The organism is Cyanobacteriota bacterium, from assembly GCA_027618255.1.
In the GTDB taxonomy this organism is placed as follows: domain Bacteria; phylum Cyanobacteriota; class Vampirovibrionia; order LMEP-6097; family LMEP-6097; genus JABHOV01.
Window position 1 is genome coordinate 1 of record JAQCFG010000011.1, and the last position, 41,690, is coordinate 41,690.

Here is a 41,690-nt window from a genome sequence, read left to right on the forward strand (position 1 = left end):
GCTATAATTCTGTTCTTTATACTTAGTAAAATATTCGGTACAGCAACCGATGGTACAGAAGCAGTCCCAGCAGAAACATCAGTTGAATCAAAACTCAAAAGCAAATCGAAGAAACATAGTAAATCAAAAGCAATAATTATGGAGTCAGCAAGAATTTCTTGGTGGGTGCCACTGGTTATCACTTTAATTTGGGCTGTGCATCCTTTACACAATGAAGCTGTTAATATGCTGACATCTGGAGTAGGCTTCCTTTGGTCAACCCTTCTCTGTATGACTTGCATTTTAATTAACCTATACGTGAAGGACCTAAGAAGCCCTCTAGGACTATTTCTCATCATGGTGGCATGGGCATGCCAATTTGTTTCATATCACGGTTCTGAGATGATGGTAATTGCAACACCTATGTTAGTATTCATATTTTTCAATAGTATTTTCAAACGTGATTACAAATCCTACGGTTATGAAATTGCCAAAATCTTTTTTATGATCACATCATTCCTAACCTACTATGCACATAGATCTAGTATCGTTTCCGAGCAAGGTGAATGGGCATCCAAAAGTATCGCTGACCTAATAGAAAGAGTCACTGTAGTTGCACCTCAGATTTTCTTTCATCACATTCGTTTATTTTTCTTCCCAAACAAACTGAGTATGGATGAGCATCACAATGTCTGGTTAGATAATCCATATAGCGCTTTCCATATCATGTGCTTTTTAATTGCAGCAGCTTTTTGTTTTGGAATTTTTTATTACCTAACAGCGAAAGATCCTAAATACCAAATTCACGACAGAATGATTGGTGGAGCATTGTTCTTTGCCGGCTTTAGTATTTCAATTTCAATCAATATCATCCCTCTCTATTGCCTTGCCAGAGATAGATACACATATTTCTTTGTCATGGGCATGGTGATGGCAATTATTGTTGCACTTGATAAATACATCTTTAGTCGCGGAAACTACAATGTCAATAAATGGCTCACTATTTTAGTTATTGTCATCTGTGCGCTTGGTGCAAGATCATGGGTCAAGAGTTGGGATTGGCATGATGGTGAAAGATTCTGGTCTCACGCCATGAACTCAGTTGATGACCTTGGTGCTAAACAAAACTGGCGCTATAGGCTAATTCAATACTATCAAGATCAAGGGACAAAAACATTTAAACCTAACGAAGAGCTCAAAGCTCAAGCCCAGAAGGACTTCAATGAGTTTGGAATTGCAAACAAACTTAATGATAAAGAGGTTATCAAGTCATACTTAGATGCTGCCAAAGATCCCAAAAACTATCTGAAAAACAAATATGGTTATATCGGCAATAAGACACTTGCATCAGCTCTCTTCTTTAATGCCACAACTGCAGTAGAAAAAAAAGACGGAGTCAATGCTTTGAATTATTTCAAACTCGCACACGTTTATTACCCTGAACATTTCCAAACCAATTTGCAAATGTTTATTCACACTTACGGCAAAGACGAAAAATTCACAAACTACTTATTAGCCAAGATGACAAAAGACGCAAGTAATAATTCCTTCCTAGCCAAGGGACTTATGGATGGAATGTTCTTCATTAAACACCCTAGGGTTTATGAATACGCTTCAATGTACAAAGACAAATTTCCGAATACTCAAGTTTTTCATGTCTATTCCTTCCACGGTGCACTCTACAAGAATGAGTATGAAGATGCGTATACTTTAGCAAAGAAAATCGTTAAAAAATATCATGAGAATCCAATATTTGATAAGTACATCAAAAAATATGAACATGGAGATTACAACAGCATAATACAAAAGCTCAGTGAAACTAAATAAGCTATTCATTATACTTTGTCTACTGCTAAGCACTACACAGACCTGCTTGGCAGAAGCTCCGCTCGTTTCTCATACTAATCAAGAGCATTACACCATACAGCTTGATAATGAACTAACTGTCATCTACAAAAACGAATCAGGTAGAGAGATCTACAACAAAATTCCAGTGCTGCCCAATGGCAAAGCAACCATCCCCGGGGTCGGTGAGATTCAAGTAGAAGGACTCACTCAAGAGCAATTAATTAGCACGATGGAAAGCAAACTTGAATCAGAGACCAAGGTTGATATCATTATTTATCGTATATCAAACAATGTAACTGTAGTAGGTGCAGTAAATAATCCTGGTAGCTATCCAATTAGGGACATCAAAACAATCTATGATGCAATAGGCAAGGCAGGTGGCTTTAGCATCACATCTAACAAAACCAAAGTGAAATTAATCCGACAGAGAATCGACGGCAGTCGTGATGAACAGAACATCAATTTCCCAAAGCAAGTATTCAATGCCTATGACAAAGGAATCGGTGAAGAAAAATACATACTTAAAGAAGGTGACATGATCTGGGTACCTCACAGCAAACTCAAACAAAGTGGAATATTTATGTTTAAACTCATGCAAGTTGCAACAATTGGTGTTATCTCTGGAGTCGTTAGTATAATCATTCGATAAAACAGATGACGGATAAACTCAAATCAGTATCAATCATCTTTCTCATTTCAGCTTTAGTTTGGTCATCGAGCTTAACTAATGAATTTACTGGTTATGATGACATCAAACTCATTGTAGAAAACAAACATCTTGAACAGGGTATCTTGCATTGTCTTAGTTTCTTTTGGAATACATTTTCTGGAAGCTTCAATACAGCTTGGGCAGATTTTCCCACTGTGATCTATAGACCACTTGAGCAATATATGATCGCAATAGGCTATCAGATATGGGGGACAAGTGCTTGGCATTATCATTTCTTCTTTAATTACTTAGTTCATATCATTAATTCAGTCCTGGTATTTTTTATTATAAGTAAATTCATCACAAAGCAGAAGCTTGCACTTATAATCACTTGTCTATGGACAGTTCATCCACTAGGTCATGAAGCTATTAATATGCTCACTTCAGGGGCTGGCTTTCTTGTAGCGCATTGTTTATTTTTTATTGCGATACTCATTATGCTTTACTCAAGTAATTTGTTTGCCATTCTCTTTAGTGCCGCTATATTTTTCCTGAGCTACCTTGGATCCGAAATGGCAATACTAGCTACTCCAATACTTGCGATATTGCTCAAGGGAGACAGTCATTACTGGAGGAAGCTCTCCCTAGTCTCTGCGAGTTTCTTAGCCTATCTTATTCAGCGATCCAGTATCATCCAAAACAATATTGAATTTACTGATTTAGCAGAAAGAATACTCGTACTAGCACCGCAGACATTTGTTCACCAACTTAAACAAGTCATATATCCAAACAATTTAAGCATTGACCAACAGCATAATATGATACTCGGTGATGTATTTTCACTAGTTCACACAGTTTCAATATTAATCTCGATACTAGTTATTACTGTTATCGTCTATTTCTATCAAAAAAATAAGCAGATATCAGCAACTATTGCAATTGCAGCTATCTCGATCTCACTAGCCTTAAACATAGTCCCTCTCTATACTCTAGCTAGAGACCGCTATACTTATATTTTCTCACTCTGTATTATAACGGCACTAGTTTTAATCACAGACAAATATATCAAAACAAAATACAAATACCTTCTTGCAATTCCTTTAATTGTCACAATGGGAAATAAATCCTGGCAGCAAAGCTTAAACTGGAAAAATGGAGAGACACTTTGGTCACAGACGATCACCAACACAAAAGATATAGGAGCCAAACAAGTCTGGAGATACCGTCTTTTACAGTATTATGACAAGCCTGGCACTCAAAGCTTTAAAGCAGATCCCATAATCCAAAAACAAATAACTCTAGATTTCAATAACTTCATTATCGATAATAATTTACATAAAAAAGAAACCATTCTTGCTTATAATACAAAGAACAAAAGTATAAAAAATAAATACAGTTATAACGACAATAAATCAATAGCCTCTGGAATCTTCTCACAAGCAATGTTACTTAAAAAGCAAAAAGAATTTGAAAGAATGATCACCTTACTCAACCTGGCTTATTTTTATCATCCTGATCATTACCAAAACAATATGCAACTCTATGTCTGGGACAAAAGCCGTTCAGAGCAAGTATTTCCGAAGATACTCAGAGACGCCAAGAAACATCCAATCCTAGCCAAGTCTCTACTAGATTCAATGTTGATACTTAAAGACCCCAAATATCCCAAATTAGTAAATGAATTAACCAGTAATTTCCAAAGTAGTCATATTTTCAAGGAGCACTTAAACAATGTTCAATGAACTCAGATCAATCAAACTACAAATACTCATATTGATTGCAATTAGCGCAATCACCTGGTCTTCAAGTCTTAACACTGAATTTTCTGGCTATGATGATCTAAGATTAATACTTGAAAATAAAGCTCTTGAAAATAGTCTATTAAGTTCTTTTGACAATTTTTGGCATAACTATGCATTTAGCTACAATAGTAACTGGAGCAACAAACTAACTGTGATCTTTAGACCACTAGAGCAGTACGCAGCCGTCTTTGGTTTCAAAATCTGGGGAGATAGCCCTTGGCATTATCATTTCTTTTTCAATTACTTAATTCATATATGCAATAGTATTTTACTCTTATTGATTTGTCGTAACTTAATCAAGCATCACTTAGCTGTATTTGTTGCAGTACTCATTTGGGCAGTACATCCTCTGCATAGCGAAGCTATCAACATGATCAGCTCAGGTACTGGCTTTCTACTAGCTCACTTCTTTTGCTTCCTTGCTTTTTATTTATTTCTTAGTAGCCTTAAGACAGAAACAATCGTGCGAAATCTCAATCTATTATTAGCAAGTATATTTTTATTCATTTCATACCTTGGTTCTGAAATGACACTGATCTCACCCCTGGTGTTAATTGTAATAATTAATTGTTCAGAACAAAGCTACAAACTAAGAAAATCTTTACTTGCAATAACTAGCTTATTAATTTATCTCTATTTGCGCATGGATATAATGCTTGCTGCCAAACACGGAGCTGCTACAGACTTCATCGAAAGACTGATAGTCCTTGCCCCACAAATCTTCTTAGCTCAACTCAAGCTAGTATTTTATCCAGCCGTTCTTAGTATCGACGAGCAGCACAGGCTAGTATTAGAGAATCCATTCACTGCTTATCATCTTGTTAGTCTCCTAGTCGCTATTAGTTTTATTGGTACAATAATATATCTATTTAGTCACAAACAGAAAGCAGCAGCTTACTCATTAATAGTCGCAGCAATCTACATCTCTGTATCTCTCAATATCACAGAGATCTATTGCCTAGCTAGAGATCGATATACCTATATCTTTGTTTTTGGTATAGTGCTCGCATTAGCATTAATTATAAGACAATTGAAACCTAGAAAATATCCCAAAACAACTATCATCTTTATTGGTAGTTTAATCCTAGCCTTATCAGTAAGATCGTATATCCGTAATAATGATTGGAAAAATGGTGAGACACTATTTCAACAAACAATTGACAGTATCGAAGATCCAGGTGCCAAACAAATCTGGAAATATAAATTACTTAAATATCAAAGATCTCTCAACAAAGTAAACCAAACAAGCCTAGAAGACTTCAATCAATTCTTAACAGATCCTAGACTTAGTGAAACAGAAACGATAAAGCAAGCAAAAACATTTGACCCACGCAAAAATATTCTTGAGAAATATTCACATATTAAAGCTAAATCAATTGCCTCAGCGATTCACTATACAGCCAACTTTAACAAAAAAACATTGGGAGTTCAAGCTTACATTCATCAATTAGAACTAGCTAGACAATACGACGAGGATCATTTCTTCAATAATCTGGAATTATTAGTTTTATCCAATGATCAAACCTTAATGAATGAGCTAATTAGCAACCTTGATAAGCAAGCTGAACAAAGTTTTGTGAAAGCAAATAAATTCATGCAAGCACTCAAGCAAAGACAAGCTTGGCAGTTATTATTTCAATTAGCACAAAAATATAGTCAGATTTACCCTACCATAAACTATATTCACGAATATACTTATTTAGCAGCTATTAAACAAGCTAAATATAAAGAAGCATATCAAGAGGCTAAGATCTTAAGTATCAGTCATCATCTAAAAGAACCAATAAAGGAATTCATTGAAGCATATGAAGCTGGGCAATATCAAAAATAAATTAAGTTCCACAAAGGTACAAGTTTGTTTGATTGTAATTGCTGCAGTAATTACTTGGTCATCTAGTCTCACAAGCGAATTCACTGGTTATGATGACATCAAACTCATTGTCGACAATGAAGTTATACATGGAGACCTAGCACGAAGCCTTCAATTCTTCTGGAACAGCTTCTCTAGTAGCTTCAATACAGCCTGGACCAATCAACAAACCATCATCCACAGACCCCTTGAACAATACGGTTCAGCCATTGGCTACAAAATCTGGGGAGCAAGTGCTTGGCATTTCCATTTCTTCTTTAATTATTTATTGCACATCATAAATTCAATTCTCTTATTTTTCATCATTAGAAGAATAAGTAATAATCAAATGCTTAGTTTCATTAGTGTATTAATTTGGACAGTACATCCTCTACATCATGAAGCAATCAATATGCTCACATCAGGTGTAGGTTTTCTTTTTGCTCATTTCTTTAGTTTTATAGCAATTTACCTTAACCTCTTAAAGACCGAAGGTAAACTACTGATTCTCTGTCTACTAGTTTCATTCGCCTGTCTCTCTCTTGGCTATATGGGTTCAGAGATGACGGTCATAACACCCTTGGTACTAGTGTTAATCCTATTTAGCGGTGACTATAAACACAGATGGGTTAAAGCTATCATTGCCTTTATGTCACTGATTGGTTATTTTTGGCACAGATCAAATATTGGCTGCTCGCAAACGAACCTAATTGATACTGACTTTCTTGAAAGAACTTTTGTTTTAGCTCCGCAAATCCTCTTCCATCATCTAAGATTATTCTTTTTTCCTATCAAACTTAGTATTGATGAGCAACATCGCATGATACTAGAAAATGCTTTTAGTGTTTTTCATCTTGGCTGCCTAGCTATCTCAATTGCATTGATCTATGCATTATTTTATTTCCACAAAGAAAAAATGATCTCTGGAGCCTTATTTCTTGCAGGACTAAGCATTTCGCTTTCACTCAATATTATTCCAGTCTATTGCCTTGCACGTAATCGTTATACTTACCTCTTTAGCTTAGGACTAATCATAGCCCTAGTATTTTATCTCTCAAGGCATCTCAAAAAAAATCAAATTGTTCTAGTCAGCATCTTAGTACTAATACTCGCAACGAGATCTTGGGTCAAAAGTCTTGACTGGGCAAACGGAGAGAAGCTTTGGTCTCATACCATAGACTCGATTGATGATATCGGTGCCAAACAAGTTTGGCGTTATCAACTATTACAATACTACTTTAATCCTGCTAGCAACAACTTTAAAGCTAATAAAGAAATCCAAGACAAAGTATTTGAAGACTTTAATAATTTCATTTTTATCAACAAACTAGAACAAAAAGAAACCATCAATAATTACCGCAAAGCTAATCCCTCAAACTATCTCAAGGACAAGTATTCATACAATAGCCGCAAATCTATCGCTTCAGGGATTCTATCTAAAGCAATGTATCTCAAACAATACGGACCGAAAGACAACTTGCTAGATCATCTCAACCTTGCTTATGTTTATGATCCTCATAACTTACAAACAGAATTGCAACTCTATATTCACGTAAAAGAAGAAGAATACAAACAAGGCTTCCTTCAAGAATTAAGCGTCGAAGCCTCACAAAATCCATATAGTGCCAAATTATTACTTAGTTTGCTTCATGGTCAAAATAGCCCAGTCTTTTATCAACTCTCAAAACAATACGCTGAGCTTTATCCTCATGTACAAATTATTCAAGCCTACTACTTTGATGCAGCCCTCAAAGCCAAAAAATATGAGGAGGCATATAAAGTAGCTTCTTGGCTTAGCAAGAAGTATCATGAAGATCCTCGATATGATGAGTTTATTGAGAAGTATAGTAAGGCTTTAAAACAGTAATACAAGGGAACTGAGTCCCCGTAATATGACGGAAAATTGTAACGCAGCAGATTGAGCAGATAGATCAAAATTGATGGATAGCGGCTGGTCGTATGTTAGCTTCCAAAAATAAATACCCCTTATCCATAGTCTCCAAAACATCCAAAGAAAAGATCTCTGGCATTATCAATTCATTCGTTTTGGCATAATCATCCAATAAATCAAGGAAATCATTTAACTGTGCCATTAAAGGCTTATTAATCTGATTTTTAGCATAGAATTTACCATGAAGATATAGTACTTTAAATTCAGAAGAGAACTCAATTGCTTCTTGCAAAATACAATCATCATAACTTTGTATTTTCTCAATTTGTTCCAGCGATTCAGTGCAAGTTAAATTATCAACTGAAATACAATCAATATTTTCAGTGCCACATCTCGGTTTAATAACATATCTCTTGTACTTATGAATATCGAGAAGATCGTTTAGGTATTCTATGTACTTCCTGTGCAAGTCATTGTTATCTCCTCGAACAGAACGTTTAGATTTTTCTAACAACCAAGTTTTTGGTTGGCTAACAGCGTTAGCCATCATTAGTGCATAAAATAAATATTTATCATCAAATATTTTTGCAATTTTGTTATAAGGATTCAATTGAAAGATACCATATGAGAGGATCTTGTTTGAAATTTTGCGATGTGTATTAATCTCATTATCAAGTGATAGATGCATTATTAATACAGCAGCATTAGCTTTATCAACTAAAGTAGCTAATTCAGTTTCAATTTTATCAAAATGAACGGTAACAAAGTTTTTATAAGGGCAGAGTTGACCAAGTTTAGTTATACTGGCTTCAAGTTGTTTAGCATCAAGCTCATGAATAATATAAAGTGTTGATTGACCAATATCTCCCCTGAAACGCTTGTCACGACCAAAATTAAATTCTTCTACTATCCTCTCCATTTGTAAACCCATAATCCTTACCTTAACGGAACTTGTGCTTCGCACCGTTCCGACCTCTTATTCTACGACATCTCTGACAAAACTTCGTTTTGTTGTTCATAAATATGCTTTTGGATTAATACTGGCATAAGATCTATCTTTTTCAAAAAACAAAACTTTGACTCCTTGATAACCTTGAGTCGCTTTATTAACAATAAAATACTCATACGCAATCAAGCCTCTATCAAAGAAATGTCCTTCAACTTTATATTGAGTTACTTTTGTTCTATAAGGACCTCTCAATGCTGGATCAAACATCTTTAATGCCCATTCACGAACTTCATCTCGAGACAACTTGGCACTTGGAATATTTTTTGGCACCAGATGTTCTGATTTAACATGATCATTTACCAAGAAGGCTTTGAGTTTCCAGTCTTTATCAATATTATATGTAGCATAACCGGTATAGCCTAGCTTAGAAGGAAATGATTCCATACTAAATGGCTCACCATATTGCAATTTATTAGCAGCAAAACTATTTGACAACTTTGTTGAAGCTGGCACAAAGAGTAATGACAATAGACATCCTGCAAAACAAAGTTTTGTTAGTGATGTCGCTTTAAAAAAGGTAGCAACCGCAACGAATGTTGCGAGTTGCTTTGAGGATAATTCCGACTTTTGCAGTAAGTCTAATAAGGTAATGAAGATTAATGGCACTGTCTAATTCTAGCATTAGCGCTATATTTTCAAAACCAGCAATATATATTTCAAAACAAATCAATTATACTAGAGCAAACGTAGGTTTCGGTCCCTATGACGCCTCGCTCAGAATCAAAACGAAGTTTACCTAGTCGGCTTCATAAATACAAGGTTCTAACAGAGCTAACTACTAAGATAAGGCTTGAGACCTTTTATTTCCTAGTGCCTCTTTAATTAGAACTCTATTACAGCCAATAAAGTTTTGCCATGAATTTAACTTACTTGGCTACAAGCAAACAAGTTTTTGGCAAATTCATCATTTTCTTCGAAAATGACCGGCAAAACTTTGATCATCATTCCGTTCAATCCTCCGAGAACAAGCTCTCGAGTTTTCACTAGATTCGGAATAAAAAAATCAGGTACAATTATATGACTTATGGTAGTTGAGAAAGAACACAAATCAATAACTTGGCACTGGCTACGTACCCTACTTAAAATTATAGAAGAACTTGAATCCGTAGAAAAAATAATAGAGAAAGTCAAAGAGTCACTCATTGAATATACACAAATTGACAATATTGAAATTCATTTAATTGATGATCTTTCCACCAGTAATAACGCAGAAAAAGGGATTGATAAGTTAGCTAGTTCTGACTTCTTCAGTCGCAAAGTGATAGAAAATATATTTCTACACAAAGAGCCGTCACATATTTCAAAAAACGAAATTATTTTTCCACTTGAAAATAGTGAGAGGATCTTAGGGCTAGTTTATATTAAAACTCCAAATCAAATAGACTCCAGCAGTTTCGAACTATTGTGGTCATTCATGGATCAACTTGCCGCTATGATTCACAATATCATATTGCCTCAGAACAAAAATCCAGAATCAAAAATACAAATCAAAGATATCTCTAATTCAATATACAATAACCTCAAAAGCTTTCTAGAAGCAAGTCTTGAGAGACTGGCTGCGTTAGAAGAGCAGAATCAACAACTGGTTGAATTAAATAGAACCAGAACAGAATTAATTAATAACGTATCTCATGAACTAAGAACCCCCCTTGTAAGTATCATGGGCTTTAGTAACATCTTACAAAGACATGAAATTAAACCAGACCTAATTAGAGAAGCTAGTGAACAAATCCAATCAGCCGGAGGTCGCCTGTCTAGAATGATTGATGACTTACTACAACTCAACCGTGCTAGTACAAAGGGTTGGGTTGTTAATATTGAAAGACTCGATCTTGGCGAAATCGCAAAGTATGTAGTAGAAAGTCTCTCACCACTGCATAAAAATTACATCTTCAGCTTCAACTACCCCCCCAATGGTTATCCATTAATCGGTGGCGATAGAAAATTAATAAGACAAGTAATTGAGAATCTTCTTATCAATGCAATTAAATACTCACCAGAAGGTGGTGAAATCAACTGTGCTATAAAAGACAACACTGACGAGCATAAACTCTCTTTGTTTATAACAGATAATGGTATTGGTATGACAAAAGAAGAAAATCTAAAAATCTTTGAGAGATTTTATCGAGCCAAAAATCCCAAAACTGAAAATATCTCAGGACTAGGACTTGGCTTAACTATCTGCAAAGATGTGGTAGAGGCACTTCATGGGGAAATATCAAGTACCAGTGATTTTGGTCAAGGATCTTGTTTTATAATTAGTTTCAACTACTAATTCAACTTGATATTGTTATGGAAATAAAAGAAATTAGCGTTAGAGAACTCAAAGAACTACAAGACAAATCTGAAGACTATTGCTTAATTGACGTACGCAACCTTTCTGAGTTTGAATACTGCAATCTTGACGGAAAATTAATCCCCATGTCTGAGATCACCGAAAGATTTAAAGAAATCCCCAAAGATACCAAAGTTGTAATTCACTGTCATCATGGTGGGCGCAGCAAAAAAGTAATTGCCTGGATGCAAGACCAACATGGTTATACTAATTTATATAATTTAACCGGTGGCATTCATGCGTGGTCAATAGATATCGATACATCAATAGACATCTATTAAATCTGTCCTCAAAGATCCAGCTACTTCGGGGACCTTACGGTCCAGAACGGGACTTGACTTCTTCTTTAGATCAGGGGCTTTACCACAACCGTTTTATACTCACTTTGGTAATCCTAATTGAGGCTCAGTCAACTGCTGTTTACAAGAGCACTTCAACTATTAGACATCCTGCAAAACCCTAATTACCACGACTAGTTTGCACTTTCAGTCTTCTCAACTCTACAAAATAGTCAACGATGGCTACAGCCATTGCCAATACAGGGAGAGCAAAAATCACTCCAAAAGCACCTTTGAGGGTAGCACCAATAATAATGGCAAGGATGATTGCCAAAGGATGAAAGCCTAAAGCGTTGCCCATTATTTTAGGTGCAATAAAATTATCACGAATAAATTGACTATAAATCAAATAAACAGCCAACACAATAAATGTTTTAGAGGCTCCAGATGTGAAAAATATAATACTAAGACAAGGGACAATTGCAACCCAAGTTCCAATCACCGGTATGATTTCAAGCATTTGTGCAAAAGCAAATAATAAAGCGTAAGGTACACCAAGTATCAAGTAAGTAATCAACATGACAAGTGAGGTGAGTGAAGCAATTTCAAATTGCCCAACGATATAAGCATGTAAGGAAATATCTATTTTTTCTTTAATATAACCCAAATGTGTTTTAACTTTGTCCGAAAACGGTACCAAGAAAAGCCTCCATGCTCTATCACCATCAATCAACATATAAAAACTGAGTATGATAGTAAGCACAACATAGATAGCAGCAGCTACAGAGTTGAAAATCACGCCACTTAAAGTATCACCAAAACCGAGTATATTCAAACTAGTTAGAAAAGTCATCAATTGACTAAGTAATTGATTTTTGTCAAAATATTCAAGAGGTAATTGAATTTGATAATTATTGTTTAAAAAGTAACTAATATGAGCAAGAAAACTATCTACATTGCTAATCAAGTTTGGCAAAGCAATTTTCAATGCTTTAACTTGCAATGCAGCTACTGGAGTAATTTTATAAACCAAAAGAGCTATTAATGCCACAAAAGCAAGAAAAATAAGTCCCACGGATAAGGCTTTAAAACGAATAAACCTCGTCATAAAAGCAACTGGGCTTGCAAGAAGATAACTAAGCAAGACGGCCGTTGCGAATGCCATTACAATTTCGTGCAGTGGTGCAGTAAATTTGATAAAGACGTATCCCAATATTAAAGACAATAGTATCAAGACAAGTTGATAAACTTTGATTTTTAATAATGTTAGAGATTTTTCATCGACCATTACGCAACTATTCTACTTTATAAAAGCAAAATATGCAAAAAATGATCCAAAATAGCAGAACTTGAAATATGACGTAAAAAGAGCTTGCAAGTTCCTAGCTTTCATATATAATAAAGGGGAAAGATTGAGTATATTATCCAGATGCCAAAAATAGCAATCAAACAGAATAAAAAAGGAACATTCTTAGACCTATCGGCGCAAGACCTAAGAGCTGCAGATTTTCTAGACAGTCTTGGTGCTTTCACTAAAGACTCTTCAGCATTTTTATCTGGTTCATCTGTTTCACTAATACTTCCTGTAGATGTTGACGTAAATCAAATAGGTGGTGATTCAAGATCAATTATTAGCGAAGTAAAATCCAAACTTAATCAAAACAATATTTCTATAAAGTCAATTAGCAACGGTAATAACGAAACACTTGAAAATAATAAAACAAGTGATGCATTCAAGATGCAAGAAGAAGTAGCTGAAGAAAAAACAGAAAAAGAAATCGTTGACACCAGCACTCTTCCAGAGACTTTATACGTGGAAGCAAATTTAAGATCAGGACAACTCATAAGATACCCAGGCAATGTTTTTGTAATGGGTGATGTTAATCCATCTGCCGAAATAGTTGCAGCAGGGGATATCATTATTTGGGGCACACTTCGTGGCATCGCACATGCAGGCGCAGACGGCGATACCGAAGCAAAAATCGTTGCGATGAAAATAGAAGCGGGTCAACTAAGAATCGCTAACAAAATCATTGAAATCAAAAAACAAGGTAGCAATAAAAAATCAGCTCTCAGTATTCTCACCGGAAATAAAAAAGACGGCTCAATGAAACCAGAGCTTGTCAAAATCAAAAACGATGAAATAATTATCAGGAGTTATTTTAGTTAACTAAAGGAAGCATCAAATCATGTCAACAGGAAAAGTCATAGTTATAACATCAGGCAAAGGAGGGGTTGGCAAAACCACCACCACGGCCAATATAGGAGCGGCACTTGCCGATATGGGTAAGAGCGTTTGCGTTCTTGACATGGATATCGGGCTGCGCAACCTCGATATTCTAATGGGGCTAGAAAACAGGGTTGTCTACAACTTAGTTGACGTAGTCGAAGGTTCTTGCAAAATTAAACAAGCTTTGGTCAAAGACAAAAAATTACCTAATTTGTGCTTACTTGCGGCCGCACAAACTCGCGACAAAACAGCCGTTAACGAAGAGCAAATCAAAGCATTGGTTGAAGACCTCAGACTATTGTTTGACTTTATCTTAGTTGATTGTCCAGCAGGTATTGAATCAGGCTTCCAAAACAGTATTGCAGGTGCTGATATTGCACTAATCGTAGTAACACCAGAAATGTCTTCAGTACGTGATGCTGACCGTATCGTAGGCTTACTTGAAGCAAGAAGAGATCAATTTGAAGCAATCAATTTGATTATCAATAGAATTAGACCTGGTTTAATCGAAACAAATCAAATGATGACGGTTGAAGATATCAAAGAAATTCTTTCTGTTGACTTAATTGGAATCGTACCGGATGACGAAGATATCGTTATTTCAACAAATAAGGGTGAACCACTAGTCCTAACAAATAACAAAAATGCAGGACAAGCATACAAAAACATAGCATCAAGATTACTAGGTGAAGATGTTCCATTTATGAACCTCAGTAAAGGCTTAGGTTTAATGAGTAAAATAAAGGCGATATTTAGATAATGAAAAACATAATACAGTGGTTGTTTGGCTTAAAAGACGCAGGTAGCAGGGAATCAGCTACCAATCGTATGAAATTAATGGTTATTCATGACCGTTTTCAAATGCCTCCAGCAATAGTAGAGCAAATGAAATTAGAATTAATTGCAGTTGCCTCCAAATACTTTGAAATTGATCCAGCATCAGCTGAGTGTGTGATAAAATCTCAAGGCAATAGAAGAGCATTTATCTCAGCGATAGTGCCCTTACTCAAAAGAGGTATACCGGGGAATGAAGGTCAAGGAAAATCCAACAAACATAGCAAACGAAACGCAAAGAAACAAGCAGCCACTGTCTGAAAATCTTGCACTAAAGCAAATTGACGAGCTCTTTGAGCTATCAATTCCTGAATTGATTTTTAAAGCACAATTAGTGCACAGGGAGTTCCACAACCCCAGCGAAATACAGTTTTGTACTCTTAGTAGTATCAAAACAGGAGCCTGCCCAGAAGATTGTAGCTATTGCTCTCAGTCTGCTAGGCACAACACTGGACTTGAAGTTGAACCATTACAAGAAGTAAGCAAAATCCTTGAAGAAGCCAAAGAAGCTAAGGCACAGGGATCAACTAGATTTTGTATGGGTGCAGCCTGGAGATCAATTCCAGAAGGTAAACAATTTGATTCAGTACTTCATCTTGTCAGAGAAGTGAAAGCAATGGACATGGAGCCTTGTGTCACACTTGGCATGCTTAATCAAAAGCAAGCCAACCAATTAAAAGAAGCCGGCTTACATAGTTACAATCACAATATTGATACCTCAAGAGATAACTACGCCAATATCATTAGCACCAGAACTTTTGAAGATAGATTAAACACAATTGAAGCAGTGCAAAATGCTGGTATCAATGTTTGTTCTGGTGGCATACTTGGCATCGGTGAAAATATCGAAGACCGCAAATCAATGCTCGCAACTCTAGCAAGCCTTAGTCCGCAACCAAGCTCAGTGCCAATCAATGTCCTAGTGCCGATTGCAGGCACTCCACTTGAAGCAGCCGAGCCAATCGACAATATGGATTTAGTCAGAATGGTAGCAATTGCAAGAATCATGATCCCACAAGCCAAGGTAAGACTATCAGCTGGAAGACTCAATATGAATGATGAACTGCAAACACTTTGTTTTATAGCTGGCGCCAACAGTATTCACACCGGCGATAAATTATTAACAACTCCTCTTGCTGGTGAATCAAAAGATCATCAATTAATAGAGAAACTTGGTATGAGTATAGCTAAATAGAAACCTTTACCATTTAATTACCAATTGCCTGTTAAAATAATTCTTGCAATTGCAGGACTATACATTATTAGGTTAGACTGCATAGAATTGGTGAAAGAAGAAAGAAAATTAGTGTTAAACAAAAATTCTAAACTAGTTGTAATCTGCGGAGGCTTCTCTCAAGAAAGAGAAGTGAGCTTGCGTTCTGGCAACAATGTCTATCAAGCCTTGTTGAGACTAGGTTACAAAAATACCAAGTTGTTCAGTTTAGATTCAATGGAAGGACTTGCAACCTTAATTAAGCAAAATATAGACCTTGCTATTTTAATGACCCACGGCAAGTTTGGTGAAGACGGTCAGTTGCAAGCAATTCTAGACCAAGCTCAAATTAAATACACCGGTTCGCCAGCAGAGGCAAGTGCCAACTGCATGGACAAAGTCAAAACCAAAACCATTCTCAAAGCCAATGATTTACCAATACTTGAAACCTACTCTGCAGCCCAGATAGTTTCAAAACAAATCCTGGTCTCAGGTCCACTAATTCTAAAAGAAATCGATGGCGGCTCAAGTCTTGGGGTTGAGAGATTTGACAATCAAGACCAGCTAAGCAAAGCTAATTGGTCAAAGGATTTGAGCAATTACTTCGTCGAAAAATTCATTACAGGTATTGAGCTAACAGCAAGTATCATTATGCTAAACGGGAAACTCAACGTCCTACCATTACTTGAATTAAGATCGCAAAATCAGTTTTATGATTATCAAGCAAAATACACTGAAGGCATGACCGAGTTTATTATACCGGCTGCAATCTCGACTGAACTAACAGAGCAGATTAAAATGACAGCATTGCAAGCATATCAAGCACTAGGCTGCCAGGGTCCAGCTCGCGTTGATTTCATAATTGACAAAGAAAAACCATATATTTTAGAACTAAACACTTTACCAGGCATGACCAGCACTAGTGACCTTCCAGCACAAGCAAAGGCTGCGGGGATTAGCTATGATGAGCTGATTGAAATAATTATTTCTTGAAGTTGTACTCTTCACCCTTCACCAGTCGCATGATATTGGCTCTATGCTTAATAAGCACAATATAAACAAAAGCAACAAGCCCAAAGGCAATCACTGGCATGCTTTCACCAAAGATCCACAACCAAATTGGTACTAATGGCACAGCAACAATTGAACCTAGCGAAGAGTAACCAGATTTAAAAACAACCAAAGACCAAATGGCAACTGTAAATAAAGCAACAGCCGGGTTCAAGGCAAGTAAAACTCCAAGTCCAGTAGCAGATGATTTACCACCACGAAAACCGATATAAATACTTTTACTATGAGCCAAGATCGGCAACAAAGTCAAAAGAAATAATAACCACGGGTTAGCACTCTCCAATAAAAAATCCTTAGTATAAAAAATCGGTAAAAACCCCTTAAGTATATCAACAGCAAGCACAATCCCAGCCTGCCACTTACCAACTAAGCGCAATACATTAGTAGCACCGGTACTGCCACTTCCTTCATGAAGAAGATCGATTCCAAAAGCCTTTGCCATCCAGTAGCCGCTCGGAATAGCCGCAACGAAGTAGGTAAGAATAAATATAACTATTAATTCAATCATTTCTCTTCAAGTTTGAGAACTGCAAGGTACAGTACTCTAGCTCTCGTATTTTTGGCGTCCAACTTCAGTGCTGTCTCAAATAAATCCATGGCTTCACTATATCTTTCCTGTTGATCACGTTCCAGATCTTTCAAGATCTTTTCTCCGTATTCAACTCTAACGGTTGAATTATATTTTTGACTCGCTTTGGATTTATGAGTATCTAATATAGAAATCGCTTCCGTATAATGTCCCTGATTAGCAAAATCTTGAGCCAAGCTCAAATCTTCAGAGAATAAACTACAAGCTGTCAAAGACAGAAGAATTAATGCTATGCAATTATATTTAATCAAAGTCATAGGTTAATATAATTATATATGATCTTTGTTGAAACACAGAAAAACAACAAAAGAAAAGCAAAACAGCTGCCTATAGCTGTTTATATTTGCATATTTATACTAATTACTCTCTATAGCGCAATTGGCTTTGCTGATTTTATAGCACCCTATGATCCACTATTTCAAAACCCCACAGCTGGTTATGCTGAGCCTAGTCATATTTACTGGGACAAACAAGGTCCATATATCTATGCACAGAAATACAAGCTCAATGAAATTAGCTTCAAAAAAGAAAGTCAAGAAATAAGAGATCAAGGTAAATATCATTTGAGCTTCTTTCAAAATGGCAAACTTGTTAGTGTAGAAAAACCAGCTCAGTTTTATTTATTAGGAACAGATAGAATTGGCAGGGATTTATTCTCTCGATTAATCTATGGTGGTAGACCAAGTCTTACAATTGGTTTCATTGGTTTACTCATCGCCTTTCCCATCGGTATCATCTACGGAGGAATTTCTGGCTTCTTTGGTGGCTGGGTAGACAACTTGATGATGCGACTAGCTGAAGCTATCATGTCCTTCCCGAGTTTTTATTTACTAATTATTCTTTCAGCTATACTACCAGCGAGCTTGAGCAATTTTCAGCGCTTTGCCATGATCACCTTGATACTTTCATTTATCTCCTGGGCGAGTTTAGCGAGAATAATTCGCGGTCAAATACTTTCACTGAAAGAAAAAGAATTTATTGAAGCAGCAAGATCAATCGGTCAAAACTACTTAGTCATTATCACCAAGCACTTAATCCCGCACACGGCAAGTTTTTTGATTATTGCTATAACCCTTTCGATACCAAGTTTCATCATAGGTGAATCAGCCTTGAGTTTCCTTGGACTTGGGATCAATCAACCTGATCCAAGCTGGGGCAATATCTTAGCTGAAGGCAAAGATCTGAGTAATATACTCACAAGACCATGGTTAATCTGGTCACCATCCTTGCTGATCTTTGGGGCTGTGTTTTCGTTTAATATACTGGGGGATTATTTAAGGGACAGGCTGGATCCGAAGTTGTCTCAATAGACATCCTGCAAAACCCCGTTTTGCTAGTGATGTCGCTTTAAAAAAAGTAGCAACCACAACGAATGTTGCGTTTGCTTTAAGGATAATTCCGACTTTTGCAGTAAGTCTAATAGAGAGAGTTTTGTGTACAGACTTTAAAGCAAAACACTCTTCTGCCCAGTAATATCTCTAAGCAAAGTTTCATGCGCGCCATTTTGTTTCATATGCTTTAGAAAGCTATTACGTAATATCGATGGTGAGACTCTAGTTTTGAGTCCTGCTGCCTTAGATGCTTCTCTTATCAAACGAAAGACTTCACGCTCAGAAACTACTTTGCCAATACGATTCAAAAAGAGTTTGGACTCAGTCTGCAAGTTTTCATTTTGAATATGTTCTTTGATATATTCTGCAAGTAATTGATTAAACGGAATTACTCTTTCTTTTGAGCGAGTAGATCTTGGGATAGTAATTAATTGATTCTCTACATCAAGGTCAGCAATTGTAAGTTGTGTAAGTTCACCGACTCTAATTCCTGTTGCGTAAATAAGCTCAAGTAGCATTTTTGTCTTCAGATCATGCTCAGGAAAATCCAAGAGCAAAATAATCTCTTCTTCAGTTAAAGTAGTAGGAGCCTTGTTTCTGAATTGAGGAGAACGATTGATTTGCGTAAAAGGATCTCGCGAAACTAAATTCTTCTCACGCATCCAAATCCAAAAGCCATGAATCGCAGTTAGTTTACGGTTGACAGTTGCTGTGCTACGTCCTTGATCCTCAATTTGTTTTGCAAACCTGTTTAAGATCTCTGCACTAAGCTCACGCAGATCAAAACCCTGAGTGTATTTAACAATACAAAACGACTCAAAATCCAACAAATCTCTTTTATATAAACGGAGAGAATTAAAACTCAGTATATTATTAGCATCCAAGTGATCAAGATACTCTGCTATGTAATTAAGTCCTTCAGTCATTGGTTTTCCTATCTCAGTCATTTTTATCACCAGCAACGAAACTAGTATCTGCACCGTTTCGACCTTTTATGTCGATATCATTAGCACAACTTTGTTTTGCAAAGTGTCTCAATGATAGCAAAGACTAAGCTTAATTTAAGCTCAAAGAGAACAATAATGCACTAGAATTTAACTATGGGCATAGTAGCAATCATACCAGCAGGTGGAATTGGTAAAAGAATGAATAGTCAAAAACCTAAACAGTTTCTGACACTCAATAACGAACCAATAATCCTAATAACCATAAGAGCTTTAGCTGAAACTGGCTTGGTATCGAAAATCATCATACCAACAGTAGATCTTGTCTACACCAGAAAAATCATCAAAATGGCACACCCAGATCTTGACATACAAATCTGTAAAGGCGGCAAAACAAGGCAAGAAAGTGTTCATAATGGTTTGGATTACTTAAAAGAGACTGACTGGAATCCCGACTATATATTAATACATGATGCAGTGAGAGCCCTCGTCAGAAAGGACACCATTGAAAAAGTTATTGCCAAAGCACAAGAAACTGGTGCAGCAATAGTAGCAAGACCAATATTAGACACAATCAAACTAGCATACAAAGAGGGCGAAGATATAATCATCAAAAAAAATATTCCAAGAGACCACATGTGGTTTACTCAAACTCCACAAGTATTCAAGGCTGATCTATTAATCGAAGCATACAATAAAGCAAGGGAAGATCATTTCACCGGTACAGATTCAGCGAGTCTGGTAGAAAGACTCAATCACCCAATTTGCATAGTAGAGGGTTACCCAAGCAATATCAAAATCACGACTCCTGAGGATTTGGATTTAGCTAAGATGTATTTGGATAGTAGAGTATAAGTCAAATTGGCTGACTTATACGGTTATGCTCGGCTTATGGACTTCGTCCTGCCACTTTTGCTCTAACATCATACGAAACAGCGAAGCCTAAGCAGAAGCCGTGAGCTTAGTATGCAGTGAGCGAAGCGAACATACGCTATACGATTGCAGAGCAATATTAACTTATAACTCAACCCAAAAAATTGGATCCAAACCAGGAATAGCTGCACCATCAATAATTTGTCCAATTTGAGATCTCACCTTATCTTTAAAAACTTCTTGCATTACATTAGCATCAGGTTGGCAAGCAAGTTCATCAAACTCTCCAGTCCATGTTCCATCTTCAACACCTTCTGCACCAAGATTACGGGCAGCTATATGAGCAGCATGATTAATCATATTCTCAACAAAACTAATCTCCCCATTAGGTCTTAATACAGCTGCGCCATTTTCACCTTGGTAACTAACAATCCAACTCACAGAACCATCATCAAATCTTTCAACAGAGTTAAGATACTCACTCTTACCCTTAGGTCCCAAATGAGCGATCTGTCTATAATTACCAAATGTATCAATAAAGGATTCATTAATAACCAAAGGCTCTGACTCACTGAAACTACAATGTTTAATTCCAAGTATATGATTTTCATCTGTGTATTGAATTACTTGTGCAAAAATAGTCTTGCGTGACTTAGTCGCTGGAAAAGCAATAATAACTTGATTAGATTTCTCGATTTTTTTGACCCACACAGAAAAATCCCTCTTGTCTGGTCTAGGAATATTCAACATTTGATTAAATGCAAACTCACTCAAATGAGAGAACTGTGACTTAACTTTGTCTAGTCTTTGTTTAGTCAAAGAACAAATATGTTCTTCAAAATTAGATTGTTTAAGATCTTTAAGAGTAGCCAAATTGTGATATGGCAGCATAGTCCTTGAAGGTATCAACTCCATAGAACTAATAAAGGATGCTGACAATTCAAAACCATCTTCATCATAAGGAACAACAGTATTGTGTTGTGGATGCACACCAGCCCTCTCATCATCACTCGGCATTGAAATATTAACCGCAGAAGCTTGACCTGGTCTTGCCATTAAAATCAATTGCTTTAAATTATTTGGATCAAGCCTAGTAGCTTTCTTACTACTATTTTTATAGGCATAATGTCCACCAACATAAACATATTTGTGACGAAGATCAACTTCATCAACAACTGGTTTTTCTTTTGGTTCTTGCTCTTCGGCAGCCATAAACGTATTCTAACATCAGATACCTCAGATGTAATTAAACTAAGGCTGATCTAAGTTGTTCATCTGCAAGGCTGGTGAGACCCCGCAGGGCGTTCCCGAAGTTGGTTAACACCAACGAGGTCAAGCGTAACGCCGCAGATGGGCAGATTAGAGTAGCCTTAATGGGTCGAATATTGGTTCAGGTCCCGGTATACACGCCCCATCAACAATCTGATAAACCTGCTTTCTTACAGCCTCTTTGTATTCAGTTCTAATTATATATTTATCCTCGACTTCAGTAAGACAGGCGTCAGCTGAATACTTACCAGTCCAAGCAAGTGTCTTAGTATTAATTCCTTCAGCCCCTAGATTACGAGCCGAAAACTCTGCCATTGTTTTATCACCATCTTTAAGTAAAATCACTTGCCCATTATCTCGAAGTATCGCTGCACCAGTTAATTTTTGTCCATTCTTAAAATCTGAGCTAGTCCAAATTATAGTACCATCATCAAGTCTTTCTAAAGAATTCTGAAAAGCATTTGATTCTGAACCGGTAACGCCAACATGTGCAATGTTGCGCAAATTACCAAATTTATCAAAACAACTTTGGTTTGCAACTAATGGCATACCTGCTTCAAAAACAACATGCCTTAGATCGATTATTTTTAAATCACTATTATATTTCACTGTTTGAATATACTGTATCAATTGCAGTCGTGGATTAATATAGGCAATATCGATATCACAATTAATCGGTATTTGTTTGTCTCTATAACTTACAAACTCACTATGTCCAGCAGGTATCTTTAACCAAACATTGAAGTCACGCTTAGCTTCATCTACCAAGCACATCATGTCTCTAAAACATCTATAACTAAGATTAGCAAACTGATGAGCAACTCTATCTATATGTTTACGAGTCAAACATGCGACTTTTGGAACATAACCTTTCTCTTCTAGACAAAGGTGGGTATGAATATTTTGGTAATCATCCAAAGTTAAAGATGGTATAGTTTCAAAATTACTACGAAAAGAACCTGGGCTATTATGCTGCGGGTGAGCCCCCACCCTAAGATCAGCAGGTGGTAATCTCATTTCAACAGAGAGTGCTTGTCCTGGATTTGTAAAGATCACATGTTCATTTTCTAGATCTAGCTCAGTTCTTTCTTTGTTTGGTCTTGCATGTTGTTTAGAAAAATAATTAAAACTATGACTTACAGGCACAACATCTACAGGTCTAGCGTCAATTATTGATTGAGCTAGATCGATTGATTTATCAATTTCAGAAATGTTTACTGCCATGGTCCTATGGCTCTATTTAAGCGATTCTGGGTTAAGTCTAGGTTAAGGACATTAATTCCTGCTCAAACAGCGACTTTTGGTTAAAACAATCCTCTAATAAGGCTCTAGTTTCCTCTACTTTGTCAAGCGCAGCGTTTTTGACAAAGTTGTCAGAACCAAGGCGTTTCTCCAATACCATAATATCTGTATTGAGTTTATCAATTTTTTTCTCTATATTAACTTTGAGCTTAGTCAAATCTACTAAACCAGCAAGAGGCACTATCAATTGGGTTTCCCCTAATAAATTAATGGAGGCAGGTTTGGCAACTTCTGCTTCGGTAAATTCAACTGATTTTGTTTTAGCTATATTTTTAATAAAGGCAATAGAGCTTTCTATCGCATTTCTTTCAAACTCAGAAGAAGTCTTCACAAACAACTTAAGAGGGCTAGACCAAGAGACACCAAGAGATTGTCTAATATTGCGCAAAGTACCAATGACTTGAATCACAAAAGACATTTGTTTTGCAGCGTCTGTCTTATCTTTCAATTGAGGCTGTTTAGCTGGGTAATGCGCAAAAGAAATTGAAGCTTGGTATTTTGACTCCAAACTCAAATCAAGTATCGAATCATCAATTTGATCAAAACTAGTCTCTGACCTCAGGTGTTGCCAAAGATCTTCAGTAATAAACGGCATAATTGGGTGCAAGGCACGCAGGCAAGTCTCTAGAATATGAAACAAAATTTGTTTAGTTGTTGTTGTCAGTTCAGTATCTGACTTAGAAAGCTCTATATACCAATCACAAAAATCAAACCAAAGAAAACTATACAAGGATTTTTGAATCAAAGCAAAATCATAATTCTCAAAAGCAAGTTCAAGTTCTTCCAGTAAAGTAGCAAACTTGTCAGTGATCCAAGTATCAGCGGCATTGAAACTATTCAAGTCCAAACTCTCTATCGGTTGAGCCTTGAAGTCATCACCAATTTGCATCAGAACATATCTAGTTGCATTGAATAATTTATTAGCAAATTTGCGATATTGATCGACTTGATCAGAAGACCAACCTGTCTTTTTATCGTGACGACCAGGGAACTTAACATCTTGTTGACCGTGCACACCAACACTGGCATACCACATACGACTAGCATCAGCACCGTATTTCTCAATCAATTCAAGTGGATCAATTGCGTTACCCTTAGACTTGCTCATGCGCTTACCATCCGGCGTTTGAACTACTGGATGAATCAAAATATCAGAAAATGGTTCTTTGTTTTCTAGATACTGACTAGAAAAAATCATTCTACTTACCCATAGATTAATAATCTCTCTTGCTGTTGCAAGCACGCTCGTTGGATAAAAATTCTCAAAGACTTTTTGATCCCAGTCAGTTAATTTAAGTGAACCATTGGCAGACTTGAGGGTTTCAAAAGGCCATAATGCGCTGGAGAACCATGTATCTAGAACATCAGGATCTTGTCTATGACTAGGATCACGCGGTAGTTCAGCAGCATAAGCTTGCTCATCTCCATTTCCGTCATGGTAGTAATAAACCGGTATCTGATGTCCCCACCAAATCTGTCTACTAATACACCAGTCTTGAATGTTTTCAAGCCACACCTTAAATGTAGTGGCATAGCGCTCAGGCACAAACTTTGACTTGCCGCTCGCTTCAGTTTCAAGAGCAAGCTGGGCAAGGTCTTTCATAGCGACATACCATTGATCACTCAAGTAGGGCTCTATTTCTGTAGCACATCTATCATGAAGATCTTTTTCTTGATCATAGTCAACAACTTTGACTAAATCAGCAGACTCAGTTAATTGTGCCACAATCAAGTCTCTTGCTTTATATCTATCAAGACCATGTAGATAATCTGGAACCAATTCAGAGTCAGACATCATTGCCTTTTCTGTCATAATTACTGGCTTATCAAGATTGTGTCTTTGAGCAATATCAAAGTCGTTAGCGTCATGAGCAGGAGTTACCTTCATTGCACCAGAACCAAAATCTGTTTTGACATGCTCATCAAGCAAAACCGGAATCTCAATTCCAGTAAATGGAATCAATGCTTTGACAGAATCAGCATCTGCCTTCAATAATTCAATAAGCTCAGCGTATCTTTTATCAGCAGGATTGATGGCAATTGCAGTGTCACCAAACATAGTCTCCGGACGGGTTGTAGAGATGACAAGACTGGTTTGCCACGCTACTGAAGCTCCTGGCAATGAAGATTTTAAAATATACTTAATATCATATAGTTTTTTACTACAAGCTTGCTTATCAAGTTCAAGGTCAGAAAGTGAGGTTAGACACTTAGGGCACCAATTGACAATCCGTTTGCCACGATAAATCTTGCCATCATTAAAGTACTTAATAAAAGTCTTCTTGACAGCATCTGCATAATGGTCATCCATCGTATAACGAACACGACTATAGTCAGGACTAAAACCAAGCAGTTTCATCTGCTCAATAATTCGATTCCCATAATCCTCTTTCCAAGCCTTGGTTCTTTCAATAAAAGCTTCACGTCCAATATCTTCTTTACGTTTATGTTCAGTCTTCTTAAGATCTTTTTCAACTACAATCTGAGTACCGATACCAGCATGGTCAGTTCCAATTTGCCAAAGCACGTCCTTAGAGTTCATTCGGTTGTAACGAATCAAAATATCTTGGATAGTTCCACTTAAGGCATGCCCCATATGCAGCTCACCTGTAACATTGGGAGGCGGCAGAGCAATACTGAATTTGCCACGATTTTCATTAATTTGGCAGGCAAATAGCTCATTAGAGAGCCAGTTCTTTGTCCATCTGCTTTCTACTTCTTTATGTGAGTATTGTGTTGTATCTGACACTAGCTTAGATTATATAGTAAAATTGCTCTGGAATGACCAAAACAACAGAAAAAGACAATACTGATTTAGAAAGTCGCTACAAAGATACAATTGATCTTCCCGAAACCAGCTTTCCAATGAGAGGTAATGGACCAGTTCGCGAGCTAGAATTTCATGAAACCTGGAAACAAAAAAACACTTATCAAAGAGGTCTTGAATTAAGGGCAGCAGAAGGCGCCGCTAGTTTTGTACTTCATGACGGACCACCTTATTTAAGTTCTGAAAAAATCCACATTGGTACAGCACTTAATAAAATTCTTAAAGACATAGTAATTAAATACAAATCCCAAAGAGGCTTTAGGGCTCCCTATATTCCAGGCTACGACAGTCATGGCTTACCTATAGAAAACGCAGTAGTCAAGGATATCAAAGGCGGTAGACAATCAATCACGGTCGCCCAATTAAGAGACAAATGCAAAGACTTTGCGCTCAAAAACCTCAAAGGACAGGAAGCCAAATTCAAGAGACTTGGAGTCCTAGGTGATTGGGACAATCCCTATATCACTCTTGACCCAAAATTCGAGGCTGAACAAATCAAACTCTTTGGTGAAATGGCTGATAAGGGCTATATCTATAGAGGGCTTAAAACCGTTTACTGGAGCTATGGTGCTGAGACTGCGCTTGCAGATGCAGAGGTTGAATATAATGACAGTCATGTTTCTAGTGCAATTTATGTTGCCTTTCCAATAACAACAATCCCAAGTAGCTTTGCTTATGCCAAAGAGCTTGAAGAAGCGCAAGTTGTCATTTGGACAACAACACCCTGGACCATTCCAGGCAATATGGCAATTTGTTTAAATGAAAGAATTGAATACATCATAGCTAGTGACAATGTCCGCAAAATACTTGTCGCCAAAGACTTACTAGAGCAAGTAAATAAAGAAACAGAAAAAGAATTTAAAGCAATCACAGAAGCCTTCCCTGGCAAACAGCTCAATGGCTTGATTTGCAAACATCCTTTATTTGATAGACCAAGTCCAATTATTTTTGGTGAGCATGTAACGGTAGACGCTGGTACAGGCTGCGTGCATACTGCTCCTGGACACGGACAAGAGGACTTCATAGTTGGCAAACAATACAAGCTAGAAATCCTTTGTCCCGTAGATGGTAGAGGTGTTTATACTAGTGAGGCTTTAAATTATAGCTTTAAAAATCCAAGCATCCTTGACAAGTCGGCAGCAAAAAACCCGAGCCTTAAAGCGAAGTTGGAGAACAGAGCTAATGACGCAGCAGCTGGGGCTTTGCTGGTAGACCTAGAAGGGTTTCACGTGATCAAACAGGGTAACGATTTATTAATTTCAATGCTAGAAGACTCAGGTGCATTACTAGGACTCAAAAAAATCACTCACAGCTATCCATACTGCTGGAGATCAAAAACTCCGCTACTTTATAGGGCAACAGAGCAGTGGTTTGCAAGCGTGAATGACTTTAGGGAGCTTGCACTCAGCGAGATAGACAAAGTCCAGTGGATTCCAGAACGTGGTCGCAACCGCATTTACACTATGGTCAAAGATCGTGGCGACTGGTGTATTTCTCGTCAACGCACCTGGGGAGTGCCAATTCCGGCAATCTATGACATGGAAGATATCAATGAACAAGGTAATCCAAATGCAATTCTTGAACCAGAGCTAATCGAACATGTAGCCAAAATCTTTGCTGCAGAAGGTAGCACTGCTTGGTATACCAAAGACATCCAAGATCTTCTACCAGCTTCGTTCATCAAAAAACACAATGCTCAAAATTCTGATCTGAATACAAGGTTTAGAATAGAAACCGACACAATGGATGTTTGGTTTGATTCAGGCTCAACTCACCGTACGGTAGTTGCAGCAAGAGCCAAAGACTTTGGTGCTAGTTTACCTGTGGATCTTTACCTTGAGGGTTCCGATCAGCACAGAGGTTGGTTTCAATCTAGTTTACTGACTTCAGTTGCGACGAATGGTTTTGCACCTTACAAGTCAGTTTTGACACATGGTTTTGTAGTCGATCAGCATGGTCACAAAATGTCTAAGTCACTAGGCAACGTCGTTGATCCAGAAGATGTAATAAAAGAATATGGAGCTGACATTCTTAGGCTTTGGGTTGCAAGTGTAGATTATTCTGTCGAAATCAAAATCGGCAGCAATGTATTTAAACAACTCTCTGATATTTATCGTAATTTCCGCAACAGCTCTCGTTATATGCTCGGTAACTTACATGACTTTAATCCAAATAAAGATGCAGTAGCTTACGACAAGCTTTGGAGCATTGACAAGCTTGTTTTACATAGATTGCAATCATTAACAGAGAAACTCACTGAAGCATTTGATAGTTACCAATTCTTTAAGTACTATCAATTGATTCAAAATTTTTGTTCAGTTGATTTATCAGCATTCTATTTTGATATCATCAAAGACAGACTTTATACTCACGGTAGCAACTCAAATTCAAGACGCTCAGCTCAAACAGTTGTCTATGAGTTACTTTCTGCCATCAATAGATTCTTGGTTCCAGTATTGCCTCACCTGGCAGAAGACATCTACAGCCATAGCCCTGAACAAATCAAAGCTAGTTATTTGGGCACTGAGTTTTTTGTTAAAGGCGCCAATGAACAGGACGCAAGTATTTTACTAAGTAACTGGCCTTGCATCAATCAAAAATATCTTGATAATGAGCTTGCAACTAAATGGGATCAGATACTTGAAATCAGAGAACTCGCAAACAAAGAAATTGAAAACCTAAGAGCAGAAAAGATACTAGGTAAATCACTTGAAGCTAGCCTCAAAATCGAAGCACCAAAAGATAAACTCAAATTGCTCAAATCAATTGAAGCAGAACTCAAGCCGGTATTTATTATTTCAGACTTGGAATTAATTGAAGCAAGCGAGCTTAAAATCACGGCTAGCAAATTTGAAGGCGCCAAGTGCGTTCGTTGCTGGAAGTACTTTAAAGAAGTCAAAGAAGGTATTTGTGAAGTATGCCAAAGCGCGATACACAATACCTCACCTAGTAACTAAAAATTAAAAAATCCTTTCAAATGCATTCTATTACATATTTACATGCTAATAATATGGTTAGATCTTGTACCTAAGATCTAGTTCTGGGCTGAAAGCTGAATGCTCACCAACCGCTCGAGCATTGAGCCTTGAGCCCCGGACTTTAAAACAAAAACGAGAGGAAATATCCTCCGAAGGAAATACGTAATGGTAACTACATCAAAAGAGAGCTTCAAGCTCGATGATTTTCAAAAAGAATCAATTAAAGTAATCGGCGAAGGACATAGTGTAATTGTCTGTGCGCCAACAGGAGCAGGTAAGACGGTTATTGCCAAAGAAGCAATCAGACTTGCAATAGCAACAAACAAAAAAGTATTTTATACAGCACCACTTAAGGCACTGATCAACCAAAAATACGCAGAATTCTGTGACGAGTTTGGCGCAGACAAAGTTGGTATCATCACTGGTGACACTAATAAAAACCGTGACTCACAAATTATCGTCATGACTACTGAGATTTACCGCAACATGCTCTACGGCACAACTTTCGGTTCTATCGATCCATTCTTAGAAGACCTTCAGTACTTAATTTTTGATGAGTTTCATTACATCAATGATCCATCAAGAGGCACTGTTTGGGAGGAGTCTGTAATCTACTCACCAAAGAAAGTACAAATAGTAGCTCTCTCTGCAACAATCAACAACCCTGAAGAATTGGTCAATTGGATTCAAGAAATTCATGGCGAATGCAAATTAGTACAAACTGATTTTCGTCCTGTGCCGCTTCACCACTTCTATTTCAAAGACGATCAAATGTTTCCATTACTTACGACAAACGGAAAGCTCAACCCTAAGCTCAAAGAACGTAGCGATAATAGATTAGGAAAACGCAAAGGCAAATTTGGTAACAGAGACAATTCTGGTAACAACAACAAAACTTCTATTTCAAGTGTCGTCAAAGAACTTAACGCTAGAGACATGCTTCCAGCTATATATTTTGTATTTAGCCGCAAGGGTTGTGACATGGCAGTAAAGGATTGCCGTGATATCAACCTCTTAAATAAAGAAGAAGCTACAAAACTCAATCATGAAATTGATATTGCGATTGCACACAACGCACATCTTGCTAATTTCAATCAATTAGATTTGTTACGTAAAGGAATAGCTGCCCATCATGCTGGAATGCTTCCACAAATCAAAGCGCTCATTGAAGATTTATTCTCGCAAGCCCTAGTCAAAGTAGTGTTTTCAACTGAAACTCTAGCTGCTGGAATTAACATGCCAGCTAAAGCAACTGTCATTAACAATATGAGCAAAGCTACTGACAAAGGCTTCCGTACTCTCAAGTCCTCAGAATTTATGCAAATGTCTGGTAGAGCGGGACGTAGAGGCATGGACGAAGCTGGTTATGTAGTCACCGTCAAAAACGGTAATTTTGATGCTAGTGAAGTTGCATTCTTAGTCAACTCCAAGGCTGAAGATATTGATAGTCACTTTAATGCAAGTTACGAAATGGTACTTAACTTACTTCAAGGACACAGCCATGATGAAGTTAAAAACCTAATTCAAAAAAGTTTTGGTCAATCATTAATCAATAAACACCTTGGCAATGGCCAAGAAGAGCAAAAAAGACTTGAAGAAGCCATTATAGATCTTCAACACCCACTTTGCCCTGGTGATATTGGCGACCTTAATTTCTACAAAGAAATGCACGGCAAGCTAGATGTAATTAGAACTCAGAAAAAGCTCTATGAGAAAAAGATGGACCCAAGAGTTGATGAGTTAGAAGATGCTATTGAAATCCTAGCAATGGAAGTCAAAAGCTATCCTTGTAATGGCTGTCCAAAACAAAAACCATGTTCAAAACAAATGGAAAAAATCAAAAGATATAGAAAACAATCCAAAGTAATTGAGAGTAAAGTAGAAAGTGATAGAAATGAGCTTTGGTACGAATTCTCCAAAGTAATCAAACTACTTCAAGCAGAGGGTTACCTCGATGAAAAATATCACGCCACAGAACGTGGAAGAAGCTGTGCAGCAATACGCTCAGATAATTCTTACTTCATTACTGAATTACTTGAAAGTGATGTATTCAAAGGCATTGAGCCTAAGGACTTCCCTAATTTACTTTCTTGCTTCGTTATTGGTGAAGGTAGAAACAGAGACAGGCTGCACGCTGACACATCTAAGGTATTTTACAAAAAAGAAAAAAATATCCAAAACGTTAGTCGTAAAGTAATCAACTCACAAAGACAGTTTGGAATTTACAAAAGCGTAACCGTCAACGCCAACCTCTCTGGCTTAATCCAACGTTGGGCTGAGGGTTGTGAGTGGGATGAATTAGTTGAAAACAGTGGTCTTGATGACGGTGATATTCTTCGTGGTATCAGACGTACTCTTGACATGACGAAACAAATTTCTAAATGTCCAAATATCAGCCATGAAATTCAAAACCTTGCAAACGACTCTATTGCCCTTATTGAGCGTGATATTGTTTTAGATGCGTTTTAAGACCTAGTCTTAACAATCATACTCAAGACCGACAAATCATTAGGACTAACACCACCAACTCTACTTGCTTGTCCAAGACTTTGCGGGCGTACCTTGTCTAGCTTATCTCTTGCTTCAAGACTAATCAATTCACAGCCCTTAAAATCAAAGCCCTCAGGTATCTTGATTTTCTCAAACTTTTTCATGTCTTCAATTTGCAGGCTTTGTCTTTCAATATAGCCGTCATACTTCAGCATCGTATCAAGCTCATAACCGTAAGCAAAACCATCTATCTGAATGCCTTTTTCTGCTAGTCGTTTATGTTCCTTGTCTTCCTTGTCCACTAAATCTTCTAAGTTAAGGTGTTTGTAATTAAAATCTGGTCTGCGCAATAAATCTGCCAATAAAATCTTGGCACCAGACTTGTAAGTTATTTGTTCAAGCTCTTGTTTTTCTAGGTCTTTATTGACTTTGGAGACAGGCACTCGCACTGACTTCAAGTATTGAAGCTCTGAATCAATGCGTTTTTGTTTCGCTTGAAAACAATGCCATCTATAATCATCCACCAAACCAAGCTCTCTACCAAGAGGTGTCAATCTCGTATCAGCATTGTCTTGTCTTAAAATCAAGCGATACTCACTTCTTGAAGTAAGCATACGATAAGGATCATTAATTTCTTTAGTCACCAGGTCATCGACCAAGGTGCCGATATAACTTGAAGATCGATCTAACACAAATGGCTCTTTGTCATTAACAAAATGAGCAGCATTAATTCCAGCAATCAAACCTTGCGCCGCCGCTTCCTCATAACCACTAGTTCCAAGAACCTGCCCAGCAACAAATAAACCAGCGATAATTTTGGACTCAAGGTTGTGTTTGAATTGAATAGCAGGAAAATAATCATACTCAACAGCGTAAGCCGGTCTAGTGATGACGGCGTTTTCAAGTCCAGGTAAACTATGAACTATTTGCCATTGAACTTCTATTGGCAAGGATGTACTACAGCCCTGTAAATAAATCTCATTACTAGACAGCGATTCCATTTCAAGGAAAAAATGGTGCGAAGGGTTTTTGTCAAAACGTACTACTTTGTCTTCAATTGACGGACAATAACGCGGACCACTTGCCGCTACCAAGCCTGAATACATTGGCGATTTATCAAGATTGTCCATGATGATCTCATGGGTTTTTTCATTAGTGCGAGTAATGTGACATGGGTACTGTTGTCTCACGGGTCGATGTGGCAAAAAAGAAAACCACTCAAGCTCTTTGTCACCAGGAGCCAGTTCTAGTCCACTAAAATCAATTGTTGTTTTATCGATTCGTGGTGGCGTGCCTGTTTTAAGGCGACCTGTTTTCAAGCCAAGGTTTTGCAGTTTAGGTGAAAGCTCAAGAGAGGGTTGTTCGCCAGCTCTTCCAGCAGATTCAAATTTGTCGCCACTAAAAATTCGTCCTTCAAGGAAAGTACCAGCAGTAAGTACTACAGCTTTAGCCAAGATTTTTTCTTCTAGTTTTGTAACAACCCCTATGGCTTTGTTATTTTCAATAATTAATGATTGAGCAGATGCTTGATAAATAGTCAGGTTCTCGGTTGCTTCAAGGTATTGTCTCACCCAAGCGGCGTATTCTCTCTTATCAGATTGTGCCCTGAGAGCTCTTACAGCTGGGCCCTTGGATGAGTTGAGGGTTTTCATTTGCAGGTAAGTGGCGTCAGCGGCTAGCCCCATAATTCCACCAAGTGCGTCAATCTCCTTAACAAGCTGTGATTTTGCCGGTCCGCCAATAGCCGGATTACATGGCATTGAAGCAATTTGGTCTATATTATTAGTAATAAGTAGCGTTCTGTGACCAAGTTTGGCTGCTGCATGCGCAGCTTCAGAGCCAGAATGCCCTCCGCCAATCACAATAATGTCAAAACTACGTTCCATTTCTTCGATCCAAAGGCAAATTGTATCACAAATAACAAAGAGTTTACTGCTATTTAACCAAAGCATAAACTGGGTTTGGTTTCTTATAACTATGCCAGGAGTACCAAGTAGAGCATTTACAGGAGTATCAGGGGGATTTACTAATTTCCCAAGGCTTGGTGGTGGAACGGCTGCCACAAATACACCAAAAACCAAAGCAACAGAAAAGCAAACTGATCAAATAGTTGCAGCATTTCAGGGACCAAGCAGTCGACCTCCCGTGTGGGGTGACACGCAAATCCCAGGACAAAACGAATCAGCACGCAATATAGGTGCCGTCACGAACAAAGCTAATTACATGACGCAACTAGGCAAGACAATAGGCAAATTCATTGAAGACGCTATTATAGGACTCGGCAAATTGTTTGAAAAGGCAACAGCAAGCAATAAAGACCAGAAACCTAAAGATACCCAGCATGCTCAAAATGAGCCGCAACCAGAACCTCCAGCTGACTCAGAATCAAGCACTGAATCAGAAACTTAATCCCACAAACATAACCAAAACATAAACTAGTTTTGATTTACTAAGAATACCAATGTCATTAGGAAGCATACTATCAGCAATTTTCTTGGGTGCGGCAGCACAAAAATTTGCTCCCCCAATTAATAATTATTTTCAAGGCAGAAGAAGCCGTCAAATACCAAGCAACCCAGCTCAAACATTTAGTCAAAGCGGCAGAAGCCGTCAAATACCAAGCAGCTCTACTCAGACGTCTAGCCCAAGCGGTAGAAGCCGTCAAATAGCAAGTGCACCAGGTATCAAAGGTAGACTTAGAGATCAACCAGCCAATTTTGGTGTGCACAATCAACCAATAGATCCATTATTAGCTTTCATTTCACAAGCAAACAAAACAGGAGCAGTGAGTTAGGATGGGAGGCACAAGAGCAGTACAAGGCGAGATAGTTCCTTACAGTGCCAAACCCAAAGCACCGCCGCCGCGTCATAATGGCTCGATGCAAATCAATATTCCCGATTCCAAAATAGCAACAGCTTTAGCACGTAGTTTACCTCCAGCTACAGGCATCAATCTCAACGGCATCGGCAAAATGATGCTTTCATCTGTCGACAAAGTAATCAATACATACAACAATCCTGTATTCGACTTGCAAGCTTCAAACAAGGCTTGGGCTAACCACGGCAGCGTTCTTCAATCCTAAAACCCCCAAACCCCACCCCGGGTATCACAAAAACCCCACCCCGGGTATCACAAATTTGGACTCGAGTTCAACCCGTAATTCAAGTAATTCCTCTTTATCTAATATCCAATGCTTCCAATCTCTACATATTTTAGACACCGAATTGGTGTAACTATAATCCGATAATTTCAAAATACATTTGTCAGTTAACGTAGTATAGCTTTTCAAAAAAAATGCTTTCATTTGTCTTTTCTTTGCAAAATTGAGAGACAGAGCATCTATACCTTCAAGAATCAATTCCGTCCTTTCATCATTAGTTATTAGCTTTGGAATAAACATTGCATCTTTGACTCTAAACAACTGTGTATCAAAGTTATAATTCAAGCTAAGTTCTTCTTTGGGACAAAGTACATAATCATGCACATCCTCAGCACTCATATTAGATTCATTAAATAATGCCTTAAAAAGATCCTTACACAAGAAGTTATATCTATTTTTCTTATAATAGTAATCGGAGTAGCTACTCCAGACATAGTCTTGCGGCTCTTTTGTGACCTGGTCATCAACTGGATTTAAGGCAAAATAACGGAATAGCGTTACAAAATAATCTTCAGTATAAACATTCCTATCATCATATCGATCCTGAAACAAATAACCAACTCTGGCATATTTAGTATTAAAATATTTTGCATACTTACAAAGTACTCTCTGCATAATCTCAGGCATGTTAGCTTCATAAGTTTGCAATAGAATATGATAATGGTTTCCCATTAAACAAAATGCATGCAAAACAAAATTATAAGGAAAGCATAGCTCTTCTAAAATCGACAAGAATTTTTCTCTATCTTTATCATCATGAAAAACTGGTTGTTTGTCGACCCCTCTATCAAAGACATGGTAGATAGCACCTGGATATAATGTTCTATTTTTTCTTGGCATAAAATCAACTTCTTTAGACATGATTTTAACTTTCTAAGATTAAGGTGATGAGTATCACACTATCTTTTCCTACGAAGCTATCCTACTCGTGCTATCTTTGATTTGTGATACCCGGGGTGTGCTTTTTGTGATACCCGGGGTGGGGTTTGGATATGAAACGCATTTCAATAATAGGCTCAACTGGTTCAATAGGAACACAAGCGCTAGACATCATTAGAAACAGAAACTCAGGCAAAGGCAGCCCAGATTTTGACGTCGTGGCACTAAGCGCTGGTAGAAACCTCGAACGACTAATAGATCAAATCAAAGAATTCAGACCACAATACATCAGCATCCTCAAAAAAGAGGATCAAGACACCATCAAGGAGTTATTCCCTGAAATAAACATACTCAAAAACATAGAAGAAATTGCAGCAATTGAAAAAATAGATATTTTTCTAAGTGCAGTTGTTGGTATAACCGGACTCAAAGCAAATCTCATTGCACTGCAACACGCCAAAAGAGTAGCAGTAGCCAATAAAGAAACCCTCGTCTCAGCAAAACACTTAGTAAGAGAGTACTCACAAAAATACCAATCTGAATTAATCCCTGTTGATAGTGAACACGTTGCAATTCATCAATGCCTAGGAACACACTCACAGTCAGAGATTCACGAGATCCTCCTCACTTCATCAGGTGGACCCTTCAGAACTCTTGATAAAGAAGATCTCAAAAATGTCACACTACAGCAAGCACTCAAACATCCCAAATGGAGCATGGGTCCCAAAATCACTATCGACTCGAGCACCCTGATGAACAAAGGTTTAGAAGTAATCGAAGTCAATTCACTATTTGATATTGATTACGATCAAATCCAAGTGGTGATTCACCCTCAGTCAATCGTCCACAGCGCCGTAACATTTGTTGATGGTAACACCATTGCGCAAATGAGCATGCCCGACATGAAGGTACCAATTCAATATGCAATCGATTATCCCAACCGCTATCCAATAGAACTAGAAGAAAGGTTCAATATTTTCTCAATGGGTAGTCTTGATTTTGAATTCCCCGACACCAAAAAATTTCCAGCACTAAATTTAGCTTATGCAGCTGGCAGGCAAGGACATAGTTTTCCAACTGCACTCAATTCAGTTAATGAAGCGGCTGTAGCTCTCTTCTTAGAAGAAAAGATTCAATATCTTGATATCGCCAAGATAATAGAAGGTGAACTCAACCAACACAAACTCATTAAAAATCCATGCGTGGATACAATACTCGAAATTGATAAAGAGATTAAGGAAAGACAATATTTCCAATACAAATAAGCAAAATCTCGATATAATTAGCTGGATACGATGGCTCGCAAAAAGAAATTCTCCTTCAACAAACTTATTATTTGGCTAATGTTGCTGACATTTTTGGCAACAGCACTATTGCCCTTATTTGCGAGAGCTGAAAGTTTATCACTACATGAAAAACAAGAAATCCTCGAAGATCTAAACAAAAAAAAAAGCAACCTTGCCAGTAAACTCAAGGAAGCACGCCTTAAAGAAGCCTATGCTTCTGACAAACTGAATAATATAACTCGCAAACTAAGAAATGCACAAAATGAGCTTGAGCTTAATCGCAAATACCTGGCAAGTAATAAAGAGGCTTGGCAAAAAACAAAAGATAGACTCGAAGAGATAGAAGAGCATAAACTGGATTTAGAAGGTGAAGCCAAAAAACGTATACTTGCAGTCTACAAACAAAACAGAGTCAAGATCATAGACGGATTAGTAAATTCACCTAGTGCAACTGACTACCTTGATCATATTTATTACCAAAGAAGAGTAATGGAGTATGACAAACAAGTAATTGATGCACTAATGGATCAAACAGAAAATATCAGAAAATATAAATCGATACTAACAAATGAATCAGCCAAGATCGAAACAATCACTAACCGCTTAAAGGGCATCGAAATTGACATTGCGCAACAAAAAAATGCACAAGGCAAGATTCTAGTCAAACTCAAAGAAGAAAGACAAATATACGAAGAATCAGAAAGACAACTTGAAAAAGAGTCAATCAAGCTCATATACAAGATTACAGAGCTTTCCGGCAGCAAGCTAGACAACCCAGACGCTACAGGTTCATTTACTTATCCTGTCAAAGCACGAATCACTTCTCCATATGGACCACGTCGACATCCAATTTTTGGTGTTAGAAGTATGCACAGTGGTATTGATCTTGCTGCACCGAGAGGCACTAGTATCAAAGCATCAGAAGGTGGCTTAGTAATCTATGCTGGTTGGTATGGTGGTTACGGTAGGGTAGTAATCGTGGATCACTCCAAAGGCTATACTACTCTTTATGCTCACCTAGACAAGATAGACGTGCAAGTCGGAGAAAGAATCAAGCAAGGCAAAGTCGTTGGTAGAGAGGGAGCGACTGGCTATGCAACCGGACCTCACTTGCATTTTGAAGTTAGATCCAATGGTAAACCTCAAAACCCAACTTTGTACTTACAAGACGCTTAAATAAATGAACAAAAAACTCGCGCTAATTATTAAACTCGCAGTGTCAATTCTTTTGGTTGTCATCCTTATTAAAGTAGCCGACCTGGATCTCAAAAAAACATTTATCGCAATCAAAGAAACCGACCTCAAGTGGTTCATTATTTGCACCATGATGTTTACGGCAACCACCTTCACAAATGCCTATAGATGGTGGGTTCTAGCCCGACTGCTCAATTACGAGCTGAGTTTCTTTAAGGCAATCCGCATGTATTTTGAAGCGATGTTTGCAAATAATTTCTTGCCATCCAATTTTGGTGGCGATGCCATTAGAGCTTACGACCTAGGCAGAAATGACAAGACCTGGCTAAGAGCAGCAAGCACAATACTTACTGAGAGATTTTTTGGATTTGTGATGATGTTTTGTATGATACCCATTGGTCTTGTCTTCATGCAGTTTAGTCCAATTGGACAGCAAGTACCCAACGAAGTCAAACTAGCTCTATTAGTGGCTTTTGGCGGGCTGGTCATTGCTCTTGCCAGCTATCAACTATGGTCAAAGATCCCATGGAACATAGTACAGAAATTCAATTACGCAGTTCATGAATACACAAGATGTACCAAAAGCCTCAAGCAAGTAGTGTTCTGGACTTTCATGACACATATGTTTTTATTAGCTGGCAATGTTTGTTCAGCCTACGCACTTGGAGTGAGCCTCTCTGAGATACCTGCATGGTACTGGCTGATCATGACTCCCGCAGCCACACTTATTAGCTTTGTGGTTCCAGCACTCAAGGGTGTTGGCGCCAAAGAAGCAAGCTATATTTATTTCCTTGGTTACCTCGGGATCACAAGTGACAAGGGTCTTGCAATAGGGTTTATTGCCTTTGTGGCAACCCTAATTGCTTCATTACCGGGAATCAGTATCGCCTTCAAGAAAATAAAGATCAATAAAGTCATTGAAGAAGAGAAGCTACATGAGGCTGAAGAGCTAAAAAAGGTTAAATAGGCAAGAGAAAGTGGTATAATGTTTCCGTAATTCACGAAAAAACATGAATTACAGAAACAAATGAAATACGAGAAATTTAGACAAATTGTTGAAAACTATCCTGTTTTTGGAGATTGGGTATTTGAACTTAGTACAACAAACACAAGAACACTCAGAAACAATATTAGTGACTGGGTCTCAAAAGGATATTTGATTAGATTAAAACAAGGCTTGTATACTTTGCGAGATAAAGACAGAACTACTCAACTTTCTACAACATATCTAGCAAATCAAATCTATAGCCCTTCTTATATCAGCCTGGAATATGCATTACAATTTTATAATTTCATTCCAGAAAGAGTTCATGAAATCACGTCAGTAACTACAAAAAAAACAGCAGAGTACACAAATAAGATGGGGAGGTTTTCATATGCACATATCAAAACAGATATTTTCACAGATTACATAAGTTACAATGATTCATATGGATTCAAATACTTAATCGCTTCACCAGAGAAAGCCTTGATTGATTTTATTTATTTCAGAGTACGCAAAATCAAAAACATAGAAGCAAATATTTTTGAATCATCTTATAGGATGCAAAACCTAGAGGATATCGATACTACTAAATTAATCAATATTGCAAAAAGATATAAGATGAATACAGTATTAGATCTAACAAAGATACTTGTAGACTACATTCAAAAGGAATGGCAATGATACTTGAAGAATTAAAAGAAGTAATAAAACAAAGTAGCAATAATGAGACTCAAACTGCATTACTAAGAGAATATTTACAATTAATTATCCTTGATATCATAAGCAAGAGAGGGTACTTTAAAAATATTGCATTTGTCGAGGGGACTGCTTTAAGAATCCTCTACAAAATCAATCGTTATTCTGAAGACCTAGATTTCAGTCTCATTAATAATGATAAATATAACTTTGAAGACATGATTAACGTAATCACTAAAGAACTTCAGCTCAGAAATATTATTACAGACAATAAAGTAAAAAAACAAATAGGAGCAGTTCGCTCCTGCTTCTTTAGATTCAAGGGATTACTTTATGACCTTGGTTTGTCACCCTTAAAAGATCAGAAGATATCTGTCAAATTTGAAATAGACGAAAATCCACCACTTGGTTATCAAACAGAAATAACAGTAATTACAAGCAATTCTAATTTCCTGCTTAATCACTTTGACCGACCATCACTACTAGCAGGTAAACTGCATGCAATACTTTCACGCCAATATGTCAAGGGACGAGACTATTTTGACTTACTATGGTTTATGGGCTCTGGAGTGCAACCCAACTTACTCTTACTCTCAAAAGCACTAGAACAATCAACGAAACAACAAGTCTCACTAAATCTAGCCCAGGTCAAAGACTTACTTTTAGACAAAGTCGGGACACTTGACTTCATAAAAGTGCAAGAAGACTTATCCAGCTTTCTCATCAATAAAGAAGAACTGAGTCTTTATCAAAAAGAAATCCTTATCAAATCAATAAAATATAACTTCAACTAAGCAGCTACAACAGTAACGTACTTGCGGCCTTGGCGTTTTTGAAACTCAACCTTGCCCTCAGAGACAGCATATAAAGTATCATCACCACCGCGACGGACATTAACTCCAGGATGGAACTTGGTACCTCTTTGACGAATAAGAATATTGCCAGAGATTACTTTCTCACCGGCGTATCTTTTGACGCCAAGTCTTTTGGACTCTGAGTCTCTTCCGTTTTTAGTACTACCTACACCTTTTTTTGATGCCATTATTTATCCTTTTGTCCTTGCGAGGAACGGAGTGACAAAGCAATCCATCCTCAAAATCTCTATGCTGCTACCTTTGCGTCGATCTTCTCGATCTGAATTCTTGTATATTGTTGTCTGTGACCTTGCTTACGTCTGTAACCCTTCTTAGGTCTCATTTTGTAGACAATGATTTTCTTAGATTTGAAATTATTCATAACCTTGGCTGCTACGCTCGCGCCTTCAATAATTGGTTGCCCTACTGTAGATTTGGCACCATCAGAAACAAGCAAAACCTTGTCAAATTTGATAACCGCACCAGGCTCCTGACTCAAAAGGTCAATATCGATATATTTGCCTTCTTCAGCCTTGTATTGTTTACCATTAATATCAACGATTGCGTACATAAGCTCTAAATTGTAGCATTTGGGCTTAGGGCTAAGATATGAGTAAATATATATAAATGGTTAAAATTACTCAATGGTAATAGACTTAGGGGCTGACTTACCTATCCAAACATACCAGAACAAAAACTAACTCAGATAAAGGTTGGAGCTGCATATGCTTCAATCATGAGCCAAGGAATAATTCTAATTAATGCATTCAGGAAAGCTATTAGCGTTATAACCCTCAACTGAATCAAAAAAATCTATCAGCGATTCCTGAAACGCATTAGACAGCTTAGCTGAAGCACTCCTTAAGAACTGTAATAGATACCGTGTTGAGTGATTTTTTGTCATAATTCTAAGATTCTAACATTCATTATTTGCTGAGCTAGCTCTTAAAGATGAGCGCACCAGGCTCAGCTCAATGATGGATAAAATAGCGATTTATGGAAATAAAAGCCATAATCGGGTATAATATTTCTATAATTTATAAA

General features: G+C 37.4%; 37 protein-coding genes. 24 read left to right on the forward strand and 13 right to left on the reverse strand.

Annotated features, from left to right (window positions below):
- The 5 genes from O3C63_02660 to O3C63_02680 all read left to right on the forward strand — a co-directional run.
- A partial coding sequence (locus O3C63_02660; protein ID MDA0771823.1) for a hypothetical protein occupies window positions 1-1,806 on the forward strand: 1,806 nt, incomplete at its 5' end.
- Window positions 1,807-1,852: 46 nt separating this feature from the next.
- Window positions 1,853-2,476 carry an SLBB domain-containing protein gene (locus tag O3C63_02665; protein MDA0771824.1) on the forward strand — a complete coding sequence of 208 codons (624 nt, stop codon included), beginning with the start codon at window positions 1,853-1,855 and terminating at the stop codon, window positions 2,474-2,476.
- 5 nt (window positions 2,477-2,481) lie between these two features.
- Window positions 2,482-4,218, forward strand: a complete 1,737-nt coding sequence (locus tag O3C63_02670; GenBank protein ID MDA0771825.1) for a hypothetical protein — start codon at window positions 2,482-2,484, stop codon at window positions 4,216-4,218.
- Window positions 4,208-6,109, forward strand: a complete 1,902-nt coding sequence (locus O3C63_02675) for a hypothetical protein (GenBank protein MDA0771826.1) — start codon at window positions 4,208-4,210, stop codon at window positions 6,107-6,109. Before O3C63_02670 ends, O3C63_02675 begins: the two co-directional genes overlap by 11 nt.
- On the forward strand, window positions 6,084-7,994 hold the full coding sequence (locus O3C63_02680; protein MDA0771827.1) for a hypothetical protein: 1,911 nt from the start codon (window positions 6,084-6,086) through the stop codon (window positions 7,992-7,994). The genes O3C63_02675 and O3C63_02680 overlap by 26 nt, the downstream gene beginning before the upstream one ends.
- Window positions 7,995-8,058: 64 nt before the next feature.
- Here O3C63_02680 and O3C63_02685 read toward each other — a convergent pair whose 3' ends face one another.
- A complete protein-coding gene (locus tag O3C63_02685) occupies window positions 8,059-8,949 on the reverse strand; it encodes a hypothetical protein (protein MDA0771828.1) in 891 nt (296 codons plus the stop codon).
- Between the two features lie 84 nt (window positions 8,950-9,033).
- The gene (locus O3C63_02690; GenBank protein MDA0771829.1) at window positions 9,034-9,495 is read right to left on the reverse strand and encodes a hypothetical protein; all 462 of its coding nucleotides are present in this window, start codon (window positions 9,493-9,495) and stop codon (window positions 9,034-9,036) included.
- A 556-nt stretch (window positions 9,496-10,051) separates the two neighbouring features.
- On the opposite strand from O3C63_02690, the gene O3C63_02695 reads away from it, so the two are divergent.
- Window positions 10,052-11,302 carry a HAMP domain-containing sensor histidine kinase gene (locus tag O3C63_02695; protein MDA0771830.1) on the forward strand — a complete coding sequence of 417 codons (1,251 nt, stop codon included), beginning with the start codon at window positions 10,052-10,054 and terminating at the stop codon, window positions 11,300-11,302.
- Between the two features lie 17 nt (window positions 11,303-11,319).
- Window positions 11,320-11,643, forward strand: coding sequence for a rhodanese-like domain-containing protein (locus O3C63_02700; protein MDA0771831.1), 324 nt, complete (start codon window positions 11,320-11,322; stop codon window positions 11,641-11,643).
- 178 nt (window positions 11,644-11,821) lie between these two features.
- On the opposite strand, the gene O3C63_02705 is transcribed toward O3C63_02700, so the two are convergent.
- Window positions 11,822-12,928, reverse strand: coding sequence for an AI-2E family transporter (locus O3C63_02705; GenBank protein MDA0771832.1), 1,107 nt, complete (start codon window positions 12,926-12,928; stop codon window positions 11,822-11,824).
- 141 nt (window positions 12,929-13,069) lie between these two features.
- Between O3C63_02705 and minC the strand changes: the two genes are divergently transcribed.
- The 5 genes from minC (at window position 13,070) to O3C63_02730 (ending at window position 16,910) form a co-directional block, all read left to right on the forward strand.
- Window positions 13,070-13,810: a septum site-determining protein MinC gene (minC, locus tag O3C63_02710; protein MDA0771833.1), complete on the forward strand. Its 741-nt coding sequence runs from the start codon at window positions 13,070-13,072 to the stop codon at window positions 13,808-13,810.
- 19 nt (window positions 13,811-13,829) lie between these two features.
- Complete coding sequence (gene minD, locus O3C63_02715) at window positions 13,830-14,630, forward strand: septum site-determining protein MinD (protein MDA0771834.1); 801 nt, start codon at window positions 13,830-13,832, stop codon at window positions 14,628-14,630.
- Window positions 14,630-14,965 carry a cell division topological specificity factor MinE gene (gene minE, locus O3C63_02720; GenBank protein ID MDA0771835.1) on the forward strand — a complete coding sequence of 112 codons (336 nt, stop codon included), beginning with the start codon at window positions 14,630-14,632 and terminating at the stop codon, window positions 14,963-14,965. The genes minD and minE overlap by 1 nt, the downstream gene beginning before the upstream one ends.
- The gene (bioB, locus tag O3C63_02725; GenBank protein MDA0771836.1) at window positions 14,898-15,899 is read left to right on the forward strand and encodes a biotin synthase BioB; all 1,002 of its coding nucleotides are present in this window, start codon (window positions 14,898-14,900) and stop codon (window positions 15,897-15,899) included. The genes minE and bioB overlap by 68 nt, the downstream gene beginning before the upstream one ends.
- 90 nt (window positions 15,900-15,989) lie before the next feature.
- Window positions 15,990-16,910, forward strand: a complete 921-nt coding sequence (locus tag O3C63_02730) for a D-alanine--D-alanine ligase (protein ID MDA0771837.1) — start codon at window positions 15,990-15,992, stop codon at window positions 16,908-16,910.
- Here O3C63_02730 and plsY read toward each other — a convergent pair.
- Window positions 16,900-17,496 (reverse strand): glycerol-3-phosphate 1-O-acyltransferase PlsY, encoded by a 597-nt coding sequence (gene plsY / locus O3C63_02735; GenBank protein MDA0771838.1) that lies wholly within the window; start codon window positions 17,494-17,496, stop codon window positions 16,900-16,902. The two genes, O3C63_02730 and plsY, sit on opposite strands and share 11 nt — an antisense overlap.
- On the reverse strand, window positions 17,493-17,834 hold the full coding sequence (locus O3C63_02740) for a tetratricopeptide repeat protein (GenBank protein ID MDA0771839.1): 342 nt from the start codon (window positions 17,832-17,834) through the stop codon (window positions 17,493-17,495). The genes plsY and O3C63_02740 overlap by 4 nt, the downstream gene beginning before the upstream one ends.
- Window positions 17,835-17,852: 18 nt before the next feature.
- Here O3C63_02740 and O3C63_02745 point away from each other — a divergent pair, with 18 nt between their 5' ends.
- Window positions 17,853-18,887 carry an ABC transporter permease gene (locus O3C63_02745; protein MDA0771840.1) on the forward strand — a complete coding sequence of 345 codons (1,035 nt, stop codon included), beginning with the start codon at window positions 17,853-17,855 and terminating at the stop codon, window positions 18,885-18,887.
- A 134-nt stretch (window positions 18,888-19,021) separates the two neighbouring features.
- Here O3C63_02745 and O3C63_02750 read toward each other — a convergent pair whose 3' ends face one another.
- Window positions 19,022-19,855, reverse strand: coding sequence for a tyrosine-type recombinase/integrase (locus tag O3C63_02750; GenBank protein MDA0771841.1), 834 nt, complete (start codon window positions 19,853-19,855; stop codon window positions 19,022-19,024).
- 153 nt (window positions 19,856-20,008) lie between these two features.
- Here O3C63_02750 and ispD point away from each other — a divergent pair, with 153 nt between their 5' ends.
- Window positions 20,009-20,707 carry a 2-C-methyl-D-erythritol 4-phosphate cytidylyltransferase gene (ispD, locus tag O3C63_02755; GenBank protein ID MDA0771842.1) on the forward strand — a complete coding sequence of 233 codons (699 nt, stop codon included), beginning with the start codon at window positions 20,009-20,011 and terminating at the stop codon, window positions 20,705-20,707.
- A gap of 162 nt (window positions 20,708-20,869) precedes the next feature.
- Here ispD and O3C63_02760 read toward each other — a convergent pair whose 3' ends face one another.
- The 3 genes from O3C63_02760 to O3C63_02770 form a co-directional block, all read right to left on the reverse strand.
- Window positions 20,870-21,937: a hypothetical protein gene (locus tag O3C63_02760; protein ID MDA0771843.1), complete on the reverse strand. Its 1,068-nt coding sequence runs from the start codon at window positions 21,935-21,937 to the stop codon at window positions 20,870-20,872.
- Between the two features lie 147 nt (window positions 21,938-22,084).
- Window positions 22,085-23,218 carry a hypothetical protein gene (locus O3C63_02765; protein MDA0771844.1) on the reverse strand — a complete coding sequence of 378 codons (1,134 nt, stop codon included), beginning with the start codon at window positions 23,216-23,218 and terminating at the stop codon, window positions 22,085-22,087.
- Window positions 23,219-23,255: 37 nt separating this feature from the next.
- Complete coding sequence (locus tag O3C63_02770; protein ID MDA0771845.1) at window positions 23,256-26,045, reverse strand: valine--tRNA ligase; 2,790 nt, start codon at window positions 26,043-26,045, stop codon at window positions 23,256-23,258.
- A 32-nt stretch (window positions 26,046-26,077) separates the two neighbouring features.
- On the opposite strand from O3C63_02770, the gene ileS reads away from it, so the two are divergent.
- Entirely contained in the window at window positions 26,078-29,080 is a 3,003-nt protein-coding gene (ileS, locus tag O3C63_02775) for an isoleucine--tRNA ligase (protein MDA0771846.1), read from the forward strand.
- 186 nt (window positions 29,081-29,266) lie between these two features.
- A complete protein-coding gene (locus O3C63_02780) occupies window positions 29,267-31,570 on the forward strand; it encodes a DEAD/DEAH box helicase (protein MDA0771847.1) in 2,304 nt (767 codons plus the stop codon).
- Here the strand turns inward: O3C63_02780 and mnmG are convergent.
- On the reverse strand, window positions 31,567-33,477 hold the full coding sequence (gene mnmG, locus O3C63_02785; protein ID MDA0771848.1) for a tRNA uridine-5-carboxymethylaminomethyl(34) synthesis enzyme MnmG: 1,911 nt from the start codon (window positions 33,475-33,477) through the stop codon (window positions 31,567-31,569). The two genes, O3C63_02780 and mnmG, sit on opposite strands and share 4 nt — an antisense overlap.
- A 91-nt stretch (window positions 33,478-33,568) precedes the next feature.
- Here mnmG and O3C63_02790 point away from each other — a divergent pair, with 91 nt between their 5' ends.
- The 3 genes from O3C63_02790 to O3C63_02800 are packed head-to-tail and all read left to right on the forward strand — an operon-like array spanning window position 33,569 to window position 34,674.
- On the forward strand, window positions 33,569-34,000 hold the full coding sequence (locus tag O3C63_02790) for a hypothetical protein (protein ID MDA0771849.1): 432 nt from the start codon (window positions 33,569-33,571) through the stop codon (window positions 33,998-34,000).
- A gap of 52 nt (window positions 34,001-34,052) precedes the next feature.
- Window positions 34,053-34,385 (forward strand): hypothetical protein, encoded by a 333-nt coding sequence (locus O3C63_02795; GenBank protein ID MDA0771850.1) that lies wholly within the window; start codon window positions 34,053-34,055, stop codon window positions 34,383-34,385.
- 1 nt (window position 34,386) lies between these two features.
- Window positions 34,387-34,674 (forward strand): hypothetical protein, encoded by a 288-nt coding sequence (locus O3C63_02800; protein ID MDA0771851.1) that lies wholly within the window; start codon window positions 34,387-34,389, stop codon window positions 34,672-34,674.
- A 24-nt stretch (window positions 34,675-34,698) separates the two neighbouring features.
- Here the strand turns inward: O3C63_02800 and O3C63_02805 are convergent, their stop codons facing one another.
- Window positions 34,699-35,613, reverse strand: a complete 915-nt coding sequence (locus tag O3C63_02805; protein MDA0771852.1) for a transposase — start codon at window positions 35,611-35,613, stop codon at window positions 34,699-34,701.
- A gap of 131 nt (window positions 35,614-35,744) precedes the next feature.
- Here O3C63_02805 and dxr point away from each other — a divergent pair, with 131 nt between their 5' ends.
- The 5 genes from dxr to O3C63_02830 all read left to right on the forward strand — a co-directional run bounded on the left by dxr (window position 35,745) and on the right by O3C63_02830 (window position 40,586).
- Window positions 35,745-36,896, forward strand: coding sequence for a 1-deoxy-D-xylulose-5-phosphate reductoisomerase (dxr, locus tag O3C63_02810; protein MDA0771853.1), 1,152 nt, complete (start codon window positions 35,745-35,747; stop codon window positions 36,894-36,896).
- A 93-nt stretch (window positions 36,897-36,989) separates the two neighbouring features.
- Entirely contained in the window at window positions 36,990-38,093 is a 1,104-nt protein-coding gene (locus O3C63_02815) for a peptidoglycan DD-metalloendopeptidase family protein (GenBank protein MDA0771854.1), read from the forward strand.
- 4 nt (window positions 38,094-38,097) lie between these two features.
- Entirely contained in the window at window positions 38,098-39,078 is a 981-nt protein-coding gene (locus O3C63_02820; GenBank protein MDA0771855.1) for a lysylphosphatidylglycerol synthase transmembrane domain-containing protein, read from the forward strand.
- 60 nt (window positions 39,079-39,138) lie between these two features.
- A complete protein-coding gene (locus O3C63_02825; GenBank protein MDA0771856.1) occupies window positions 39,139-39,777 on the forward strand; it encodes a hypothetical protein in 639 nt (212 codons plus the stop codon).
- Window positions 39,768-40,586 carry a nucleotidyl transferase AbiEii/AbiGii toxin family protein gene (locus tag O3C63_02830; GenBank protein ID MDA0771857.1) on the forward strand — a complete coding sequence of 273 codons (819 nt, stop codon included), beginning with the start codon at window positions 39,768-39,770 and terminating at the stop codon, window positions 40,584-40,586. The genes O3C63_02825 and O3C63_02830 overlap by 10 nt, the downstream gene beginning before the upstream one ends.
- Here O3C63_02830 and rpmA read toward each other — a convergent pair.
- Both rpmA and rplU read right to left on the reverse strand, forming a co-directional pair.
- Window positions 40,583-40,834 carry a 50S ribosomal protein L27 gene (gene rpmA / locus O3C63_02835; GenBank protein MDA0771858.1) on the reverse strand — a complete coding sequence of 84 codons (252 nt, stop codon included), beginning with the start codon at window positions 40,832-40,834 and terminating at the stop codon, window positions 40,583-40,585. The two genes, O3C63_02830 and rpmA, sit on opposite strands and share 4 nt — an antisense overlap.
- 59 nt (window positions 40,835-40,893) lie before the next feature.
- Window positions 40,894-41,217, reverse strand: coding sequence for a 50S ribosomal protein L21 (gene rplU / locus O3C63_02840; GenBank protein ID MDA0771859.1), 324 nt, complete (start codon window positions 41,215-41,217; stop codon window positions 40,894-40,896).
- Window positions 41,218-41,690: the final 473 nt, after the last annotated feature.

Excerpts from the sequence above, each read along its gene's own strand:
- O3C63_02670 (MDA0771825.1), top strand. The coding sequence starts at position 2,482 with ATGACGGATAAACTCAAATCAGTATCAATCATCTTTCTCATTTCAGCT.
- O3C63_02675 (MDA0771826.1), top strand. The coding sequence starts at position 4,208 with ATGTTCAATGAACTCAGATCAATCAAACTACAAATACTCATATTGATT.
- O3C63_02680 (MDA0771827.1), top strand. The coding sequence starts at position 6,084 with ATGAAGCTGGGCAATATCAAAAATAAATTAAGTTCCACAAAGGTACAA.
- O3C63_02685 (MDA0771828.1), bottom strand. The coding sequence starts at position 8,949 with ATGGGTTTACAAATGGAGAGGATAGTAGAAGAATTTAATTTTGGTCGT.
- O3C63_02695 (MDA0771830.1), top strand. The coding sequence starts at position 10,052 with ATGGTAGTTGAGAAAGAACACAAATCAATAACTTGGCACTGGCTACGT.
- O3C63_02700 (MDA0771831.1), top strand. The coding sequence starts at position 11,320 with ATGGAAATAAAAGAAATTAGCGTTAGAGAACTCAAAGAACTACAAGAC.
- O3C63_02705 (MDA0771832.1), bottom strand. The coding sequence starts at position 12,928 with ATGGTCGATGAAAAATCTCTAACATTATTAAAAATCAAAGTTTATCAA.
- minC (MDA0771833.1), top strand. The coding sequence starts at position 13,070 with ATGCCAAAAATAGCAATCAAACAGAATAAAAAAGGAACATTCTTAGAC.
- minD (MDA0771834.1), top strand. The coding sequence starts at position 13,830 with ATGTCAACAGGAAAAGTCATAGTTATAACATCAGGCAAAGGAGGGGTT.
- minE (MDA0771835.1), top strand. The coding sequence starts at position 14,630 with ATGAAAAACATAATACAGTGGTTGTTTGGCTTAAAAGACGCAGGTAGC.
- bioB (MDA0771836.1), top strand. The coding sequence starts at position 14,898 with ATGAAGGTCAAGGAAAATCCAACAAACATAGCAAACGAAACGCAAAGA.
- plsY (MDA0771838.1), bottom strand. The coding sequence starts at position 17,496 with ATGATTGAATTAATAGTTATATTTATTCTTACCTACTTCGTTGCGGCT.
- O3C63_02740 (MDA0771839.1), bottom strand. The coding sequence starts at position 17,834 with ATGACTTTGATTAAATATAATTGCATAGCATTAATTCTTCTGTCTTTG.
- O3C63_02745 (MDA0771840.1), top strand. The coding sequence starts at position 17,853 with ATGATCTTTGTTGAAACACAGAAAAACAACAAAAGAAAAGCAAAACAG.
- O3C63_02750 (MDA0771841.1), bottom strand. The coding sequence starts at position 19,855 with ATGACTGAGATAGGAAAACCAATGACTGAAGGACTTAATTACATAGCA.
- ispD (MDA0771842.1), top strand. The coding sequence starts at position 20,009 with ATGGGCATAGTAGCAATCATACCAGCAGGTGGAATTGGTAAAAGAATG.
- O3C63_02760 (MDA0771843.1), bottom strand. The coding sequence starts at position 21,937 with ATGGCTGCCGAAGAGCAAGAACCAAAAGAAAAACCAGTTGTTGATGAA.
- O3C63_02765 (MDA0771844.1), bottom strand. The coding sequence starts at position 23,218 with ATGGCAGTAAACATTTCTGAAATTGATAAATCAATCGATCTAGCTCAA.
- ileS (MDA0771846.1), top strand. The coding sequence starts at position 26,078 with ATGACCAAAACAACAGAAAAAGACAATACTGATTTAGAAAGTCGCTAC.
- O3C63_02780 (MDA0771847.1), top strand. The coding sequence starts at position 29,267 with ATGGTAACTACATCAAAAGAGAGCTTCAAGCTCGATGATTTTCAAAAA.
- mnmG (MDA0771848.1), bottom strand. The coding sequence starts at position 33,477 with ATGGAACGTAGTTTTGACATTATTGTGATTGGCGGAGGGCATTCTGGC.
- O3C63_02790 (MDA0771849.1), top strand. The coding sequence starts at position 33,569 with ATGCCAGGAGTACCAAGTAGAGCATTTACAGGAGTATCAGGGGGATTT.
- O3C63_02795 (MDA0771850.1), top strand. The coding sequence starts at position 34,053 with ATGTCATTAGGAAGCATACTATCAGCAATTTTCTTGGGTGCGGCAGCA.
- O3C63_02800 (MDA0771851.1), top strand. The coding sequence starts at position 34,387 with ATGGGAGGCACAAGAGCAGTACAAGGCGAGATAGTTCCTTACAGTGCC.
- O3C63_02805 (MDA0771852.1), bottom strand. The coding sequence starts at position 35,613 with ATGTCTAAAGAAGTTGATTTTATGCCAAGAAAAAATAGAACATTATAT.
- dxr (MDA0771853.1), top strand. The coding sequence starts at position 35,745 with ATGAAACGCATTTCAATAATAGGCTCAACTGGTTCAATAGGAACACAA.
- O3C63_02820 (MDA0771855.1), top strand. The coding sequence starts at position 38,098 with ATGAACAAAAAACTCGCGCTAATTATTAAACTCGCAGTGTCAATTCTT.
- O3C63_02825 (MDA0771856.1), top strand. The coding sequence starts at position 39,139 with ATGAAATACGAGAAATTTAGACAAATTGTTGAAAACTATCCTGTTTTT.
- O3C63_02830 (MDA0771857.1), top strand. The coding sequence starts at position 39,768 with ATGGCAATGATACTTGAAGAATTAAAAGAAGTAATAAAACAAAGTAGC.
- rpmA (MDA0771858.1), bottom strand. The coding sequence starts at position 40,834 with ATGGCATCAAAAAAAGGTGTAGGTAGTACTAAAAACGGAAGAGACTCA.
- rplU (MDA0771859.1), bottom strand. The coding sequence starts at position 41,217 with ATGTACGCAATCGTTGATATTAATGGTAAACAATACAAGGCTGAAGAA.